The organism is Flagellimonas maritima, assembly GCF_003269425.1.
Classification (GTDB): domain Bacteria; phylum Bacteroidota; class Bacteroidia; order Flavobacteriales; family Flavobacteriaceae; genus Flagellimonas; species Flagellimonas maritima.
This window is the reverse complement of record NZ_CP030104.1, coordinates 2,774,626-2,832,296: the sequence shown is the minus strand read 5'-3', so window position 1 is coordinate 2,832,296 and position 57,671 is coordinate 2,774,626. Positions and strand designations below refer to the sequence as shown.

Here is a 57,671-nt window from a genome sequence, read left to right as displayed (position 1 = left end):
CCGATATTTTTGATAAATTTTTTGCTGATTTTGACAAAAAAACTTCTGATTATTATCAGCTTGACAAACTTAGCCCTGCCTATAAAATCTTCTTTGGCGATGATGTGATAACCATTGGGGACTGTATGGATAAGATATGTCAAGAATTTGAACGAATCGAAGCTGGTAGCGGAGCACATTTAAAAAAATTTATAGCCAAGGCTCAAGAAAATTATGATATTGCAATAAATAAAGTTGTTCTACGCCCTGGACTGTCACCCTTTGAACTGGTTACCAAAGAAACTGTACTTAGAGTAGACCAATTTTTTAAAACAATAAGCTCTGAGGTTCGCAAGCGGTTCAAAAATCCAAAGCTTATCTCAACATTGGAATTTCCTGTACTCTTTTTAGGTGCAAAACCAAGTAAGACCCCTTCCTTCTATAGCTTCATGAATTTTGCGGACTTTGGTCTAGGTACATGGCATCCTCGTGGCGGTATGTACGAGATCATAAAAGCGATGAAGAACTTAGCGGAAGAACTAGGTGTAAAAATCCATACAAATAGTCCTGTAGATGTAATAAATGTTTCTAATGGAAAAGTTAAGGGAATATCGAGCAAGGGTGAAAATATTGAAGCGGATTACGTAATCAGCGGTGCTGATTACCACCATTCAGAAACATTGCTAAAGAAAGAATATAGGCAATATTCCGAAAGCTATTGGAGCAAAAAAACATACGCTCCTTCTTCCCTACTGTTTTATGTCGGTTTTGATAAAAAATTAAACAACATTGAACATCATAATCTATTTTTTGATACAGATTTTGAGAAACACGCCCAAGAAATATACGATGACCCACAATGGCCAAGCAATCCGCTGTTTTATGTAAATTTTCCTTCAGTAACAGATGCTTCTATGGCGCCAGACGGTTGTGAAACCGGATTTTTTCTTATACCCATAGCTCCAGGATTGGAAGATACCCCACAATTGAGAGCTCAATATTTTGACATAATTATAGATAGATTTGATAAACACACAAAGCAAAATGCTAAAAAATCCATTATATTTAAAGAAAGCTTTTGCGTGAACGATTTTATTGAGCAATACAATTCTTATAAGGGAAATGCTTACGGTATGGCCAATACACTAAAGCAAACTGCTTTTTTAAGACCTAGTCTAAAAAGTGGAAAAGTTAAAAATCTATACTTTACAGGTCAACTTACCGTACCGGGCCCAGGTGTACCACCATCGTTGATTTCTGGGAAACTGGTCTCTGATTTGATAATTAAAAAAAATTGACAAGGTGAAAACACTTTTTGATAATGTATCCTATCACTGCAGTAAGATCGTTACAGAATCTTATAGCACTTCATTTGCCCTGGCCACCAAGATGCTATCCTCATCGATTAGGTCTGATATTTATAATATTTATGGCTTTGTTCGTTTTGCCGATGAAATAGTGGACACCTTTCACGATTACAATAAAAGAGAGCTTTTTGAGGATTTTGAAAAAGCGATGGAAGATGCTATATCCAACAAAATAAGCCTTAACCCAATTCTGAATTCTTTTCAGAGCACCTATCATAAATATGATTTCCCTCACCATTTGGTCGAGTCTTTTATGAAAAGTATGCGGATGGACCTATCAAAAAAAAGATATAGCACCTATGCCGAATACCAAGAATATATTTACGGTTCTGCGGACGTGGTTGGCTTAATGTGCCTTTGCGTTTTTGTTAATGGCAACAAAAAAAAGTATGAAGAGCTAAAAGAATCTGCAATGGCTTTGGGTTCAGCTTTCCAAAAAGTGAATTTTCTTAGGGACCTAAAAGCAGATTACGAAGAATTGGAGCGCACTTATTTTCCAGATACCAATTTGAAGGAACTTGATGAGGTTTCCAAAAAAAGAATAGTTGATGAAATAAAAGCTGATTTTGCCATGGGTTATTCAGGAATTGTAAAGCTGCCCGAACAAGCAAAGTTTGGTGTTTATACAGCTTATAGATATTATAACAAACTATTGCAAAAACTACAAAGCACTCCCCCCTTGGAAATAAAAAATACACGTATTCGTGTTCCAAACTATCAAAAATTCGGACTTTTGGCACAGTCTTATGTAAATTATAAATTACAGCTTTTTTAAATGAAAATCGCCCTCTCAATTCTTATTTTTCTTGGAACCTTTGCCTTTATGGAATTTATGGCTTGGTTTACCCATAAATATGTAATGCACGGATTTTTATGGAGCCTTCACAAAGACCATCACAAAAAGGACCATGACTCATGGTTTGAACGAAACGACTTTTTTTTTATTTTCTATGCTGTAGTCAGTATGTCATTTATTATGGTGGCCAATAATACAGATTTCTGGTATGGATGGGCATTAGGTTTTGGCATTTTGGCTTATGGCATCGCCTACTTCTTTGTACACGATATATTTATACACCAACGTTTCAAATTTTTTAGGAATGCAAACAATTGGTATGCTCGCGGTGTAAGAAGAGCCCATAAAATTCACCATAAACATTTGGGTAAAGAAAAAGGTGAATGCTTTGGGATGCTCGTAGTACCCTTCAAATACTTTAAAAAATAATGCCAAAAGCCATTGTTGTTGGCGCAGGTATTGGTGGAATTGCCACTGCGATTCGATTGAGCGCCAAAGGATATGATGTATCGGTTTTTGAAGCGAACAGTTATGCCGGGGGCAAACTACATTCAAAAAAAGTAGATGGATATCGTTTTGACCTTGGCCCCTCATTATTTACTATGCCTCATTTTGTAGATGAGTTGTTCAGGCTTCACCAAAAAAACCCAGTAGACCACTTTCAATACATACGTAAAGAGGTGCTTTGTAATTATTTCTGGGATGATGGGGTTAAATTTTCTGCTAAGGCCAATAAAGAGGATTTTATAGATGATGCTTCGCGCGTGTTCAATGAACCTAGTGAAAATATAAAGAATTATCTCCTAAGAAGTAAAAAAAAATATGATTTGACCGCTTCGTTATTTCTGGAAAAATCGTTGCACAAACTGGGAACATATATTTCAAGAGAAACTTTAAAAGCGATATTCCAGATAGGAAAATTGGATATAGGCCAATCGTTGAATACCTCTAATAAAAATACTTTTAAAAACGATAAACTTGTTCAACTCTTCAACAGGTATGCAACCTATAATGGTTCCTCCCCTTACCAAACACCCGGTATAATGTCCATGATTCCACATTTAGAAATGCATTATGGCACATTTTTTCCAAAAGGTGGAATGCATCAAATCACAGAATCGCTAGTCGAATTGGCTAAAAATGTTGGGGTTAACTTCTATTTTAATGAAGCCGTAGAAAGAATAGTCGTTGCAAATAATAAAGCAGGTGGTATAGAATCCATAAATGGAAATTATGATGCTGATGTTGTTGTCTCCAACATGGATATCTACCCAACATTTAAAAAATTATTGTCCAGAGAGAGACAACCTAAGAAAGTTCTTGTACAAGAGCGTTCAAGTTCTGCCCTGATTTTTTATTGGGGCATTTCCAAAAATTTTAAGGAACTGGATTTGCACAATATATTTTTTAGCGGTGATTATGAAAAAGAGTTTGAACACATTTTTAAAAAGAAAAGTCTATATCAAGACCCTACAGTGTATATCAACATTACTAGTAAAGAAGAACCTAAGGATGCCCCTGCAGGACATGAAAACTGGTTTGTTATGATCAACGCACCGGGCAATTATGGTCAGGATTGGGAAAGTTTGAAAAATCAAAGTAGAAAAAATATTATTTCCAAGCTAAACAAAATATTGAACATCGATATTGAAAAGTATATTGTTTCGGAATTTATTCTTGACCCTAAAGGGATTGAAAGTAGTACAAGTTCTTATAGAGGGGCATTGTACGGTGCAGCGAGCAATTCAAAATTTGCAGCCTTCCTAAGGCATCCAAACTTCAGTAGGTCAATAGAGAATCTTTATTTCTGCGGAGGTTCAGTTCATCCTGGGGGAGGCATTCCGCTATGCCTATTATCTGCCAAAATAGTTGATGATTTAATTCCCGAAGCATAAATATGGAGTTTTTCGTCAAATACAAAATTTGGATAGCCATAGGGGTGATTTGGCTATTTCATATTTCAGGGATTATAGGTATCGCCTTGGGAAGTCAAGATTGGTTCTTGACCAAAACTCCACTAAACTTAGTTATATGTCTACTGTTGTTCGTTTTATTGTATCCTATAAATACAACAAAAAAGATGTTTGTCTTTGCTTTCTTCTTTTTTCTTGGAATGTTTTCAGAATGGCTTGGGGTAAACTATAGTTTACTTTTTGGTAATTATGAATATGGAAAAAACTTTGGTCCAAAATGGGACGGTGTACCTATACTGATTGGATGTTTTTGGGCATTGCTCGCATTTGTTACAGCTACTATGACACAGCCATTAAAATTACCAATAGCAATTAAATTGGTTATTTCTGCGCTGCTCATGGTTTTTTTGGATTTTCTAATGGAACAGAATGCACCTAACTTTGATTTTTGGTATTTTGAGGGACAAGTTCCCATTAAAAACTACATTACATGGTTTGTAATAGGCTTTTTTATGCACTTTATTATATGGAAATTAAAAATAAAGGGAAACATTATACTTTCATATCACCTCTATTTTGCACAACTGATTTTCTTTGTGTTCTTTTATCTATTTCCTATCGCCTAGACTCGGCAAAGGATTCTTTCCATCCCAACTTCCCAATGATCGATAGGGCTGAAACCTAGAAAATAATTCTTCTTTATACCATTTTAATGTTCGGGTATGACCAATTGCCTTGGCATGTGGCTTGCTTTGATAGGCAAAACTATCCAAGGAGCTTTTATCTTTCCAAACACTAAAGGTTGCCATCTGCTTAATGGGTACTTCACCAAATCCTTTTGTGTAAATAAGTCCACTATTGTTTCTCAGTTCTTTTTGGGAAATAGGAACATATTTCCAAAATTTATATAATAGTTTGGTCTTTATGGTAGCTCTGGTAATTGCCACAACAAAAGGATTGTCCCCATCTATATTATTGCTTTTTTTAAATGGATTTGTTCCTGACCATTCACCTCTACTTATATTGTTCTTTAAGTATAAACACCATTGTTCATGGGTGTGTTTACCATAACGTTCCATAAGCGATGATGTATTGAAAAAGTAGTTTGCCTCTTTCTCGTTATCCCAAACCTGTAATAGAGCATAAGTGCTCCAATCCGGCAAGGGATTGAATCCTTCTTTTCCACTTCCCCAAAGCTTGTAAAATTGAAGGCCCTTAACTCTTTTAAGGCTGGAATGCGCAAATTGCATCATTAAAAAAGCCCAAAGTTTATTTTTGAGGGAAGTATATTTAAAAAGCGTAATCGTAGTAATTTGTGACATTTCTATTCGCTCAAAAGTTTGTCCAATAAATTTCTTGTATTTATGGAATTCCAATCTGCCACACCTTTTTCAGCTACTACAATTTTGCCGTTTTTATTGATAATGAAAGTAATGGGAATACTTTTAGACTCAAGTTGCGCAGGTGTCTCAGAAGCTTCAAAATATACTGGAAGCTGATATTCTTTCTTTTCTAAAAATGCAGCCACCTTGTCCTTTTCGTCGACTGCAATAAAAGCAAAGGTTATCTTTTCCTTATAATCGCGATATAATTCGACCAAACTTGGAAGTTCTGCAATACATGGCGGACACCAAGTTGCCCAAAAATTCAAGAGTACAACTTTATCCTTGTTCGATTGAAAATCAAATTCATTACCTTCTAGGTCAACTAATTTCCATTGATATTGCACAAGTGTTTGCTGTTCATTGGGTGGTACTACCGCTGCGTCACTTGCAAAAATCTTATTGACAAAAACTTTAATATGAAAACCAACAGGTGTAAATAAAACCAATGAAATTATCAAAATCATACTGATATTTCCAATCTGGCTTTTTGAAAGTTTCATAATTTCATTCTGCTATTAAACCGTCCAACAGCTCATAGACCTTATTTGTATCCCAGTCGGCGATTTTTTCCTTGTATATAACTACATTACCGGATTTATCGATTACGTATGAAGAAGGCACCTCACTTGCTTTGATAGGTGATTTCTCACCAATAATTAAATAAGTGACAGGAAAGGTAAATTCGTGCTTGCTCATAAATTCTTCTACAGGAGGCCTGTTTTCATTTGTGATGATATAAAAATCGATTTTTCCTTTATACCTGTCGTACATTTTTTGGATACTGGCCAACTCGGCTTCACTTGGTAATCGCCAAGAGGCCCAAAAGTTGATGAAGATTACATTGCCCTTAGATTTTTCAAAATTAAAAAAGTTCCAATCTGCATCTTTTAGCTTCCAGTCATAATCTGCAATTTTTTCCCTATTCGCTTCTTCTATAACTGGAGGAGAAAATGAAAATAGCTTGTTCAACAGTATTTTACCGTAATGACCCATCGGTGTTACAAAGAAAGAAAGAATAAAAAGCATCACTGCAATATTGAAAATGGTCTTTTTATTTATTTTCATACTAATGGATTTGGTCAAACTAAAAAACTCCTGACAATGATATCAGGAGTTTTTAAAATTATATCAGAACGTTCTTACGCATTCTCTTTTTTGATAACATTCAAAGCCGAACCTTCTTTAAACCAATTGATTTGAGCTGCATTATAAGTATGGTTTGCAATAATCGTATCCTTACTACCATCTTTATGGACAACTTCAATCGTCAAAGGTTTATCTGGTGCGAAATCGGCAATATCAACAAAATTGAATGTATCGTCCTCTTGAATGAGGTCATAATCTGTTTCATCTGCAAAGGTCAGTCCCAGCATTCCCTGCTTTTTAAGGTTTGTCTCATGAATTCTGGCGAAAGATTTCACCAAAACTGCAGCAACTCCCAAATGGCGGGGCTGCATGGCGGCATGCTCTCTAGAAGATCCTTCTCCGTAATTATGGTCCCCTACTACGATGGTCTTTATACCTTCCTTTTTATATTCACGTTGCGCGTCCGGTACCGCTACGTACTCTCCCGTTAATTGATTTTTTACAAAATTGGTTTTTTTATTGTATGCGTTTACAGCGCCAATCAATGTATTATTTGCAATATTGTCCAAGTGTCCCCTGTAACGTAACCAAGGACCCGCCATAGATATATGATCGGTGGTACATTTGCCATACGCCTTAATTAACAATTTTACATTTTGCAATTCTTCAGGCTTAATGGGCACAAAAGGTTCAAGTAATTGAAGTCTTTCTGAACTTGAGGAAACGATGACCTTTACACCGCTGCCATCTTCCATGGGAGCAACATAACCTGCATCTTCCACAGCAAAGCCCTCGGGTGGCAGTTCATAACCTCTTGGCTCATCTAAAAGAATCTCTTCACCGTCCTCATTGATGAGCTTATCAGTTATTGGATTAAAGTCCAATCTACCCGAAATTGCTATTGCAGTTACCAATTCCGGCGAGCCTACAAAGGCAAGGGTATTTGGGTTTCCATCCGCACGTTTTGCAAAGTTTCTATTAAAGGAATGTACAATGGTATTCCGGGGGCCATTGGCAGCTTTGTCACCATAACGGTCCCACATACCTATACAAGGTCCGCAGGCATTTGCGAATACGGTTGCACCAACGTTGTTGAAGGTATCGATGAATCCGTCACGTTCTATAGTATAGCGTACCTGTTCTGAACCTGGAGTTATGGTAAATTCGGACTTCATTTTCAAGTTTTTATCCGAAACCTGTTTTGCCAGAGAAGCGGCTCTTGATATATCTTCGTAGGAAGAATTGGTACAAGAACCAATTAAACCAACCTCAACATTTAATGGCCAATCATTTTCTTTTGCAGCTTCGCCCATCTTGGATATAGGAGTTGCCAAATCTGGCGTGAACGGTCCATTTAAATGGGGTTCCAACGTATTTAAATCAATTTCTATGACTTGGTCAAAATATTGTTCTGGATTTTTATAAACGTCTGAATCCGCAGTTAAGTGTTCTTTTACCTCTAAAGCGGCATCGGCGACATCTGCCCTATTTGTAGCCCTCAAATAACGGTCCATGGATTCGTCATACCCAAAAGTTGATGTAGTGGCACCAACTTCTGCACCCATATTACAAATGGTGCCTTTTCCTGTACAAGACATCGATGTTGCACCTTCTCCAAAATATTCGATTATAGCACCTGTACCCCCTTTTACGGTAAGAATATCGGCTACTTTTAAAATTACGTCCTTGGGAGCGGTCCAGCCGGATAATGATCCCGTTAATTTAACCCCAATCAATTTAGGGAATTTAAGTTCCCATGCCATGCCTGCCATTACATCGACCGCATCTGCACCTCCAACTCCGATTGCAACCATTCCCAATCCACCTGCGTTTACAGTATGGGAATCCGTTCCTATCATCATTCCACCAGGGAATGCATAGTTTTCAAGTACTACTTGGTGAATAATCCCTGCGCCTGGTTTCCAAAAACCGATCCCGTACTTATTTGAAACGGACTCCAAAAAATCAAACACTTCATTACTGGTCTCGTTTGCCCTTTTTAAATCTGTTTTCGCATCGACCTTAGCTTGTATTAAATGATCGCAATGTACCGTTGTTGGTACGGCAACTTTAGGTTTACCGGCATGCATAAATTGCAGCAATGCCATTTGCGCCGTAGCATCTTGACAGGCTACCCTATCCGGGGCAAAATCTACATAATCCTTACCTCTTGTAAATTGTTTGGTGGGTGTTCCTTCCCATAAATGGGAATACAATATTTTTTCTGCAAGTGTTAAAGGTCTTCCTACCAGTTCACGGGCTTTTTCAATACGTTCACCTATCAAGGAGTAAACCTCTTTAATCATGTCTATGTCAAATGCCATATTACAATTGGATTTTAAGATTTTGTAATTTGGTAAATTTAGTGAAATACCTACGATTTAGAAATTAGAATCGTATTAAATAAGTATGTAAAATTGGGTTTTTAGAGTAATTTTGATATAATATCTTCTTCAGAAATACCTTCGGCCTCTGCTTTGTAGTTTTTTAAAACCCGATGCCTGAGTATTCCCATGGATACTGCTTTGACATCTTCTATATCCGGGGAAAACTTTCCGTTTATAGCTGCATTGGCCTTAGCGCCCAATACCAAATTTTGTGAAGCTCTTGGTCCTGCTCCCCAATCAACATAATTATTGATAAAATCAGACGCATCATTGATACGCGGTCGTGTACTGTTCACCAATCTTACGGCATAATCAACAACATTGTCCGGAACGGGTATTCTACGGACCAGATGTTGTACCGCAATGATTTCATCTGCGTTGAAGAGCGTATTTATCTTTATAGTATCGTCCGTAGTAGTGGATTTTACAACTTTAATCTCCTCTGCTATTGAAGGATATTTTAATTCTATGGCAAACATAAAACGATCCAACTGTGCTTCTGGCAATGGATAAGTCCCTTCTTGTTCTATTGGGTTTTGTGTTGCTAGAACAAAATATGGCATATCCAATTTGTATTGTTGCCCTGCAATAGTGACCGCCCGCTCTTGCATAGCCTCCAAAAGTGCCGCTTGAGTTTTTGGGGGAGTCCTGTTGATTTCATCGGCAAGAATGATATTACCGAAAACAGGCCCCTTTATGAATTTAAAATTTCTGTTTTGATCAAGAACCTCGCTTCCAAGAATATCGCTTGGCATTAGATCCGGTGTAAACTGGATTCTTTTAAAATCAAGGCCCAACGTTTGGGCTATGGTGTTTACCATTAAGGTTTTTGCGAGACCTGGAACACCAATTAGAAGGGAATGCCCTCCAGTATAAATGGAAAGTAAAATCTGTTCGATTACCTTTTCCTGGCCCACAATGATTTTACCAATCTCATCTCTTAAAGCTTGATGCTTTTTTACGAGATTTTCTACTGCAACAACGTCTGACATGCACTTACTCCTTTACCCAATTGTTAGCAAAATTACAATCCTTGTTTTGATCATTTACATGAATATAGGTATCTTCGATATGTTCGTTCATCCATTCCTTTATTGCCTCGAATTGTTTTTCCCTAAGTGCCAGTTCCTGAATCTTTAAATAATCTTTTGCAAAATCAGCCTTGTGTTCATCAAAACGATTTGAAATTTTCATGATTTTGAATTTTGGCGGGCCTCCTCTTTGATTTTCTTCTTTAATTGGTCTTGATATCTCCTCGTCCTTTAGATTGCGAACTTGGTTATACAAGGCGGGGTCCATTTTGGTCAATTCAAAACGGGAATCAAAATTAATAGGATTGCGCAACAAGCCACCATCAAATTTAGTTTCTTTCTCATCGGAGAAGTTAAGGGCTGCGTCTGCAAAATCATACTTGCCGTCCAAAATTTGTTGGCGAATCGTATCCAATTCCGCTACGGCTTTTTCCATAGTGCTTTTAGGAATTTCAGGAATTATTAAAATATGGCGTAAATCCAATTCCTGTCCCCTAATTTTTTCAATGTAGATGATATGGTATCCAAAATCAGTTTCAAAAGGCTCGGAAATTTCACCCTCTTGCAAACTAAAAGCGACATCTTTAAATTCTTTCACAAATGGCGTTTCCCTAGTCATACTATAGAATCCCCCCTTGGATTTGGAGCCTGGGTCTTGGGAGTAAAGAATGGCCTTTACGTTGAAGCTGGCATCATTCTCTTCCACATCTTGTTTAATTTGCTTCAATCTATCGATTACCTTTTGTTTTTCTTCTTCAGGTGCTTCCGGTTGTTTAACAATTTGGGCAATCTCCAATTCGGAACCAAAAACTGGTCTTTCATCTTCTGGTATTTTATTAAAAAATTGGCGTACTTCTTCTGGAGTCACTTCTATTTCTTCGACTATTTTTCCCTGCATCTTTTCGGAGAGCATACGAAGCTTGTTTATTTCGAAGAGTTCGGTCCTAAAACTTTCAACGTCAGGTTTTTTATAGAACTTCAATACTTTTTGCATAGAACCTACTTGTGATACAAGCTGTTGTATCTGCGCATCACTTTGCGCATTCACTTGATCGTCCGATACCAGCAGACTGTCCTGAACAGCTTGGTGGGCGTATAAACGGTCTTCCATCAATTTCCCCAAGAGGCTGCACTTGGTAATGTCCTGTGTGGAAGCTCCTTGACTTTTTAAATCTATAAGCGTTTTCTCAATATCGGAATCCAAGATAACATAGTCGCCAATAACAGCTGCTATACCGTCCAATTTAACTCTTTTGGTATTGCTGGTACTATCTGTTTTTGTAAGCACCGCTTGATCCGTATCTTGTGCATGTAAAGTGCCAATTATGGCGAAAAACATGATGGACAATAGATTTCTATTCATTTTTTTCATAGACTTCAAATTCATTCTTTTTTATGGCTTCATCAAGAATCTCAGTTTCTAATTTACGTATATAATTGAGCTTACGCCTATTTAGAATTAACTGTCTTATATCTGGGGCAATATATTCAAAGGGAGCTGTATCGCCTATTTCCAATACATCCTTTACTCTCCCCAAATATACCTCTGTAGAATCCTGTAATTCAAAAAATTGTGATTTTTTTAGGTACTTCTCCTCATTTATAAACGTAATCAATGGTATTTCTTCCATAATCCTTGATGCACTTACCCATATTGAATCATTAAAATGGATTTTCTTGAATTGGACCGCAATTGAATCCAAGTAGCGTTTATCGGCATCTTTCCAATTCTTCATTTTATCGATAACTGCATCTTTATCTAAAAATTGGGAAGGCAATCCTATGAATCGCAATTGTACCAATTTTTCGTTAAGCCTAAAATTTTCCATCTCCTTCTCATAATATTCTTTTAATTGGGAAGTGGTCAAAGCGGTATCCTGTTCTTTCAATACCAGTGCTTCGATATAGGCTCTTGTATACAAATCAGCTTTATAGTCATTCACCAAACGATCAAACTCTTTGAGTTTTTCCTCTGAAAGATTTATTTTGGATTTGGACAACAATAACTGTTTTGATGCCCAATTGTTAATGTAGTTGCTTACAAACAATGCACTGTCTTGTGCTGCCATATCATTACTGATCAAGGACGCAATGTCGTCTTCGTACAGATATGAATCCCCTACTCTTGCCAGAGGTTCCTTAACTTCCTTTTCCTTAAAAAGGGAATTGCAAGAGGAAAGAACAAAAAGTCCAATAACAAGAAAGGAAGATTTTTTACTTTTTTGAAGAAAAAACATTCCGCAAAAGTAACAAATACTGAAACCCTAGCAAGAAGGTTTTCTTTCCATTAACAGATTTTTAGTAGGTAGCTCAAAACATTTAATTTATTACATTAGTAAAAAACCTGTCAAAATGAGGTACATAACCGAAATAGTTGTCAATTTGCCCCGTGAGAAGTTTATTGAAAAATTGGACAATCCTGAAAACATGAAACATTGGCAAAGTGGACTTGTGGACTATGAGTTCCTTTCAGAACCGGCAAATGAAGAGGGTTCGCGAATGGGTTTAAGATATAAAATGGGAAAACGTGAATTTGAAATGGTGGAAACCATCATCAAAAAAAATCTCCCATCTGAATTGCATACTATTTACGATACCAAAGGCGTACAGAACATTCAAAAAAACTATTTTAAGGAAGAGGGAACTTCGACCAGATGGATATCTGAAAGTGAGTTTAAGTTTTCAGGTTTTGGAATGAAGTTAATGGGATTTTTAATGCCCGGAGCCTTTAAAAAACAATCGCTTAAATACATGAAAGATTTTAAGGCATTCGCAGAGGACGGTACATCTGTATTGCATACTTAACCAATAGAAAAGGCATTGGACAGAAAAATAAAATTGATATGGGATTTTCGTGGCACTGCTGCAGCAAATACTGCGGAACACCATGAAAAACATTTAAAAGAATTCATCAAAAAAGAAGAACTAGAGCTTGATATTACGGGTTTTGAGCATTTTAGCGAGATGCATAGTGTTGCTTACCTTGTTGTATCGGAACCAGAAATGAAAACTGTTCGTGATGTTTTGAGGCCCCATAGAGGCGAGATTTATCTAAGTCCTGAATAAATAATAGAAACCACCAAAAACCACTACATGAAAAAACAGATTAGTATCTACTTTCTTACATTGACCTTTTTTAGTATTTCGTGCACAGAAGGCCATGATCAAAATCCTTTGGAAAAGGCATTGGCGTCCGATCATACTGCTATAAAAAGAGTTATGGACAGCTTGGAACAATATGAGGTACAAATAAGATATACTCAAATAGACAGGAGGAACGACAGTGTGTTTTTCAATGATTTTGATTTTCAAGTTGATAAGGAAAATTACTTTTATCCTGCCAGTACCGTAAAATTCCCTGCAGCTGTTGCTGCTCTGGAAAAAATAAATGAGATAGATTCCCTGTCAGTGAACACCAAATTCTATATTGAAGGTGATTCAACAGAAACTACTTTTGCAAAAGCAATTTCCGAGATTTTTGCAGTATCCGATAATGCGGCGAATAATCGATTGATAGAATTTTTAGGACAGGATGATTTGAATCGGCGAATTAGGTCAAAAGGGATTGAACCTATAAGAATAGCACATCGACTATCCACGCCCAATGCGGACAATGTGACGACCAAGCCGTTGATTACCTATTTGAACGACTCCACTATGACGACAAGTCAGTCGATTATAAATACAGCTCCAAAACCATTGCAGATCAACAAATTAAAAAAGGGGACAGGATTTTATGCGGACGACTCCCTTCAACAAGGAGCCTTTGATTTTTCTTTAAAAAACCATTACCCTATCCAAGCCCAACATAGTTTGCTTAAACGTGTTATTTTCCCTTCGAATTTTCCAAAAGAAGAACGTTTTAATATTAGTGATGCACAACACGAATTGTTATTGAAGTCTATGCATACCCTTCCTGGCAAGTTGGATTATGATACCGAAGAATATTATGATAGTTTTGTTAAGTTTTTTATGTTCGGTGATTCTAAGGACACAATTCCAAAGCATATAAAAATATACAACAAGGTAGGTTATGCTTACGGCACTCTTACGGATTGCGCCTATATAAAAGATGAAAAAAATAATATTGATTTCATGATAACTGCTACAATACTGGTCAATAAAGATGGTATCTTCAATGATAATGTTTATGAATACGAAGAAATTGGAATCCCATTTTTAGCTCAATTGGGAAGAGAAATCCATAGCTTGGAACTAAATCGAAAAAGGTAGTTTAAATGTCAAATACCCTATATTTGGGGTATTCAGATTGTAAAAACCCCGTTGTCTTTCCAACATAAATGGGGTATTACCGTTTATTCATAGATCGATAACGGTAATTTACCAATTCAAAATTCCGAACATGGCCAACCAAGAACTGCTTAACCTTCTATTGGAAAAATTGGAATTGCTCTACAAGAAGCATCAAGATTTTAATATTGAGATAAATGAATTGCGGAAAGAGATTCAGAACCTTAGTAATACGCAAGCTTCAGGTGTAACCGAGAATGATGTCAGTGTAGCGGAAAAAACTGTACAACCATTACAACAGCCCGTAAAGGAGGAATCAAAACCTATTGTAGAAGAAAATACAAATAGTGTTACAAAAAAACCTATTCCCCAGAAATCTTCGCCGAACAAAATAAAAGCTCCCAAAGGAAAGTCTAATTGGGAAAAATTTATTGGTGAGAACCTGATCAACAAAATAGGTATTCTTATAACTGTAATTGGTGTGGCAATTGGAGCTAAATACTCTATTGAAAATAACTTGATAAGCCCGCTTACAAGAATTATTTTAGGTTATCTGGTCGGTTTGGGATTAGTGGGTTTTAGTATAAAATTAAAATCGAAGTACGAAAACTATAGTGCTGTATTGTTAAGTGGTGCTTTGGCCATACTTTACTTTATAACTTTTGCCGCATATAGTTTTTATGGGCTTTTTCCACAAACCATGGCGTTTGTCCTAATGCTTTTATTTACGGCTTTTGGCGTGGTTGCAGCTCTCAATTACAATAAACAAGTGATTGCACACATAGGTTTGGTGGGGGCGTATGCAATACCTTTTTTACTAAGTGATGGTTCTGGGAACGCAGAAGTTTTGTTTACCTATATGGCGATTATCAATATTGGTATCGGAATTATCGCATTTAAAAAGTATTGGAAGCTTTTATACTATGCGGCATTTGGATTCTCTTGGCTTATTTTTATCTCTTGGATTTCTTTTTCCTATGAAAATGATACACAGTTTGCGTTGGCCTTTGTTACGGCCACTGTATTCTTTATCATCTTTTATGTAACTTTTCTTGCCTACAAACTGATCAAATCCGAAAAGTTCAAAATATCGGATATTATCATGCTTTTGCTCAATTCCTTTATTTATTATGGAATTGGCTATGGGCTACTATCGCAGACCCAAACAGGGGAAGAGCTTGTGGGTTTGTTCACACTCGGCAATGCCATCATACATTTTGTAGTAAGCGTATTGATTTTTAAAAGAAAACTCGCTGATAAAAATTTATTTTATTTAATATCTGGACTTGTGCTTACTTTTATCACCATAGCCATTCCTGTACAATTGGATGGTAATTGGGTGACGCTTCTCTGGGCGTTTGAAGCTTCATTATTGTTTTGGATAGGCCGTACCAAAAAGGTGGCAGTTTATGAATATTTATCATATCCCTTGATTTTTTTGAGCTTTGTAAGTCTTATTCATGACTGGGCATTGAGTTATCAGGGAAATTGGTTTTACTATGACAAAAAAATTACTCCGTTCATTAATGTTACGTTGCTTACATCTATCATATGTATATTGTCCTATAGTTTCGTGAATTGGGTAAATGGTAAATATCCTTTGGAAAATAAAACAATATTGTCAAGGATTATGTCAGTTTGTGCTCCTGCACTGGTGCTGATAACTTTGTACTTTGCCATTTTTCTGGAAATAGATTATTACTTTGAACAAATATTCGAGAATACGAAATTTGAGGTACAAGGGGACGATAGTTATAATTATTCACAATACAATTATGATATAAAGGACTTTGGAGGAATATGGCTCATAAATTATTCACTCTTGTTCCTAAGTCTTTTGGCATTCGCAAATATTAAAAAAATACAGAATAGGGTCTTGGGAATTGTGGTTTTGAGTTTCAGTATTCTGGTGGGCTTTATTTTTTTGACCAACGGTCTATATACTTTGAGCGAGTTGAGGGAAAGTTATTTAAACCAAACTTCTGCAGAGTACTATAAAATCGGCATTTTTAATGTTTGGATTCGATATATAGCCATCGCTTTTTTTGGAACTCTTTTATTTGCCATCCATAAATTGATACGCCAACCCTTTATGCGCATCAACTTTGAAATTCCTTTTGAAATTCTAGTACATACGTCAATTCTTTGGATTGCAAGTAGTGAATTGCTCAACTGGATGGATATTGCCGGGTCCAACCAGTCCTATAAACTTGGCTTGAGTATTCTCTGGGGTCTTTACTCTTTGCTATTAATTGTCCTTGGTATTTGGAAAAAGAGAAAATATCTTCGCATAGTGGCCATCGTATTATTCGGCATTACTCTATTAAAACTGTTCTTTTACGATATAGCATCGCTCAATACCATTTCAAAAACTATTGTATTTGTTTCCCTTGGGGTGTTATTGCTTATCATATCGTTTCTTTATAATAAGTATAAACATATAATTACCGAAGAAAGTGAAAAATAGACTTCTAACGCTTTTTGTTCTTTTTTCCTGTGGATGGACCTTTGGTCAGATGCAAGAGTATGAAGCCAAAATTCCCTTAAATGGAATATCCAACCAATGGCATAGCGTGCCCTTACCAATTCCGGTATTTGACAAACTGAAGCAGGATTTAACAGATATCCGAGTTTACGGCACCACAAAGAATGATACCATCGAGGCACCTTACCTTTTAAAAGTCGCAAAAGGTGAAAAAGTAAAGAAACAAGTCGATTTTAAATTATTGAACAAGGCCTCAAATGCCAAAGGATATTACTTTACTTATGAAATCCCGACTATAGAAGCTATCAACAAGATACAACTACATCTAAAAAATGAAAATATTGATGCAAAAGCACTATTGGAAGGCAGCCAAAATCAAAATGAATGGTTCACCATTCTTGAGGATTATAGAATACTCACCATCAAAAACAATCAAACTGATTATAGTTTTACTGAGCTGAATTTTCCAAATTCAAAATACAAGTATTATCGGTTGCTATTGATCAGCGATATAAAACCCGACTTGGATTCGGCAAGTATCAGTTTGGAAGAAAATTTGGAGGCAGAATATCAAGAATATAAGGTAAAAGGATTTAGAACGGCCAATGAAAATAAAAAAACATATATAGAAATCTACCTAAAACAGCGTGTACCCCTAAGTCATCTAAAAATAAATGTTTTAAGCCAGTTTGATTACTACCGCCCAATATCCATAAAATACGTTACCGATAGTATTGAGACCGAAAAAGGCTGGAAGTATTATTACAGAAACCTTTCATCTGGAATTCTGACCTCCGTGGAAAACAATGAATTCGAGTTCCCAAGTACTTTGGTAAAAAAACTAAGAGTTGAAATCCAAAATTATGATAATCAGCCACTTAAAATAGGAAAAATCGATGCAAAAGGATATATGCATGTACTGGTTGCCCGTTTTACAGAGCGAGCCGATTATTCATTGGTCTACGGAAATAAGAATGCACCTAAACCAATATACGACATTGCATTCACCAAGAACAATACTCCAGAAAACCTATCCCCACTGGTTTTAGGAAAAGAAGAAATGATTCCAAAAACAGAAAAACCACAAAACAAGCCATTGTTTGAAAACAAATGGTGGCTTTGGGGAATCATGGGACTCTTAATTTTGGTATTGGGAGGATTTACACTAACAATGCTTCAAAAAAAAGGCTAATAACTTTCTTGATATTAATAAATCTAAATCCATTTTTAAGCATATTGTCTTAAAATAAAAAGAGACCGCTTTTTGGGCGGCCTCCTATCCAATGATAAACAAAACTTGCTTAGTTGGGCATTACAACATCTTCTATAATATGGATAACACCATTTGATGCCATGACATCTGTCTTGGCTATCTTACTATGTTTTCCGTTCGCATCCATAAGATAGATTCCGTCGTCTTTCTTCATAGCAGTGATTTTCCCACCGTTAACCGTTACAAGTTCAGCTTTACCATTTCCTTTTTCAAGCGCCGCTACTACATCTGCAGCAGCTATTTTGCCTGATACTACGTGGTATGTTAAAATAGCGGATAATTTATCCTTATTCTCTGGCATCAATAAAGAATTAAGGGTCTTGGAATCGATTTTTGCAAATCCTGAGTTTACTGGAGCAAATACTGTAAATGGACCATCCCCCTTTAGTGTTTCTACCAAATCCGCAGCTTTTAGTGCGGTCACCAAGGTAGAAAAATCTTCTACGGATACTGCAACATCTACAATGTCCTGAGATTCTTGTGCTCTTGCATGCTGTACGAATAAAAACAGTGCAAACGTTGAAAGGATAAAAATTACTTTTTTCATTTTCTTTTTTTAGATTTAATTATAAGTTCTTGTGCGCTATGCACTTTTATATACACCACAATTTTAAGATAGATGAGGTCAATACTTTTTTATCATATCTTTAACATCAATGAAAACACCTCAAGTCGATTCTGAGCTAATTGCCCGTTTGTCCAATGGCGATAAGAGCGCACTTTATGGCTTATACGATAAATATTCCGCTGCTTTGTATGGTGTAATAATACGTATGTGCAGAGATGGAGCGCAAGCAGAAGATCTATTGCAAGAGACTTTTGTGAAAATTTGGAGAAACATAGACCGCTACGATCCTGACAAAGGAAAATTTTATACCTGGGCCTACAGGATTGCAAGAAACACGACGCTTAATTCGTTCAAAGGAAAGGATAACCTCATCCAAAGTGGAGATTTAAGTGTATATAAAGATAAAGCAACTGAACCTGAACCTAATTATTTGCAATTGAAAGGTTCATTAAAAAAGTTGGAGCCCCACCACCAAGAAGCGATTGCTCTTATATATTTTAAAGGATATACCCACCAAGAGGCACATGAAAAAATGGGAGTGCCATTGGGAACCTTTAAGTCTTATGTAAGGCAAGCATTAAAACAATTACGAAAATCATATACCAATGAATTAGTATGGCTTTGGTTTATTTTTGAAATGATAGCATGATGGAAAAGGATAAAATACTGAAAGAAGGGCTTTTGGAGCAATACATATTAGGCTCGCTATCAAAAGAAGATACGGCTACGATAGAAAGTATTCTGCAAAATGACATCGAATTAAAACAACAGTTAGATTTGTTGGAAGCAGATCTTGAGAGAATATCCTTTGAAAATGCTATTGAACCACCATTAAATGTCAAACTTGCTTTACAAAGCGAATTGGAAGAATCTCAAGTAAAAAAAACCAATTGGGTTCCACTTTTTGCAGCTGCAAGTCTCGCCGTTCTTTTTCTTTTGGGTTCTCTTTGGATGTATACTCAATGGCAAAATGCAGAGCAGAACTTGGAGTCCCTGCAGGATAGAACCGTAAATCTACAACAACGTTTGGAAAACTTGGAACAAAACTATCAGCTTACTTCCAATCGGCTGGAAACGATCAACAATCCAAATGTTGTTCCGTTAGTACTGTACGGAAACCATATTGCGCCAAATGCCAAAGCAGTTGCTTATGTAAATCATAAAAATAAGCTGGTGTTGATAAATCCGCAAGGGCTGCCTAAACTACCTAGAGATAAAACCTATCAAATGTGGAGCGATGTAGAAGGCGAAATGGTAAATATGGGTGTTGTACCTACGGACGAAAAATTGGTTGTGCTAAAATACATCGACCATGCCGAGTCCTTAAATATTACGATAGAACCTGCTGGGGGCAATGACCACCCTACGGTTGAGCAATTGGTTTCTTATGTAATACTTTAGCAATTAAATTGCCATTGGCTAAGGCCCTGTGGATTTTGATTACGATTAAAGGTTGGCTAAAGTAGGTTCGTTCGGCTATACGCGTATCGCTTTACACTTTTCTGCGTGCTGCACAAAACGAACAGCAAATAAGATTAAAGTAATTGCTTAAAAGTGAAGGGGTTTTCACAGAATGCTATTCGAATCCAGGACAGGAACACCATATAAATCAAAATCAGATGCTTCAGTTATGGCAATATTTGTAAAGTCCCCAATTTTTACATAATGTTCGGCAGCGTTGATAAGTACTTCGTTATCCACATCCGGTGAGTCAAATTCAGTTCTGCCAACAAAATAATTACCTTCTTTTCGATCAATGATACATTGAAACGATTTCCCTATTTTCTCTTGGTTGAGCTCCCATGAAATCTGGGACTGTATTTCCATAATATCATTGGCACGTTTCTGCTTTACAGCTTCGGGAACATCATCTACCAAAGTGTAAGCATGTGTATTTTCCTCATGACTATAGGTAAAACAACCCAATCTTTCAAAACGCATCTCCTTCACCCAATTTTTCAGTGTCTGAAAATCTTCTTCCGTTTCCCCGGGATAACCGACGATCAATGTAGTACGTATGGTCATTTCAGGGACGGCTTCCCTAAAATCTATAAGCAACTTGGTTGTTTTCGCTTTTGTGGTTCCCCGCCTCATACTCTTTAGAATAGGATCTGCAATATGTTGCAGAGGAATATCGATATAATTACAGATCTTCGGTTCATTTTTCATGACCTCAAGCACATCCATTGGAAATCCTGTAGGGAAGGCATAGTGTAAGCGAATCCACTCAATTCCATCTACTTTTACCAAAGCTTGGAGCAATTCTGCCAGATTTCTTTTTTTATAAAGGTCAAGTCCATAGTAAGTCAAGTCCTGTGCAATCAAAATAAGTTCTTTTACCCCTTTTGCTGCCAATTTTTCTGATTCCGAGACCAGTTCTTCGATGGGCTTGCTTCTGTGCTTACCCCGCATTAACGGAATCGCACAAAAAGAGCAAGGTCTATCACAACCTTCGGCTATCTTTAAATAGGCGTAATTCTTAGGTGTTGTGGTCAGGCGCTCACCAATCAACTCATGCTTGTAATCAGCCCCTAAAGCTTTCAATAAATTGGGCAAGTCGCTAGTGCCAAAATATTCATCCACGTTTGGAATCTCCTTTTCCAAATCCGGTTTATAGCGTTCGCTCAAACAACCTGTTACAAAAACCTTGTCAATATTGCCCTCCTCTTTCTTTTGAACGTATTCCAAGATCGTGTTTACGCTTTCCTCTTTCGCATTGGCTATAAATCCACAGGTATTTATGACCACCATATTGCCTTCTTCCTCATGGACCACTTCTTTATTATTGGCACGTAGTTGTCCCATAAGCACCTCTGAATCGTAGATGTTTTTACTACATCCTAGGGTTACTACATTGATTTTATTCTTCTTGAGCGACTTTGTACGCATAGTTTTTCTAAATGGAGTGCAAAAATACGATAAGACAACGCATTACATCGATTTGCATGCATATTTTTAATGAACCTACGTTAAACCTTTAAAGACCATTGTAGTCAATCATTTAAATCCCAAATCATGAAGAATTCATTTTTCATCGTTTTTATTGTTTTGACATTACTTTGGAGTTGTTCGGAATCTGATAATGGAGGCATGGATGAACCTGAAGTTACAAACCTATATTTTCCACCCAGTCAATCTGTTGAATGGGAAACGGTTTCTGCAGCAGCACTTGGCTGGGACGAAAACGTCGAAGAAGAAATTTTTGATTTTTTAGAGGAAAAGAACACAAGAGCTTTCATCATCTTAAAAGATGGGAAAATAGTCATTGAACGATACTTTGGAGAACATGACCAGAATACAAGTTGGTATTGGGCATCCGCAGGGAAAACTTTGACCGCATTTAGCGTAGGTTTGGCACAGGAGGAAGGCCTTTTGGATATCAACAGTAAAACATCCAATTATTTGGGAGAGGGGTGGACAAGTCTTTCGTTGGATAAAGAAAATAAGATAAACGTTTGGCATCAACTTACAATGACCAGCGGTTTGGATGAAACCGAATTTGATTGTATTACAAAGGAATGCTTGACTTTTATTGCGGATGCCGGCATAAGATGGGCATACCACAATGGACCATATACGCTATTGCAAAGTGTTGTTGCCAATGCTTCAAATATGCAATGGAAAGACTATTTCAACTCAAGATTACGGAATAAAATAGGAATGGACGGTTTTTGGTTTGCCACTAATGACACAAACAATGTCTTTTTCAGTACTGCACGAAGTATGGCGCGGTTTGGGCTTTTAAATCTGGGCAACGGCAAATGGAACGGGGAAGTTATACTTGACGATGCTTCTTATAGAACAGCAATGAAAAATACTTCACAAAATCTAAATAAATCCTATGGATACCTTTGGTGGCTGAACGGAAAACAGAGTTATAGAGTTCCAGCGTTTCAAACTGAATTTCAAGGAGAACTTATTCCCAATGCGCCAGCTGATACTTATGCAGGTCTTGGAAAGGATGACCAGAAACTATACATAGTACCCAGTTTAGGACTTGTTATCGTCCGTATGGGAGGTGATGCCGGTGACGATTTGCTCGGTCCGTCAAGTTTTGATAACGGATTATGGGAAAAACTGAACGAATATATCAATTAATCCTTGTATCCTTCGGGAATTTTTCTCGCTCGTGTCAAGTTCTCATAAGCAGTTCCAAGACCATATAATTTGGCTTCTTCAAATTGCTTCCCAATAAATGTTAGGCTGACGGGTTCACCGGAATCCTTATAGCCCATCGGAATTGTCAATGCAGGATACAGGGCTGCAGCAGCATAACCGGCATCATAGTTATTGATGGATAGAACGGCATCCAATTGATGTTCCTCCATGGGGGTGTTGAAATATTTCCGCCCTTCGGTCTGTAATCTTTTTTTAATTGCTTCAAGTTCTTCAATAGAGGTAGAATCAGAAATAATACCTTCAAAACGGGCCTGTCCATAAGGAATCCGAACCAAAGAATCCTGTAAATTGAAATTTATAATATCTTGAACGTCCTCAACAAGCACCGCATCTTTATTCTTCACCTGTGTTGTGACATATCTTGGCAAATCATTTTTCATATCAATATTCAAAATTGAAAGGAAGCCATCAAAATTTACTTCCAGTGGTTCAAATTCTATAATGATTGCACCGGCAGCCTTCATTTTTTTTAGTGTCATTCGGTAAAGGGAATCACTTTCGATATAGTTTTTAAATGCTCCAAAACGTTTATCCTTCAAACTGGGCTTTTCATCTAGATTTAACCAAGCTTCTTTCCAACCGGTTTTTTTTGATGAGCTGTCCGCTTCATCATAACCCACCATGGCATCCAAAAGAATTGCATTATCTATAATATTTCTCGTCATTGGACCTGGTGTATCCAACGTACTTGAAATGGGGACAATCCCTGTTCTGCTCAACAGTCCTACGGTAGGTTTCATGCCCACAACTGAATTTTGACTTGATGGTGATAGGATAGAACCTGAAGTCTCCGTACCGACCGCACCAACTGCATAATTTACTGCAATGGATGTACCACTACCGGCACTGGAACCACCCGTATCAAAAATGCGTCTACCGTATGGGTTCAAGGTTTGGCCACCGATAGCACTTTGCCCATTGGGACAACCATCGCATAGAAAATTGGCCCATTCGCTCAAATTGACCTTGCCCAAAATCAAAGCGCCATTCTCTTTTAGGCGTTGGACTATAAATGCATCATCTGTTTTGTTTTCCTTTAAAGCCACTGCTCCGGCAGTAGTTACCATGCCAGCAGCACCAATATTGTCCTTCAGTAGAATTGGCATCCCATAAATTAAGTGGTGCCCTTTGGAACTGGTGTCCAAATTTCTGGCTTCTTCAACTACATTTGGATTTAGGGCAAGCACCGTATTTAAGGTGGTTTCATTGTTCAGCTCAAAGTTGTAAATACGTTTTAAATAAAAAAGAACCAATTGTTCGTAGGTCAATTTACCATCAGATATGTGTTTCTGAATAGTAGGGATATCCTGTTCAAGAATCATTGGTTTGAGCGACTCATAAACCGCAACACCAAAGTTGGAAACTTCCTCATATAAAGGCAGAAATACTTCATTTTTGTCCAACACACGGGATTGAATAAACTTATACCGCATTCGTTCATTTTCATGTGCTGCATTTTCAGCTACCTCTGTTGAATCATTATAGGGTTGCCACAAAACAACGTCTTTTTTTATAGACCGGTCCTTGGTTTGCTCTTTACAACCTATAAAAGCAAATAGAATTATATAAAAGGAAAGGTATGCTGATCGCTTCAATCTTAAAGTAATTTTTTCCATCTTTTGATGTTATTTTGATTCATTCGAACAAATTCATCTTTTTCTTGTTCCTGGGCTAAAGCTAGGGATTTTTGTGCAGAATTTATGGCATTTTCATATTGCCCAAGTGCAGCCTCTACCAAGGATTTAACCCTGTGGAAATAGTAGGTATCACCACCTTTTTCAATAGCTGTTCTGAGATATTCCAGCGCTTGTTTATACGATTTACCCTGCTCTTGCAGATACCTAGCAGCTTCATAATAGGTCTGTGCGGTCGGGTTTTCCAAAATTTGTTTTGCAATTTCTTGCTCCATTTGGGCGTGGGTATCCACCGTAAAAGGAAACATTACTTTGGTACTTGCCCAAATCAATTCCATATTTACTGAATTATGGGTAATGGAATCAAAAGCGATTAACAAGTTTTCTTGATGATAGGAAATCTGCTTTGGTATGACGTTGATTCGAAAAAGGTCTTCTTTTGGGTCATAATCCTTACGGCCATCTCCCCAATGGCTCGTATTTGTGTGAAATGCTATTTGCCAGCTATCTTCTTCTGGAAAAGCGTATAGTGCATAAATACCTTTGGGCAAAGGATTGCCAAGAACTTCCATATCAGCATCCACAATTATTTTAGTGGACTCATTGGCACCGACCCTCCAAATACGACCATAAGGAACCAAACCTCCAAAAATAGTCCTTCCCTTGGTTGCGGGACGGGAGTATTGTACCGAAATTTTTGATAACCCCAATTGTTGGTGCACTTCTGAAAATGGGCTGGCTTTTGGATGCTTTATTTGTGAGTAGAAAGAGGTCGAGAAAACCAGAAACATGAATTTAAGAAGTATCCCTGATTTTAGTATCACCTGTTTCATCTTACATTTTAAAAAAAGAATCGACAAACTCGTACTTATTAAAGACCTGTAAATCATCGATGCCCTCACCTACTCCAATATACTTGACCGGAATCTGAAACTGATCCGAGATTCCTATCACAACACCACCTTTTGCTGTACCGTCCAATTTAGTGACTGCCAAGCTTGTAACTTCGGTAGCTTTTGTAAATTGTTTGGCCTGTTCAAAGGCATTTTGTCCAGTTGAACCATCCAAAACCAGTAAAACTTCGTGAGGAGCATCCGGTACTACTTTTTGCATGACCCTTTTTACTTTTGAAAGTTCGTTCATAAGATTTATTTTATTATGCAATCTACCCGCGGTGTCAATCAGAACAACATCCGCGTTTTCCGCAACTGCCGAACTCAGTGTATCAAACGATACGGATGCTGGGTCACTTCCCATTTTTTGCTTTACAATGGGAACATCCACACGCTTTGCCCAAACTTCCAATTGATCTATGGCGGCGGCCCTAAAAGTATCACCTGCCCCCAAAGTCACTTTTAATCCTTTTTTCTTGAATTGACTTGCCAATTTTCCAATAGTAGTGGTCTTCCCTACTCCATTGACGCCTACAACCATGATAACATAGGGTTTCTTATCCTTTGGCACAACAAACTCCGTATCTTCACCCACATTTGTTTCGGACAACAACCCTGCTATTTCTTCACGAAGTATTTTATTCAATTCTTCAGTGCCCAAATATTTATCCCTGGAGACACGTCCTTCAATCCGATCAATAATTTTTAAGGTAGTATCTACTCCCACATCTGAGGTAATCAATACTTCCTCGAGATTATCCAACACCTCATCATCTACTTTGGATTTACCCGCAACTGCTTTGCTGAGTTTACCAAAGAAATTGGATTTGGACTTTTCCAGTCCTTTATCCAGGGTTTCTTTTTTTTCTGAGGAAAATATCTTTTTAAAAAGGCTCATAAACAAATAATCAAAACGTATCAAAGATAGGAAAGTGGCGGGAGTTTTGTTAAAGTCAATTGTCATTTACGGTAAAATACAAAACCAGTAATACAAGCTCTGGTATATTGTGTTACGACCATATAAAATTGAGGAATAAAAAAAGCCACTTTAAAAGTGGCCCTAAATTTTGATATGTTGGTCAACTATTTTTTGTTCAACCAATCATTTACCAATTCTGGTGACATAACCGATTCAACAAAGGTATAAGCTCCAGTTTTAGGAGATTTTACCATTTTGATGGCCTTTGTCAATCTTTTGGAACTACCTTGTAGTGTTGCTACCGTTTTCTTTGCCATGTCTTAACTGTTTGAACTATCTGGAATTTGAACTTAACGCTAAAATTCGTAATTATTTAATTTCTTTATGGACTGTCATACGCTTTAGAATAGGATTGAATTTTTTAATTTCCATCCTGTCCGGCGTGTTCTTTTTATTTTTGGTCGTTATGTAGCGTGAAGTACCTGGCATACCAGATTCTTTATGCTCTGTACACTCCAAAATAACTTGAACTCTATTTCCTTTTTTTGCCATTGTATCGTGCTTAAAATCCTGTACTACCTATTTTTTGGAATTCATTTCCTTTAAAACAGCAGAGATTCCCCTTTTGTTGATAATCTTTAAACCTCTTGCGGACACATTTAGGGTCACCCAACGATCTTCTTCCGGAATATAGAACTTCCTTTTGGAAATATTCACATCGAATCTCCTTTTGGTTTTATTGATGGAGAAAGATACGTTGTTTCCAAACATTACCTTTTTTCCTGTAACTTCACAAATCTTAGACATCTCCCTAACTTTTGAGTGATTTTATTGAGGCTGCAAATTTATGGCATTTTAGTGGATGGACAAAATTCTTTTTTTAGAAATTCAAAATTTCTTTTTGTAACATCTCAAATGCTTTATTCACAGACTTCTGAACGATTCGCTCCCTGTGGTTTCCCATAGTGAATTTCTGGGCAAAAGTGTGTTCTGGGGAGCTAATCGCAATAAATACCGTTCCAACATCTACCTTGGAATCTCCCTTTGTAGGTCCTGCGTTTCCTGTTGTCGCTATTGAAAAGTCCGTACCTAAAATCTCCCTGACATTTTTTGCCATGGCGATTGCCACTTCTTCACTTACCACAGAATATTCTGAAATCAAATCTTCCGGCACGCCCAAAACTTTAATTTTAGTTGCAGTTGCGTAGCTTACTATACTTCCTTTAAAATAAGATGAAGCGCCCGGTATTGCTGTAATCTTTTGGGCAATTTTACCCCCAGTAAAACTTTCTGCCGTAGCCAATGTCATTTTTTTCTGAACCAATAGCTTCGCTGTTTGGGCCTCTATGGATTCATCCTCTTCTTCACCATAAATAATATCTCCTATTAATGGATATAGTTTTTTGGTTTCAGTTTCTACTCCAGCCTTAAGAATTTCTTTGTCCACCCCCTTCGCAGTAAGCCTAAGTCGTACCCTGCCAAGGTTTGGTAGATAGGCGAGCTTTATAAAACTGGGCAGGTTGTCTTCCCACTCTTCAATTTTTTCTGCAATGGCACTTTCTCCAAGTCCATAGGTCATAATGGTCTTATGAAAAATATATGGACGCTCGTACTCTTCCATGATTTTTGGAAGAACAATGCCCTTTAAAAGGTTTTTCATCTCAAAGGGCACTCCCGGCAATGAGATAAAAGCAGTATTTCCATTTTTTATCCATAGGCCAGGGGCAGTTCCATTGGCATTGTGCAAGACTTCCGCTCTGGAAGGAACCAAAGCCTGTTCTCGGTTAAGGTCGGAAATTGGTGTGGAGATATATTTTTCGAACAACTCTTCTATGTGCTCTAAAACTTTTGTATTTTGAACCAATTCATCATTAAAAAACTCACAAAGTGTTTTTTTGGTAATATCATCTTTTGTGGGGCCCAATCCTCCTGTAAGAATTACTATTGATGATCTTTCCCTTGCAGTTTTAAGAGCATCAAGAATGTGTTCCCTATCGTCTTGTATCGATGTAATTTGGTATACCGAAACACCTATCTTATTGAGTTCTTTGGAAATAAACGCGGAATTGGAATCCACAATCTGTCCAATGAGGATTTCGTCCCCAATGGTTATTATTTCTGCTTGCATTTACAAGTTGAAGTCTTTTTTAAGTTCGGATACAACTTGATGCACATCTTTTTTGAGGACAGGAAACTTTTCCTTTATCTCTTGCATATTAGCTGCATTCTTACCCAATGTTTCAATTTCAAGTGCTATGGCACGTGTTTGTTCCATGCCCAACAAATCTACATTGGGTTTAATTTTATGGGCCAATTTATAAACATTTTCATGATTTAATCCATCTACTGCTTTTTCCAAAGCTTCCAAATCATGAGGAACTTCTTCCAAGAAAACAGAAATCACAGAGACTACAAAATCTTGGTCGCCATCTGCCATTTCATTAATTTTGTTGAGGTTGTATATCATTATTTCACGTTAATTTCGAACATCATTTCTCCTTCAAGTGTACCAGAAAGGTAGTCATTTGGGCTAACTCTACCAACACCTTCGGGTGTACCTGTAAAGATTATGTCCCCTTTTTTGAGCATAAAATAGGTAGAAACGTATGAAATCAGCTCATCTATCTTCCATAACATCAATGATGTATTTCCTACTTGGACATTTTTTCCATTCTTGGCCAAGCTAAAATTGATGTTGTCCATATTTTTAAACTTCTCCTTCTGAACCCATTTTCCAACGATTGCGGCCCCATCAAATCCTTTTGCTTTTTCCCAAGGCAAACCTTTCGCCTTTAATTTGGATTGTAAATCCCGCGCAGTAAAGTCTATTCCCAGTCCAACTTCATCATAGTAGGTATGGGCAAACTCTCTGGATATGTGTTTTCCAACTTTTTTTATTTTGACCAACACCTCAACTTCATAATGCACATCTTTTGAAAATTCAGGAATATAGAAATCCTGTTCTTTGGGCAAAATTGATGAATCAGGCTTTATAAATACAATTGGTTCCTCCGGCCTTTCATTTTTTAGTTCGTCAATATGGGCAGCATAATTTCTACCGATACATATCAGTTTCATAGTGATACTTAATTAATATATATTGAACTCATTTAAACTTTTTCAATTAGCTAGAAAATCGTCCTTTTTCGCTTCAATCCAAAAATTTTAAATAAGTTCATTTTAAGAAAGCTTATTATTCAGCTTGTTCAATTTTATCTGTGTAAGTACTTTTTTGGTGTAAAGTGGAAAATCGGCATTCAGAATCCATCCAAAGTAACCAGGTTCTTTTTCCATCACCTCGTCCACTGTCCTGTCCTTATGTTTTCCAAAGGAAAAAATAGGTTGTTGGTCATCGTTCAATCCAATAAATCCTGCAAAATCCAAGGATTGTTTACGGGTAGTGAACTCAGAAAGTTTTTTAACGTTGTTTTCAAGTTCTGGATATCTATCCAATTGCGCCAATAAAACTTCATATGTAGCCAAGGTATCAGCCTCTGCACTATGTGCATCTTCAAGATTTTTATCACAATAAAACTTGTATGCAGCCCCCAGGGTTCTCTTTTCCATTTTATGGAATATGGTCTGTACATCTACTGAAACCATGTGTTTCATATCAAAATCCACATCTGCCCTCAACATTTCTTCAGCCAAAAGCGGAATATCGAACCTATTGGAATTAAATCCGCCCAAATCGCTGTCTTTTATCATCTTGTATATCTCTTTGGACAATTGTTTGAAGGTTGGTTCATCGGCAACTTTTTCGTTGGAAATTCCGTGTACCTCGACCACTTCCGGTGGAATAGACATTTCTGGGTTTACCAGCCATGTTCTGCTTTCTTTATTACCGTTCGGGAAAACTTTTAATATCGAGATTTCAACGATCCTATCTTTGGCCACATTGGTGCCGGTGGTTTCCAAATCGAAGAAACAAATTGGTTTTGTGAGTTTAAGTTCCATAATGTAAGATTAACGGGCTTTAGAAAACAACCAGGACAACAATTCAGGCTCTGCAAATGCATTGTCCCAACTATTATGGCCAACACCTGGATAAACTGTATATTTTACATTGATTCCTTCTTTCTTCATAGCATCTACCATTTCTGCCGAATATTTTTCAGGTACAACATTATCCGCGTCACCATGAAAAACCCACCAATCAGGACCAGTAAGTTTATTGCTTATTTGTGGATTTGCTCCTCCACAAATAGGTATTGCCGCAGCAAACATCTTTGGATTCCTTCGTACAAGCTCAAAAGTTCCCATACCCCCCATGGAAAGTCCGCCGACATAAATTTTATTTTTATCGATTTTATAAGTCCGCTTTAGTTGTTTTAGCAAACCTTCGAGCAAGAGCATGTCTTTTGTAGGGTCGCTCTTTTCATAAAAAGTGAATTTCCTATTCGGAATTTCTCCATTCATGTTCATCTTGGCCCATGAACTGTTGGCGGCACATTGTGGAAAAACGACTATAGCTGGATATTTGTTCCTAACTTCTTCTTTCAGAAATAAATCCGAACCATGAACCAACTGGCTTTCATTATCATTACCTCGCTCTCCAGAACCATGTAGGAACAAAACCAAAGGGTATTTTATGGATGGGTTATAATTTTTAGGCATTAAAATGCGATATGAAAGGCTATCTCCTTCTTTCAAAAAGTTTTTTTTCTGATAATTTGATCGGTCTTGGGACATTATACTATTGCTGAACAAGAATAGAAGCACAATGCAAACGGATTTAAAAGTCTTCATTGATTGATGAATTGGATTAAACCCCTAAATTAACAATAGTGAAATGAATAATATACTTTGCGACTAGATTTCTCTATTTACATCCCAAGCCTCAAGATAATCCGCTACCGTTTTCACGAACATTCCACCTAACGCCCCGTTTACGACCCTATGGTCATAACTATGGGAAAGAAACATTTTACTGCGAATCCCAATATACTCCCCTTGGTCCGTTTCTATTACCGAAGGTAATTTTCTAATAGCTCCCAAAGCAAGTATACCTACCTGTGGTTGGTTTATAATGGGAGTGCCAAAAACGCTTCCAAAACTACCAACATTGGTAACAGTGTAGGTTCCACCTTTGATTTCATCAGGTTTCAATTGATTGTTTCTTGATCTATTGGCAAGGTCATTGACAGTCTTTGCCATTCCTACTAGATTGAGCTGGTCAGCATTTTTAATGACGGGAACTATTAAATTTCCATCTGGAAGTGCTGCCGCCATACCAATATTTATATTTTTCCTTTTGATGACTTTATCTCCATCCACGGAAATATTGATCATTGGATATTTTTTTAAGGCTGATGCCACTGCTTCCATAAAGATTGGGGTAAAAGTTAATTTTTCACCTTCTCTTTCTTCAAAAGCTTTTTTGTTCTTGTTTCTCCAATTGACCACATTGGTCACATCCACTTCAACGAAGCTCTGAACATGGGCGGAAGTTGAGATACTGTCTACCATATGTTGGGCAATCAGTTTTCCCATACGGCTTAATGGAATTATTTCATCCCCATCCACAACTGGAACAGGAGTTGCTTTGGGCTTTTCAACCGGTTGCTTTTCCGTTTTGGTTTGCACGGTCGCTTTTTCTGTCGTAGTTATTGATGGCGACTCATTTGAACCAGCACTGCCGTTTGAAGAACGATTTTCCAAAAATGCCATTACATCATTTTTTGTAACCCTACCTTCCTTGCCCGTACCGGCAATGGATTCCAATTCATCCATAGAGATTCCTTCTTCCTTGGCAATATTCTTCACCAAAGGGGAATAAAAACGTTCTGAACCAGAAAAATCCTGAACTGCGGGCGCTACTGCTTCCCTTGCAGTTTGAAACTGACTTTCCAATTCAGCAACTGGTTCAGCTACTGGTGCTGGATTATCCGCTACTTTTTCTTCAGGGCCTGTCGATATATCTTCTTGTTCACCGGCTATCTCTATTACGGCGACTACTTCACCCACTTTTATAACATCATCTACATCAAATCGTTTTTCCAACAATACACCTTCTACTTCACTTGGCACTTCAGAGTCTACTTTGTCGGTCGCGATTTCAAAAACAGCTTCATCCAATTCAATGGCCTCACCAACTTCTTTCAACCAAGTTGTCAATGTTGCTTCTGCAACACTCTCTCCCATTTGCGGTAATTTCAATTCAAATTTTGACATATTCTTATTTAACGATGTGTTATCGATATATATTTTGCAAAAATAATAAAGAAATCAACTTATCCTTAATTTATCTGCAGTAATTAATCTTAGGTCAATTTGCTTTTATAGAACTCTCAAACGGGACTCTGTTCAAGATACTCCTTCCCAGAGTAACCTCATCAGTATACTCCAGTTCATCGCCCACGGATATTCCACGGGCAATGGTAGATGTGGTTACTTCCAACCCTTCCAATTGTCTATAGATATAAAAATTGGTGGTATCTCCTTCCATCGTAGAACTCAATGCAAAAATCAATTCTTTTACGGTCCCTTTTTTTACCTTGTTGACCAATGAGGCTATGTTCAAATTTTGGGGGCCAACACCTTCCATCGGAGAAATTTTGCCACCCAGGACATGGTATAGCCCTATGTATTGCGATGTATTTTCTATTGCCATAACATCTCTGATGTCCTCCACAACACATACTATACTCTCATCGCGCTTGGGACTGGCACAAATTTCACAGAGTTCCGTGTCTGAAATATTATGGCAGCTTGCACAGAAATTTATCCCCGATCTTAAGTTCATCAGGGCTTGCGATAGGAAACTGGTACGTTCTTCCGGTTGCTTTAGCAAATGCAATACCAACCTAAGAGCTGTTCTCTTTCCTATGCCCGGTAATTGGGACATCTCATTTACAGCATTTTCCAAAAGTTTTGATGAAAACTCCATATCGCTTATTATGAAACAAAATTACGATTTTACGGTTACCAATTTACTTTTGTACTTTGCAGATTAAAATTAATACATGTCGGCAATCCAGATTCTCCTTCTTATTGGGGCGTACTTTCTAGTTCTAATGACCATCTCTTATTTTACGGGCAAAAATGATTCCAACGCAGATTTCTTTAAAGCTGGAAAAAAATCGCCTTGGTATTTGGTTGCTTTTGGCATGGTTGGCGCATCCTTATCTGGAGTAACATTTATTTCTGTGCCCGGCTGGATCGAAGCATCGGAGTTTAGTTATATGCAGGTAGTCCTTGGATATCTTGTTGGGTATTTTGTCGTTGCCTTTCTATTACTGCCTATTTATTATAAGTATAATCTAACATCTATCTACGAATATCTTTTGGAGAGGTTTGGAAAAGTAAGCCATAAAACTGGAGCTTTTTTCTTTTTTATATCACGGGTCTTGGGAGCTTCATTCAGGTTGTTCTTAGTAGCCATAGTTTTGCAACAGTTCGTGTTCGATGATTTGGGGATTCGGTTTGAGTTTACTGTTGTTGTGTCTATTTTACTGATATGGATCTACACGTTCAAGGGTGGCATAAAAACAATTGTTTGGACCGATACGCTACAGACCTTGTTCATGATTTCGGCCGTTGTACTATCAATTGTGCTTATAAACAATGAACTGGGATGGGGTTTTGGTGAATTTTTGGCATCCGAAGAATTAAAGGAATACAATTCGTTTCTCGTATTGGATAGCTTTTTGGAGCGCAACCATTTTGTAAAATCTTTTGTTGGCGGAATGTTCATCACCATCTGCATGACAGGGCTTGATCAAGACATGATGCAAAAAAACCTTACTTGTAAATCGTTGAGAGATGCACAAAAGAACATGGTTTCCTTTAGCATAGTGCTGGTTATAGCAACATTGTTGTTCATGTACCTAGGAGCGCTATTGTTCATTTATGCGGGTAAAAATGGAATTTCGATTCCGCTGATGGACGGCACTCCAAAATCCGATCTGTTATTTCCAGAGATTGCATTGAACAGCGGTCTGGGAATAAGTTTGGCCATAACCTTTATGCTGGGCTTGATTGCGGCCGCCTATAGTAGTGCAGATAGTGCGCTGACCTCGCTTACAACTTCTTTCTGTGTTGATTTTTTGGATTTGGAAAAGAGAGAGGAAACCACCCAAAAAAGAATAAGAAAACGTACTCACATTGCAATGAGTGTTCTGCTGATATTGGTCATCATTTCCTTTAAATATATTTTGAGCAGTAATGTAATTGATGGTTTATTGACGGTTGCGGGGTATACTTATGGTCCGCTATTGGGCCTCTTTACGTTTGGTATCTTTACCAAACATAAAGTAAAGGATAACTATGTTTGGATCGTTGCCCTAATTTCTGTAATAACAATTGCCTTATTAGGAAATGTTGACCCGGAATATTTGGGAGGTTACGTAGTTGGCTATGAGCTTCTACCTCTGAACGGCTTGCTGACCTTTATAGGATTGTGGCTGATACGTGACAGAAATGCAGAAGCTAATATTGATTAGTCCCCAATAGTACTAGAGTACAAGCTATTTCAACCTCGATGTAATTTTCTTTGAGAATGGAATAAAATTCAGGGTTCTCGGTACCAGGATTAAATATGACCCTTCTTGGTTTTAGGTCAACTATCTTTTTATAATATTCTTTTTGCCTTGCGGGGTTTACATAAAGTGTTACAGTATCTATATCCTTAAAATCATCGAGACTTGTTTTTATAGGCACTCCGGAAACTTCTCCTTCCCTTAAACCAAATGCTTCGGTTTTAATTTTATTACCGACTAAGCGACGTATTGCCAAATTACTATATCTACCGGGATTTAAAGATGCCCCAAAAACTAGAGTCCTAACCATTTGTTAATTTTAGTGTTAAACTAAATCAAAGTTTGTAACTAATCAAAAAAAAACTCGTCTATTGTATGTATAAAATTAATCATTGGTAAGACTGTATTTTTATAGTTAATGGTTAGTGTTTAGTATAGCTTATCAGTGAAAAAAGCCCTGACAATCAATGAATATTGAGCGTTGGGGCTTCTCTTTTACATATTTATTGTACCCATTTTCAGCATCCTACGACCTCAACCAAATTGTTAAAAAGTGTTAAACTCCATTAGAGTTGTAACAATACCCTTTAACTATCGTCTAGTGGGTATCATCATCAATCAATAATCAATCAATAACGAACAAAGTCATGAAAAGGGTATTCTTACTTTTCGCACTGCTCCTATGCAGTGTTCATTCAACACATCTATTTGCAAACAATAAAACGGATTCTGATACGATTGGCTCCATATCAGGTATTGTTGTGGACGAAACGAAACAACCCATAGCCTATGCGGCCATCGTAATAAAATCAAGTGATGACGGCAAAACTATTACAGGAGGAATAACAGCTGAAGACGGAAGTTTTGAAGTTGAAAAACTTCCAGAAGGGTCGTTTATCCTAGAAGTACAATTTATAGGATATAAAACACATGCACAAAATCTGGAAATTACTAAAAGAAACGGTAAGATAGATTTAGGTACTATTGTCCTTACCGAAGACACCGAAAAACTCGAAGAGGTCGAAGTTGTTGCCGAACGCACTACTATAGAACAGCGTGTAGACAGAAAGGTGATAAACGTAGGGAAGGATTTAACCACTGCGGGAGCCACTGCCTCTGATATCATGAACAATATTCCCTCGGTAAACGTTGACTCACAAACGGGTGACATTTCCCTACGTGGAAACTCTAACGTAAGGGTAATGGTAGATGGGAAACTATCCAATGTTCCTGTGGCACAATTGTTAAGGCAGATACCGTCCACATCCATAAAATCTATTGAGCTTATTACTAATCCATCGGCAAAGTACAATCCCGAAGGAATGAGCGGAATCATAAATATTGTATTGCACAAAAATGCAAACACTGGATTCAATGGAACAATTACTACTGGACTTACCCAAGCAATAGAAGCAAAATTCAATAGTTCTATCGATTTGAACTATAAACAAGGAAAATTTAATTTCTATGGAAATTATGGAAACAATATTGGTAAGTACGTAAACGACGGAACCATTTTGCGGTTGGATGAAAATTCTTTACAAGCGTTTGATTTTTTTAACAACAATAAATCCCATCTTTACAAAGTAGGGGTAGATTTTTATTTAAATGACAGAAATACCATTTCAATTTTCACCAATCAGAATATATTCGATGGGAAAGGACAGGGAATAACGGATGTAACCTATAATATGGACCAGTCACGAAATGTTACCCAGATCTTCAATGATATCAACGAAAATCAAAGCGAGCAATATAACTTTGATTACAAACATGATTTTAAGAAGGAGGGACATAACATTGAGTTGGAAATAGACCACAATGCATTCAATAGTGATCAAGATGCCAACTTTAGATCCGTTGGGGCATCATTATTTCCTGACTATATGGATTTTGTAGATACGGAACGTACGCAGACCTTTATTAATCTGGATTATGTAAATCCTCTCGATAGTATCTCCAAATTGGAAGTAGGACTGGAATCAAGAACTTTTGAGACCGATGTGGATTATTCCTCAACTGGGTTATCCTTCAATTCCAATGGGGATTTAATTCCCACACCGAGTACCGACTTTATCTACAGTATGGATATTTATTCGGCATATGCAACCTTTAGCCAGACCAGAGGGAAGTTTTCATACCAAGCAGGCGTTCGCCTAGAAGATGTAGAAGTAAAGGCAGATACCAACCGTTTAAGGGCTTTCACGGATAAATATACAGAAATTTACCCTTCTGCCTTTATTACTTATAACCCAAATGAAAAAAATCAATTTCAGGTGAGTTATAGTCGGCGTGTGGATAGACCTGGCTTGCAACAGGTCAATCCGGTTAGAGAATGGGCCACTCCCCTAATTTCTTCTTTTGGGAATCCGAGTCTGGTGCCACAGTTTACCAATTCTTATGAAACCAATTATACAAGGCGCTTAAAAAATGGAAGCATTACTGCCGGGATATTTTATAGAGCTATTTCTGATGAAATAAACAGGGCCGTTTATGTTGACAGACTTGATTTTAATAAACTGATATTGACATTTGATAATTTTCAGAATACATCGGCCTATGGATTTGAGCTTTCTACCAATTATAAATTTACGAAATGGTGGAGCATCAACGGAAGTTTCGATTTCTTTTCCCAAACACAACGCGGCATTACGGAAAGTTTAAGTGGAGACAGTCCCGATCCCACCGAAAATGACATAATCGAAGAACGCGTTGAGGTGGACAATACAGCCTGGAATTTAAGATTGAACAACAGCTTTAAGGTAAGTAAATCATTAACATTACAATTGTTTGGATTTTATAGAGGTCAAAACAGAACCATTCAGTTTACAGCAAGACCAATGTATTTCGTCAACCTTGGAGCCCGCTATAGTTTTGCACAAGGAAAGGGAACCATTAGCTTAAATTACAACGATATGTTCAACACCATGCGCTTTGGTTTTGACGGGGATCGACCTTATGAACAAGTAGGTGGATTTAATTGGGAAAGCAATAATCTTTATGCAGGTCTTTCCTATCAATTTGGAAGTGGAAAGAACAAGGCAAAACAGCGAAAGCGTAGGGATTCCAATACCAAGAAATCAGGTGGAGGTATTCTATAGACAAATATTGATATTCCTTGATGGAGTGTTGGTTGGTTAATTCATCACGGTTTATCTATAAAAACCCTGAATTCGTAAAGAATTTGGGGTTTTCTTTTTAAAATATATCAAACTAAAATGGCAATAATATACCTCTATAACCCACCACCCTTAAAGTAGTTTCTGCAAGAAATATTGTTTGCCGTTGTTTTCAAAGGTTAATATGTTAGTTTTCTGAAATCCCCTATAATAATACTGATAGTTTCTCGAAGTCGGTTCTGCATCGTTTAACTTTTGTACGAACAATTTCAAATTTGTATCGAAAAAGACAACCTCGTTGTCCACTATTGCCGTATATAATTGTTTAAGATCTCGTATCATTCTGTAAATGTAATATAATCCGTAAATAATTACAAGTATATTTGTATATGAAAAATAATACGTTTAAATTTACATATATAATTGATACGGATATGTGTGCTAAAGCAAAAGATTTACGTGATTTCGATAGTTTATTTGATTTATTGGACTATTTCATAACAGAAAAAGTATGTGAGGAATACCTGGCCGTTATCAAATGGAACGGTAAGCCTACGTGTCCTTATTGCGAAAGCGAGCGTGTTAAGGCTTTGAAAGGAAAAACAAAGCGTTTCAAGTGCTACGGATGCCGTAAGCAATTCGGGGTTAAGGTAGGTACGATATTCCATGATAGTAAATTATCTCTTCGTAAATGGTTCATGGCTATATACTTAGTAACTGCCAATAAAAAAGGAGTTTCTTCACACCAGTTGGCACGGGATCTGAAAATTACATAGAAAAGTGCATGGTTTGTTATGCAAAGAATAAGGGAAACATACAACCCAGAATATGAAGAAGTGTTTTCTAATGAAGTTGAAGTAGACGAAACTTATGTGGGTGATAAGGAAAAGAACAAGCATGGTAATAAGAGAAGAGAAAGAACACAAGGTAGAAGCATAAAGACCAAAACACCTGTTTTAGGCATACTTGAAAGAAATGGTAAAGTTTATGCTATTCCCATAAAAGATACCAAGGGCGCAACCATACTTCCAATTATGAGAGATAAAGTTGCCGATGGTACTAAAGTCTATACGGATGAATATCGACCTTATAGGGCATTGGGAACGCAATTTGAGCATAGTTTTGTTAAGCACTCCGCTTCTGAATACGTTAGTGGTGTTGTCCATACCAATAATATCGAAAACTTTTGGTCTTTGTTCAAAAGGGGCATCGATGGTATTTATCACCATGTAAGACCTAAGCATTTGGATAAGTACGTCAATGAGTTTACCTTTAGGTATAACAATAGAGGTCTTTCAGAGGGAAGTAAGTTCGATGTTTGCCTTGCAAATAGTGCTAAAAGACTTGATTATAAAACATTGATAGGTGGAGAAGAAAAAAAGGAGAATAAGGATATTAAAAGACCAGAGAAAGACGTTAAGATAGAGCACGAAAAGCCAATTTTCAAAGAGGTGCTGACGAAAATGATAAAGAAAGGACAAAAGAAGGATACGTAATCTATTCTATAATTGAAATTGAGTTAAAATAGACGAAAAAGGACAAAATTTAAAAACTTGTCCTTTTTCGTTTTTTTTATTAGAATATTGTTTTAACTTTACTGAATCAAAAAAGGGTGCTTCCCGTCTTCAAACAGAAACACCCGATTTATTTTGAACGCCTCTTAGTAGAATAGGTAAAACGCTGGTCTGATATATCAGAGTAACGAGGTTCGATTCCTTGTAGAGGCCCTAATAATAAACGAAGTTACTAAAATCAAATGTAATGAGCAAGAAAACGATTTACAATGAACTTCTAAAGGAAGAAAAGGAATTACAAGATACGTTGGACAAGGTAAGGGGTCTTATTCGGCATTATGCCGAAGCATATGGTTTTGATGACAAGCCACAGAAAAAAATTGAATTTAGAGAACCAGAACACAATTCCGTAGCAATAAAGGAAGGTTATGATATTGAATGGGCTTATTGGGAAAAGACTATGTATCTATTAAAGGAACACAAAAAACTTACCTCATCTGAATTGTCCGACCTTTTGTATAAGCACGAAAATGGCAAAATTGATGAGGATAGGGCAGGAAAAATTGCTAGAAGTCAATTATCGGATTTATACAAGAGAGACAAAATAGGTGCTAGTTTAGTTGGAAAAGGCAATAAGAGAAGGTATTATCTAAAAGAAAACGCACCCAAATAGGTGCGTCTGGTTATAAGGTCGTGATATTCATAAGGCCGTCAAGCATATAACGGCTGAAAGTTAAATTAGGGTCAGTTTCATTTGCGAAACACCTAAACAAACCAAAATATCACTTCTGAAATCCTGCTAGTAACAGGTAGTCAAAAGGTCATTTACTTAACGGTATTTGGCCTTTTTTCTTGTACAATGATACTAAATATACGTAATCGATCCAAATTTTGGACATGATATTTGCTGATATGCCGTGTCAAATATTAGATTTGTTTTGTGGTTCTGGGTTTTTTCATATCAAAATATAAATGTATTGGGTTACACAACTATATCATTACCACTAAAATTTGTAGTAATAATTAATTGAAGCCAATAAAATCCGACCAATATCCCTTAGAACTCAATCGAGAGATAAAGAGATAGATAGATAGATAGATAGATAGATAGATAGATAGATAGATAGATAGTTGGATTACAACAATTACAAATAGGTCTTGACTGCGCCCGCCCTGACATAATTTACTAGAAACCGACAATTGGATTCCGTTGCTGAGGTCTCAATTTATGGTCATGCTGCACTCGTTTCAGCATCGCATTACACTATTTTGAATATTGGTTACGCAGATGAAACACTGAAACAAGTTCAGAGTGGCGGGAGGAGTACATTTTTTTAATTCTTAAATCCTTTATTGTTTTCTTTTGAGTTAAAAAACAAAACGTGCAACAGGCAGTTAAATCTATTGTTCCAGTTCCATCGAACTTAAGTTATTTACCATTTTATAATTACACTACCCCAGGTAAATCCACTTCCAAAAGCAGCCAATACCACTAAATCACCTTCGTTTATTTTATCATTTTCCCATGCTTCCGTAAGAGCTATAGGGATTGAAGCAGCAGTAGTGTTTCCATAACTCATGATATTGTTATAGACCTGGTCATTAGAAAGACCGAATTTTTTTTGAACAAACTGAGAAATACGTAAATTGGCCTGATGCGGAATTAGCATATCGATATCTTGCGGACCCAAATTATTTTTTTGTAATCCTTCCATAATAACTTCGCTAAAGCGGACGACGGCGTTTTTGAATACAAATTGACCGTTCATATATGGAAAGTACGAAGTATCGTTGGGGTCCTCATCTTCTATAATATCAGTGACCCATCTTTTCCCCATTCCGGGTGCTATCAAAGAAAGTTCTTCTGCATGCTGCCCTTCGGAATGCAAATGTGTGGACAAGATTCCTTTTTTAGTATTTTCTTCTCTTGTCAATACTGCCGCTCCGGCACCGTCACCAAAAATAACAGATACCCCCCTACCCCTAGTCGTCATGTCCAAACCGTGAGAGTGTAACTCCGAGCCAATAACCAATATATTTTTGTACATACCGCTTTTGATGTACTGATCAGCCACAGAAATTCCATAAACAAACCCAGAACATTGATTTCTGACATCCAAAGCACCCACGGTTTTTATACCCAAATCCCGTTGCACCAGTACACCGGGGCCTGGAAAATAATAATCGGGGCTTAAGGTGGCAAAAACAATAAAATCAATATCGTCTTTATCAATACCTGCACGTTCTATAGCAATTTTAGCAGCTTTGACCCCCATTGACGTTGTAGTATCGGTGCCTTTTATTACATGCCTGCGCTCTTTGATTCCCGTACGTTCTTGAATCCACTCATCATTCGTGTCCATCATTTTGGACAAGTCGCCATTCGTAACCACATTTTCCGGCACAAAAAATCCTAAGCCCGATATTCTTGAGTTATACATAATATTCTGTATTGTTGATTATTAAAAATGGGGTTATCTAATGGAAAAGTAAAAAATATATTCAAAGAACCGAGAATATACTGAAAAAATTAGTCCATATACTTCCTAAACTCGTTTACTTTTACCTTAGCTTTCAAATCGTGAAGAAGATTATATAGTCCAAAAAATGTTCTATTGATATATAAAAAATGTTTTGAACCACGATTTCCGTTCATTTTTCTAATCTGTTCATCTTTTGAGTAGCGTTCGCTCAAGTCAGCAATCTTGTTCCAGAAATCGTTTGCTCCAAAATCAAATTCCTCTTCATTGAAAGGGGAAGTGAATATAGTGAGCATTTCCTTGAAAAGCGCTTTAAAGAATTCAAGTTCTTTTTTGGAATCCGTGGGAGTCAAAATCTCGAGCTCGTAAAGTTTTTTCATGAAAACAACATCATTATTGATATTGTCCTCTTTGGCCAACTCAAAATAAGGCACATAAAACTCATCGGGTATTTCTTTTATGCAACCAAAGTCTATGGCGATCAAAGTTTCTTTTGGACTGACCAAAAAATTACCTGGGTGGGGATCGGCATGTACTTTTCTTAAGCTATGGATCTGAAACATATAAAAGTCCCAAAGTGCCTGACCCAATTTATTGCCCAAATTTTGACTGAAATCTGTTCGGGCAAATTCACTCAAATGCTTTCCCTTCATCCAGTCCATCGTTAAAATACGTTCACTGGATAAATTCTTATAATAGTTTGGAAACTCAATATTGGGGATAACGGCACAGGCTTTGGTAATGTCCTGACTTTGTTCCAACTCAAGAATATAATTGGTCTCTTCCACCAATTTACTTTCAACTTCTTTAAAATATTTTTCTGAGTCTTTTCCTTTTAAATTGAACATTCTTATTGCAATCGGTTTTACCAATGCCAAATCGCTACTAATACTTTCCGCTACGCCAGGATACTGTATTTTCACGGCAAGTTCTTTTCCATCCTTTTTTGCTTTGTGAACTTGTCCAATACTTGCTGCATTTATGGAATCCTTTTCAAAAGTGTCAAAAATTTCTTCTGGATATTTACCAAGATATCTTTTGAAAGTTTTTCGCACGAGAGGAGCTGAAAGTGGCGGCACGGAAAACTGGGAAAGTGAAAATTTTTCTACATATGCTCTTGGAAGAATGTTCTTTTCCATACTGAGCATCTGGGCAACTTTCAACGCACTTCCCTTTAAACTTTTTAGTCCATCGTAAATATCCTCTGCGTTATCTTGGTCAAGCTCTTCTTTTGCAGTTTCTGAATTGACCAATTTCTTGCCATAGTATTTGACATAATTCCCGCCAATCTTTACTCCTGTTTTTACAAGTTTACCTGCTCTTTCAATCTTTCCCGTAGGAATACTGTCCAATGTTTTCATACACTTTTATGCAAAATTTTCTTTATAGAGGAATTTTCCAAAATCGATAATTTTCTCTAAAGGGGTATTTTCAAAAACTTCAAAAATAGTCGTCACCGATTTTTCTATTGCGATATCGGTTTTTTCAAAGTTGGGCGAATTGTCATCCATCCAAAATTTCAGAAGAAATAAAAATTGTATCCATGCACCTTCAGAAAAAAGTTGTGGACTACGCTTGAGTATGCTTAAATTCTTTTCCGTGTTTTTTTCCTCAATAAGTTCAGAGGCAAAATTCTTAATATATTTCCGCAGACCCTTAAGCTGGCCCATCTTTTCCATAGTGTTTCTGTGTTCCTTGAGCATAAAGAGAACATAGCTGCGGTTGAGTGTCAAGGATTCAAAAAATGTAAAGAAAAACGTAAGCATTTTTTCCTCATTGGTCATACTGTCATATGCCTTGTTCTTATACATTACGGAAACAGTGTTACTATAGAATTTTTCCCAAATAGCAAGCTTCAACCCATCAAAAGAGCCAAAATGTTTATAAAAGTCCTCTTCCTTAAATTTATTCTCTTTACAAAATTTATAGACAGATTTTGGAACGGTCTCGTTTTCTAAAACACTTTCCATAAACCAACCTATTATTTTCTCTTCAGTGACTTTGGTGTTCGAAGTATTTGCCATAACATCTATTGTTTAATCAAAAATACAATTTATAGAACAGAATAATAGTTAAGATTCCTTTAATACGTTTAAAAAGGAAAACGCACTTTCAGGTGAAAGTGCGTTTTCAACAACCTAACCAATAAATAAACAAACTTGTTATAGTAATAAACTATTTCATAGCAATTTCTTTCCTATAACAATACAAACATACTAATTTTGTTTATCATTTTTATAAAAATGATGAACAAAAATGTGTTAAAATTTTATTTGTACAATCAGTGCCGCTTATAATGTCAGTTTGTCATATTGATGACTATGGTATTTTTTTTGACATCTTACTTGAAACATATAGAAAATTATTAAAATATGGCTACAGGTAAAATAAATGTTTCAGTTGAAAATATATTTCCTTTAATAAAAAAATTTCTCTACAGTGACCATGAAATTTTCATGAGAGAGCTAATTTCCAATGCAACGGACGCTACGTTAAAACTTAAGCACCTTACTTCTATTGGAGAGGCAAAGGTTGATTATGGAAATCCCATTATAGAGATTAAAGTGGATAAGGACAAGAAGCGTATCCATGTGATCGATCAAGGTATTGGAATGACAGAAGAGGAAGTAAAAAAATATATCAATGAAGTTGCTTTCTCGGGAGCAGAGGAATTTTTGGATAAATACAAGGATGCAGATAAGGATACAGGTATCATCGGACATTTTGGACTTGGATTCTACTCTGCCTTTATGGTTGCGGAGAAGGTTGAAATCATCACAAAAAGTTTTAAGGACGAGCCTGCAGTGCATTGGTCTTGTGATGGATCGCCAAAATTTACTTTAAAAGAAGCAAAGAAAAAAGATAGGGGTACAGAAATTATACTTCATATCGCAGAGGATTCCACAGAATTTTTGGAAGATTCCAAAATCCGTGAACTGTTGATGAAATATAACAAGTTCATGCCCATACCCATCAAGTTTGGCACAAAAACGGAAACGCTGCCAAAACCCGAAGATGCGAAAGAAGATGATCCAGCTCCAACAAAGGAAGTTGATGACATCATTAACAATCCTAATCCTGCATGGACAAAACAACCGGTAGATTTAAAGGACGAGGATTACAAGCAATTCTACAGGGAATTGTACCCCATGCAGTTTGAGGAACCCTTGTTCAATATCCATTTAAACGTGGATTATCCGTTTAATTTGACGGGGATTCTATATTTTCCCAAGTTGTCCAACGACCTCAACATTCAAAAAGATAGAATTCAATTATATCAAAATCAAGTTTTTGTCACGGACAATGTAGAAGGTATTGTACCGGAATTCTTAACCATGCTCCGTGGGGTAATCGATTCGCCGGATATTCCTTTAAATGTTTCAAGGTCCTATTTGCAGGCAGATGGTGCCGTAAAAAAAATAGCTTCTTACATCACCAGAAAAGTAGCGGATAAATTAAGTTCATTGTTCAAAAACAACCGTGAGGATTTTGAGCAAAAATGGAACGATATTAAAGTTGTCATTGAATACGGAATGCTTTCCGAAGATAAGTTCTTTGAAAAAGCGGACAAATTTGCATTATATCCAACCGTAGATGGAAATTTCTACACCTTTGAAGAACTGCAAAATAAGATAAAAGATAACCAAACGGATAAGGACGATAAATTGGTAGTGCTTTATGCTTCGGATAAAGAAGCACAACACAGCTATATAGAAGCTGCAAAGGCAAAAGGTTACGAAGTATTGCTTTTGGATTCTCCGATTATATCACATCTAATACAAAAATTGGAGACTTCAAAAGAGAATTTATCCTTTGCAAGAGTGGATGCAGATCATTTGGACAATCTCATAAAAAAGGAAGATACCGCTATTTCCAAGCTTTCTGACGAAGAAAAGGAGAAGCTAAAAGGAGAAATTGAAGAAGTCGTCAAAGAGAAAGGGTACACCATACAAATGGAAGCAATGGACAGTTCATCATCACCGTTCATTATTACAGAGCCTGAATTTATGCGCAGAATGAAAGAAATGCAGCAAACAGGTGGTGGCGGAATGTTTGGTATGGGTGGTATGCCAGAAATGTACAATCTGATCGTGAACACCAACCATGGGCTTGTCAGCGAAATTCTGAATACCAAAACATCCAAAAAGCGGGAAAGATTGATTAATCAGTCGCTTGATTTGGCGAGATTGTCAAAAGGATTGCTAAAAGGTAAAGAGCTTACCAATTTTATTTCACGTAGTTACGAAATGATTAAGTAAATACCAGTTTGAAACCCTTTTTTACAAGGAATCACTTATTATAAAGAACCGCCCTTACTTGCAAAACACAAGTAGGGGCGTTTTTTATTTGCAAAAGTTTTATATTGGAGCGGGAAACTATCATTTCAATGAACAACGACTATAAAAGTCCTGCTTTTAAAAAATTACTTGACTCTTTACAACAGCAGAGTTGGGAACTGGAACTTATTATTTCGGGTTTTGCAATTTTTGGACTTTTCACAGCATATGAACCTCTTAAAATCGAAATGATCGATGCTGAAAATAATGGGCAAATCTATAGTATTGTTGTTTACTTAGTTCTATTGTTGGCATGTTCCATCCTTCTCTTCAATCTACTTTTACATGTCATTTTAAGAGGTCTCTGGATCGGTGCACTTGGTTTGAGATACGTTTCTGGAGATATCGAATTTGATAAACTTAAATACACGGAGCAGTTCAAAAACTATCTCCGTAAAAAAATAGTTTCATTTGACAGATACATTGGCAATCTGGAAAACTATTGTAGCATTCTCTTTGCAATATCGTTCCTGCTCATTTTTTATGTACTTGCATTTACAGTGGTTATCATATGCATTGTTTTAATTGCAAACCTTATTATTAATAATGATTCATTGCCGGATTGGCTCAGTAATGGACTGGGAATAACGTTGATTATATTCGTCTGCTTCGGCATGTTTTTGACCTTTATAGATTTTATTACCCAAGGATTATTAAAGAAAAACAAGTGGATAGCAAAATTCTACTTTCCTATTTATTGGGTATTCAGTTTTCTGACATTATCATTTTTATACCGCCCCCTAGTATATAATTTTTTGGACAACAAATTTGGGAAGCGCCTTATCCTATGGCTTACACCGGTCTACATCTTAATATTAATGATCACCTCCGTAGAATACCGTAACTCCAATTATCTAGATAAAGACCAAAGCTCCTCGAGCATTTTTGCCAATAAAAAAAATTATTTTGACATGCTTGACGAGGATGCCGATTTTCCTGGAGAAGTAGCAATACCATCAAAAACAATTACCAAAAATCATTTACAGGTCTTCATCCCCTTTTCAGAAAGTATAGAAACACAAATTTTCAGGTTTAAGGAATCTTTGGAACCGGAAGACGATAAAAGAGGGCTTACTTCAGGAATAGAATTCAGCAGTGATTGGGAGGATAAATTACAGACTCAAAAGCAACGCGACAGCGTAAGAAAGATTTATCTTGAGACATTTAATAAAATGTATTCCTTACAAATAGATAGCACGGTAATATCCAGCGATTTTATTCTTACAACGGAAATCAAAAATATTCTCGGTTTTGAAACTTTTATAAAACTTGATAGTTTAAAAGAAGGGAAACATATATTAAAGGTCAAACGATTACAAAAGAAAAAGGATACAATCACCAATGTTACCCGTGAAGTGATTCCATTTTGGCATTTTAAAAAATAAACTATGAGCTATCCTTGGCACCTTTATCTAATGGCAGGAATGTATATTATTGCAGGAATTATGCATTTTATATATCCAAAAGCATATATGCGCATCATGCCAAATTACTTGCCAAACCATAAGTTTTTGGTATTGCTAAGTGGTATCGCAGAAATTGTCTTGGGTATCGCTCTTTGTTTTGAACAGACCAAAAAAATTGGTATTTATGGTATCATTTTAATGCTGCTTGTTTTCCTGTTGGTTCACTTTTATATGCTATCGGGAGAAAAAGCATCTGCTGGAGTACCAAAGTGGATATTGATATTGAGAATTCCGTTACAGTTCGGTTTAATATACTGGGCTGCCTTTTATCTAGAAATTTAATCCCGTGAAAATAGTTTCAACAAATATTGGCAGAGCTACTCCCATAACCTGGAAAGGACAGGAGACAACAACCGGAATTTACAAATACCCTACGAAAAAACCACTTTTATTAGAGGATGAAACGGTAAAAGGTGATACTATCAGTGATCGTAAACACCATGGAGGAATTTTTAAGGCATGCTACCTCTTTTCTGCAGACCACTACCCTTATTGGAAAGAAAAATACCCCGATTTGGATTGGAATTGGGGCATGTTCGGGGAAAATTTGACGGTTGAAGGATTGGACGAATCCCAAATGCAAATCGGTAGCATTTACCGAATCGGTACTTCGGTTGTACAAATTAGTCAACCAAGGGAGCCTTGTTATAAGTTGGGAATACGCTTTGGAACCCAAAATATTCTGGAACAATTTATAGATTATGGATTTCCTGGCACCTATGTTAAGGTTCTGGATGTTGGCGAAGCCAAAATTGGAGATTCCATGGAATTGATTGAAAAATCCAGTAGCCCGTTAACGACCCAACAATTTTATAATGTGCTATTTTCCAGAAATAAAGATAAGAACATCTTAAAAATGGCCATTGAAAATGAGGCATTGCCAGCTAAGAAAAGAGAGCGTTTGAAAAGATTCCTATAAAAAGAGGCCCAAAATTAGGGCCCCTTGCACTGAATTAACTAAACAAACTATCTTACGTCAATGGTCTCTCTATAAGTTCCCAATTTATCTACAACTACTAAAGTGTATTTATCTTCAAAAGCTTTTTCAAAGTTGAATGACTTTTCAATAACGATTTCGCCATCTATTGATTCACTGTAAACAAGTCTATCTTCGCTATCGTAAACCTTTACTACTACTTTTCCCTGCGTAAGATTTAATAAGTTCAACAATATCTTGTCGCCCTTCTTTATAAATACCGGGTCTAAGGTAATATCGATTAAACTTTTTTCCACCTCACTTTTGGAAATTCCTTTTTTACCCAATGCGTTTGCTGGTCCATTTGCATATCCTATGGTAGATATTACCAAGAATGCCGCTACTGTAACATAATTTAAAACTGATTTCATAACGTTTCGTTTTTTAAGATTACAAGGCAAAACTACTATGAAACAATACCCTGTGATACTACCATTTTTTCCAATTTATGTGCAATATTACCCTTTGTGAAATGTTAATTTAGTATTAAGGGTAATACAGCATATATTTTAGGTAATTTTGCATAGACGGTATCTTTAAACCAGTGATAACTTTACAGAAAAGAAAGTAAGATGGCGACAATGATTCAAAAACCTGCTTTTGAAGCAATTGAACCAAGTTTTGGGCACTCGTTCACATATCAAAAATTTAACCATAATAAGGAGAATAAGAACAATGGCTGGCATTACCACCCCGAATTGGAGCTAGTTTACGTTAATGGTGGTTCCGGAAAAAGACAAATAGGAAGCCACGTATCGTATTTTAGGAACGGTGACCTTATTTTGATCGGATCCAATTTACCACATTGTGGTTTTACAGATAAGCTGACAGGAAACAAAAGCGAGACCCTGATACAGATGAAAGCCGATTTCCTTGGGAACGATTTTTTCAATATTCCCGAAATGAAGAATATCCACAAACTATTTGAGGTTGCCAAGGGCGGTATTGCCTTTTCCGGAAAAACAAAGACAAAAGTTGGCGAGAAAATGGAAATATTGGAATATCAGACAGATTTTCAAAGGCTGCTGTCAATTCTCAATATTTTGAACCAGTTAGCCACATCAGATGAAATAAAAGTTCTTAACGGACAAGGTTTTTCCATGGAAACAGAAGTCAAGGACAATGATAGGATCAATATTGTATTTAATCACGTAAAGGCCAATTTTAAAGAAGATATAAGCTTGGAAGGGATTGCTGATATGGTAAGTATGACCGTTCCATCTTTCTGTAGATATTTTAAGAAAATTACCCACAAAACATTTACCCAGTTTGTAAATGAATATCGCTTGGTACATGCATCCAAACTTTTGGCTGAGCAACCCATTAGCATTACACAGGTTTGTTTTGACTGTGGATTCAATAACTTTTCACATTTCAATAAATCCTTTAAGGCATTCACGGGACAAAATCCATCAGAATACAGAAGTCAATTAAAAACGGTACTCAAATAATGGGATTGTTTTCGGAAAAAATCGATTTAAACCTTCCTGAAAGCGAGATTAGTTATTATTCCAATTTTTTAAAAACTGAGAATGCCAGCGCCTATTTTAAAATTCTAAAAAGTAAGGTTCCATGGCAACAAGATAAAATCAAGGTCTTTGGGAAAACTTATGATCAACCGCGATTGACGGCACTTTATGGAAATAACGATAAAGCCTATAGTTATTCCAATATCGTTATGCGTCCACACGAGTTTACACCAGAACTGCTGCAAATAAAATCTTTTGTTGAGAAAGAGGCCGAGATGGAATTTTCTACATGCTTACTAAACTATTACAGAAATGGCAAAGATAGTAATGGTTGGCATGCGGACGATGAGAAGGAACTGGGCCAAAATCCTGTTATCGCCTCAATATCATTGGGAGCAGAACGTATTTTTCATTTAAGGAATAAAAAAGATAAATTGCTTAAACATAAAATAGTTTTGGAACATGGAAGTTTACTGTTAATGGCTGGCGAGACCCAGCACAAATGGCATCACAAGATAGCTAAAACCAGTAAAAATATAGGCGAACGCATTAACCTGACTTTTAGAATTATAAAATAATGTACTAACGGAAAAGGTCGTTCAGTACCTTTGCGAGTCTCAAACCTCCCTTTTGTAATTGGTCAAATAATATATTGTTGTACTTGTAACTATATTGATATCCAATTTTTTCGCCTGGTTCAACCGAACCGTACAGCTCGGCAGCAATCAAGTGTGATTCATGCACCCAATCGTAAATTGTACCCTCCTGAATTTTCTTGCGTTTCCATTTTGGAAGTCTATCCAGTTCTGTAGCGAGTTCCGTATAGGTCATTCCATAAGAAACGATCATGTTTTTATCCCAGACACGATGCAGATTGGTACCCTCGCCAAACCATTGTAATTGAATATCGTTGCCACCCTTATCCTCTGCCCTACTTGCATGCATCGGCTGATGAAGGTCACCAACCAAATGTATCAACATTTTCAAATAAAAAACCCTATCCTTTTTTGTACTGGTTTCATTTTTTATAATACCAATGCATTCTTCAATGGCCATGACCACATCGCCAAACTCACTTTTTTCAGAATCCTCATAGCGCATGTCCATAGGATAATTAACATAGTGCCAAGGAGAAAATCTGGAATTGTTTCTATCTGCTTTAATTTCATCCGCATATGTTGAAACAAAAGCTAAACTATGTCCGTCGAGTAATTTGTTTAGTGCTCTTTTGGCTTTCCCAGAAAGATGGTTTTGTGCAATATGTCCAGTAACCCTATGTCCTGTTTTTCCCCAGTAATTACTAAAACCCAGTATAGGAATTAATAAAAAAAGAAAAAATACTTTATTCATGATCGATGTTTTTTCAAAAGTAGAAAACCAAGGCCAAACCAAACAACAAACTGATTTGATTTTCAAACTTTATTAAAAGACAATTGATAGTATAACATTTGTGATTTTTTTAACGACACTTTCCCTTAAATTTGATTTGCTAACTAAACTATCCCAATTTTGAAAATTCGTTTTGTACTCGTTGCAATACTCCTTCCTATTTTTCTTTTTGCACAGACCAATACCAAACAGTTTACCGTAAAGTTCATTAACCAACCTATAAAAATAGATGGAATATTGGATGAACCTATTTGGGAAACCGCAGAAAGTGCACATGATTTTCAACAATACTTTCCTTCAGACTCCATTTTGGCCGTTGAGCAGACCGATATAAAAATGCTCTATAGCGCCACTACCTTATACATAGGCATTAAAGTGAACACCAAAGGTGAGGATTATGTAATACCTTCATTGCAAAGGGATTATAGAGCTGGTGGAAATGATAACATAAGTTTACTTTTCGATACCTTCAATGATGGCACAAACGCTTTCCTCTTTGGAATGAACCCTTACGGTGTTCGTAGAGAAGCCTTAATATCCAACGGAGGGGGCGATTTGGGAGGCTTCACTACCTCATGGGATGTAAAGTGGCAGGGAGAATCAAAAATATATGATGGTTATTATATCTGTGAAATGGCCATTCCTCTAACTTCCTTTAAATTTAAACAAGGAGAGACCAAATGGCGGTTTAATAGTTATCGGTTTGATATGCAGTCGAACGAGACCAGTACCTGGATGGAAATCCCTCAAAACCAATTGATTTTTGGCCTAGCGTTCATGGGGGATATGATTTTTGAAGAACCATTGGGAAAATCAAGAACCCCTTTAGCGCTTATCCCTTACATAAATGGGGTGTCTTCAAAGGATTTTGAAACCAATGAATCTGTAAACGAACTAAACTTTGGAGGAGACGCCAAGGTTTCCATTGGTAATGGAATGAATCTGGATATAACCCTTAACCCTGATTTTTCAAACGTAGAAGTGGACAACATCTTCACCAACCTTACCCGGTTTGAGATATCATTGCCGGAAAGAAGGCAATTTTTTATTGATAACAGTGACCTTTTTGGAACATTTGGCAATGAGCGTGATTCCAACCCGTTTTTTTCAAGAAGAATTGGAATAGCCGAAGATGCAGATGACGAAACTATTGAAAATGGTATTATCGGTGGAGTTAGGCTTAGTGGAAAATTGAACGAAGACTGGCGTTTGGGACTCTTGAACATTCAAACAGAAGAAGATTCCGATAACGAGATTCCAAGCAATAACAATACGGTTTTTGCACTCCAGAAAAAAATGTTTTCAAGATCTAACCTTAGTTTCATCTTTGTGAATAGAGAAACTTTTAAGGATTACGATTTTGTAGAGGAAGAGGACAGGTACAACCGCGTTGTAGGTTTGGATTATAATCTTGCCTCTTCAGATAATACTTGGGTAGGTAAATTTTTCTTTCATAAATCCTTTGCCCATGATATCGGTGACCGCAACAGTTCAGGTGGAGTGGATTTACAGTACAACTCCAGACAAATTAATTTTGGACTGCGCGGAAATTACGTAGGTGATGACTTTAGATCGGATTTAGGCTTTGTAAGAAGAAATGATATTATCGCTGCAAGACCTTTCATCGAATTTAATTTTTGGCCAAAAAAAGGCAAAATCAACAACCATGGTTTTCGCTTTAGCCCAAACGCTATATGGAGACCAACATTGGGTTATCAAAACACCGATTATACAATTTTTAGCAGCTGGCAGGCCCAATTCAAGACACAAGAAGAGATTGGTATTAGAATGTTCAATAGGTTCACTTTTTTGACCGATACTTTTGACCCCACCAGTACAGATGGTGCCTTGGAACTTCCTGCTGATCAGGGATATTACTACACCAGTTATGAAATTGGTTTTCAAAGTGACCGTAGAAAGATTTTCTCTTATGCTCTAGAACCCGGCTATGGGGATTTTTACAATGGCACCCGATTTTCATTTGAAGGAGACATGAGTCTCAGATTACAACCCAAGGTTACACTTTCTTTAGATTTGAATTATGATAGTATAAACCTTCCTGAACCCTTTCCAAGTGCAAATCTATGGCTGGTCAGCCCAAGAATCAACATCACCTTTAATAAGTCTGTTTTCTGGTCAACATTGGTTCAATACAGTAATCAAAGGGATAATTTAGGTTTCAATTCACGTTTACAATGGCGATTTGCTCCACTTTCTGATTTGTTCATTGTTTACAACGACAATTATTTTGTAAACTCCTTTATGCCAAAAAATAGGTCGATAAACTTAAAATTGACCTATTGGCTAAATATATAGGATGGACTTTAAAATACTTTGCTCCGATTTGGACGGTACACTACTTTCCACAAAAAATGATGTTTCCGAATTCACGATTTCGGAAATAAACCGAATCAAACAAAAATTAAGAGTGATTCTGGTCTCGGCACGGATGCCCAAATCAATGACCTATCTGCAAAATCGAATGGGGATTCAAGGAAATCCCATCGTCTGCTACAACGGGGCATTGATTATGCAAAATAACAACGAGCTTAGTTCCACAGTGATTCTCGCACGTGTAGCAAATGAAATTTACCAAGCTTGCAAACTGAAGAATATTAAATTAGGACTTTATCACAAAAACGAATGGTTTGTGGGCGAAACCTCTATGCGGGTTGAAAAAGAAGTTTTCAATACAAAAGCAAACCCTATTTTTGAATCTACCCATACCACTTTGAAAAGATGGGAAGGAGAAAACATCGGCCCCCATAAAATTATGCTGATGGGAGGAAAAAAAAGTATGGATGATATCACCGGAGTATTGCAGAATGAATTTGTTCCAGCCTTAAACTATTATCGCTCCAACGATAGATTGATAGAAATTGCACCAAAATCGGCTTCAAAGCTCTCTGCCGTAAAATCCATATTAGGACCAGAAGAATCTTTGGAAAATGTTTTGGCTTTTGGCGACAATTATAATGATATGGAACTGTTACAGCAGGCAGGGTATGGTGTGGCCGTTGAGAATGCTAGAATTGAAGTTAAGAAAATCGCTAAGATGGTAACCCTTAGCAATAAAGAAAATGGGGTGGCTAAATTTATTAAAGACCATCTTTGATTTTCCTATATTTGAACTTCTTACCATTAAAATTATATGAACCAGCTACCTTTTACTGAAGACACCGTAATCTTTGGGCTTCTTTGTCTCTGCTTAGGTTTCGTTTTTTATACCTCATCCATAAAAACGGGATTTTGGAAAAAATTCTATGGTATTGTACCAACAGTACTTATGTGCTATTTGTTACCTGCAATCTTAGCCAGTACAGGCATTATAAACGAACGTGAATCGCAAACATATTATATCGCTAGCAGATATCTATTACCGGCCGCATTAATTTTGATGACATTAAGCATTGATTTAAAAGCAATAATAAATCTAGGTTCCAAAGCCCTGATCATGTTTCTAACGGGAACCGCCGGAATTGTTATCGGCGGTCCGTTGGCCATCTTGATTGTCTCCATTTTTTCTCCTGAAACCGTTGGAGGAAATGATTTTGATGCTGTTTGGAGAGGTCTTGCAACGATTGCAGGGAGTTGGATCGGTGGAGGCGCCAATCAAGCTGCAATGTTAGAGGTCTTTCAATACAATCAAGAGAAGTATGGCGGCATGGTTTTAATCGATATTGTAGTTGCCAATATTTGGATGGCCATTTTGTTATTGGGTATAGGAAAAACAAAAAAAATTGATAAATGGTTAAAAGCTGATACCTCTTCCATTGAAGAACTAAAGCAAAAAGTATCTAGCCATACCGCAAAGATTGCCAGGGTAACTTCACTACATGACTTTATGATGATGCTTTTATATGCCTTTGCCGGCGTAGGGATAGCACATTTATTGGGATTTCATTTTGCCGAATTTTTAGAAAGTAATTTTGAAGTAATACGAAACAAGGAAAAAATATTGTCTTCCTTAGGCTCCAAATTTCTTTGGATGGTTGTCTTTGCAACAGCATTCGGCATAGGGCTTTCCTTTACCAAAGCCAAAAATTATGAAGGGGCCGGGGCCAGTAAAATAGGTGGCATGTTCATCTATATTTTGGTAGCTACCATTGGAATGAAAATGGATTTGGGACGGGTTATGGAAAACCCAGGTTTGATAGCCATTGGTTTAGTTTGGATAACCATACATGCAGGACTTCTGATTCTTGTGGCGAAATTGATAAAAGCCCCTTACTTTTTCTTGGCCGTTGGAAGTCAGGCAAATGTGGGCGGAGCTGCTTCCGCACCCGTAGTTGCTGCAGAATTTCATCCCTCTTTGACTTCTGTGGGAATACTTTTGGCAGTTTTTGGATACGTAGTTGGAACAGCCGGAGCTTATTTATGTGCTTTACTAATGGAAGTAGCATCCAAAGTTTAATTTTTCGCCCAAGATTATTGATATTTGCCACGCTAAATTTTAACCATGAAAAAGATTTTATTTGTACTCATACTTGGATTGATGATTTCTTCCTGTGAAACTGAAACAAAAAATACGATGACCGTTTCAGGAAATATAAAAGGTTTGAAAAAAGGAACTCTGTTCTTGCAGCACTTTAGTGATTCAACACTGGTCGTGCTTGATTCTGTTAGAATGAAAGGGGACGCCTCGTTTACGTTTTCGCATGAAGTTGAGAGTCCAGAAATTTTTTACCTATACTTAGAAAAAGAGGACCAAAATGATTTAAATGATAGAATAACATTTTTTGGTGAGCCCGGTGAAATAAAAATCAATACCTCTTGGAACACCTTTGACTTAAATGCAAAAATTGAAGGTTCTAAAACCCATGAAAAACTAATGGAATTCAATTCCATGATTTCAAATTTTAACATCAAAGAACTTGAAATCACACAAAAAGCCATGTTGCCTGAATTTAGAGAAGACTCTGTTGCTTTGGACTCACTTCAGAAATTGATGGATCGCAACCTGATCAGCAGATACAGATATGCATTAAATTTTGGAATAAATAACGGAGATTCTTACGTTACTCCCTATATTATGTTGACTGAAGCAAAGGATGCAAATCCAAAATACTTGGATTCGGTATATCGTGTTCTCACTCCAGAGGTTGGAGCATCAAAATACGGTAAAGCATTCAAAGACTATCTAGGTAAATAATTGGCTAATTGGCTAGACTGTTCAGGTCCTCGACGAGTTCTGTGGCTTTTTTTTCCAACTCTGCTCGAATTTCCTTAAAGTGAGACTTGTTGTTTTCCACGTCTTTTTTGTGGACTTTATCCATTAGTTCGTCGAACACGGAAATGGCTTTGTCAATTATAATGGAACCTTCTTTGGATTCTTTATTGTCAGAACCTGCTTCCCATAAATAGACAGCTTCTATTATATCCCCTAAAACAAAATTGATATCCTTTTTTAAATCACGAATATTTGCCATATCAATGTTTTTTCAAATGTACTATTAAATGGTAACTTCTAAAAGTTTAGCCTTTTCGGCGATTAATTCAATCGATTTGCTCGCTGCTGCAATTAAAACGGTTTCCCCCTTTTTGATCAAAACACTTCCCCAATCATCTCTGATTTCGGCTTCACCCCCTACGCACATGTATATTGTAAATGAATCCCTTTTGGTTACATCTTGAATCATTTCCGCCGTAAGATCAATAAAATTGGTTTTAAAATATGGGCAATCTACCATTTTATTGATAACATTATTCTCGTTGGAATACTGCACCTTAAAATCATCTTTCATTGAATAATCTATTGCATCTAGCGCCAAATCTGTGTGCAATTCTCTAAGGTTACCATCTTTGTCCTTTCGGTTAAAATCAAATATCCTATAAGTGATATCAGAAGTTTGTTGAATTTCTGCCAATAGAACTCCTGCTCCTATGGCATGGATTTTACCTGTATTGATAAAAAATGTATCTCCTTCGTTTACTTCTTCATAATTCATCAAATCTAAAAGAGAACCATTTTCAACACTTTTTATGTATTCATCCTTTTCAACATTTTTATTGAATCCGATAATGAGTTTGGCGCCTGGGTCTGAATCCATAACATACCACATTTCAGTTTTGCCAAAAGAATTATGCCTCTCTTTAGCCAACTTGTCATCAGGATGCAATTGAATGGACAAATCTTGATTAGCATCAATAAATTTAATCAAAATCGGAAAATCACTGCCAAATCTTTCTACAACACTTTTACCTAACAATTCTGCTCCATTTTGCTGTATTAATTCTTGTAGGGACGTTCCCCTTAATTCACCGTTTACAACTACGGATATATTGCCATCCACAC

General features: G+C 36.9%; 57 protein-coding genes, 1 tRNA gene and 1 pseudogene (2 of these 59 only partly in view). 29 read left to right on the top strand and 30 right to left on the bottom strand.

Annotated elements, in window-relative coordinates:
* The 5 genes in view from HME9304_RS12540 to HME9304_RS12520 are tightly spaced (at most 4 nt apart) and all read left to right on the top strand, a layout consistent with a single transcriptional unit that may run on beyond the window.
* Nucleotides 1-1,277, top strand: the 3' portion of a protein-coding gene (locus HME9304_RS12540) for a phytoene desaturase family protein (RefSeq protein WP_112378919.1). It extends 178 nt beyond the left edge of the window; 1,277 of the gene's 1,455 nt are visible here — the last part of the coding sequence; its start codon lies beyond the left edge, outside the window; its stop codon occupies nt 1,275-1,277.
* A gap of 4 nt (nt 1,278-1,281) precedes the next feature.
* Nucleotides 1,282-2,121: a phytoene/squalene synthase family protein gene (locus HME9304_RS12535; protein ID WP_112378918.1), complete on the top strand. Its 840-nt coding sequence runs from the start codon at nt 1,282-1,284 to the stop codon at nt 2,119-2,121.
* Entirely contained in the window at nt 2,122-2,571 is a 450-nt protein-coding gene (locus HME9304_RS12530; RefSeq protein WP_112378917.1) for a sterol desaturase family protein, read from the top strand.
* The gene (gene crtD / locus HME9304_RS12525) at nt 2,571-4,037 is read left to right on the top strand and encodes a 1-hydroxycarotenoid 3,4-desaturase CrtD (protein ID WP_206170473.1); all 1,467 of its coding nucleotides are present in this window, start codon (nt 2,571-2,573) and stop codon (nt 4,035-4,037) included. The genes HME9304_RS12530 and crtD overlap by 1 nt, the downstream gene beginning before the upstream one ends.
* A gap of 2 nt (nt 4,038-4,039) precedes the next feature.
* Nucleotides 4,040-4,681: a carotenoid biosynthesis protein gene (locus tag HME9304_RS12520; RefSeq protein ID WP_112378915.1), complete on the top strand. Its 642-nt coding sequence runs from the start codon at nt 4,040-4,042 to the stop codon at nt 4,679-4,681.
* On the opposite strand, the gene HME9304_RS12515 is transcribed toward HME9304_RS12520, so the two are convergent.
* The 7 genes from HME9304_RS12515 to HME9304_RS12485 form a co-directional block, all read right to left on the bottom strand.
* A complete protein-coding gene (locus HME9304_RS12515; RefSeq protein WP_112378914.1) occupies nt 4,664-5,377 on the bottom strand; it encodes a DUF3291 domain-containing protein in 714 nt (237 codons plus the stop codon). The two genes, HME9304_RS12520 and HME9304_RS12515, sit on opposite strands and share 18 nt — an antisense overlap.
* 2 nt (nt 5,378-5,379) lie before the next feature.
* Nucleotides 5,380-5,940, bottom strand: coding sequence for a TlpA family protein disulfide reductase (locus HME9304_RS12510; protein ID WP_112378913.1), 561 nt, complete (start codon nt 5,938-5,940; stop codon nt 5,380-5,382).
* Nucleotides 5,941-5,944: 4 nt separating this feature from the next.
* Nucleotides 5,945-6,505 (bottom strand): TlpA family protein disulfide reductase, encoded by a 561-nt coding sequence (locus HME9304_RS12505; protein WP_112378912.1) that lies wholly within the window; start codon nt 6,503-6,505, stop codon nt 5,945-5,947.
* 74 nt (nt 6,506-6,579) lie between these two features.
* Nucleotides 6,580-8,850: an aconitate hydratase gene (locus HME9304_RS12500; RefSeq protein ID WP_112378911.1), complete on the bottom strand. Its 2,271-nt coding sequence runs from the start codon at nt 8,848-8,850 to the stop codon at nt 6,580-6,582.
* Between the two features lie 101 nt (nt 8,851-8,951).
* Nucleotides 8,952-9,905: an AAA family ATPase gene (locus HME9304_RS12495; RefSeq protein WP_112378910.1), complete on the bottom strand. Its 954-nt coding sequence runs from the start codon at nt 9,903-9,905 to the stop codon at nt 8,952-8,954.
* A gap of 4 nt (nt 9,906-9,909) precedes the next feature.
* A complete protein-coding gene (locus HME9304_RS12490) occupies nt 9,910-11,316 on the bottom strand; it encodes a peptidylprolyl isomerase (protein ID WP_417935229.1) in 1,407 nt (468 codons plus the stop codon).
* Nucleotides 11,300-12,181 carry a peptidyl-prolyl cis-trans isomerase gene (locus HME9304_RS12485; RefSeq protein WP_112378908.1) on the bottom strand — a complete coding sequence of 294 codons (882 nt, stop codon included), beginning with the start codon at nt 12,179-12,181 and terminating at the stop codon, nt 11,300-11,302. The genes HME9304_RS12490 and HME9304_RS12485 overlap by 17 nt, the downstream gene beginning before the upstream one ends.
* Nucleotides 12,182-12,296: 115 nt before the next feature.
* Here HME9304_RS12485 and HME9304_RS12480 point away from each other — a divergent pair, with 115 nt between their 5' ends.
* The 5 genes from HME9304_RS12480 to HME9304_RS12460 all read left to right on the top strand — a co-directional run bounded on the left by HME9304_RS12480 (nt 12,297) and on the right by HME9304_RS12460 (nt 17,872).
* The gene (locus HME9304_RS12480) at nt 12,297-12,749 is read left to right on the top strand and encodes an SRPBCC family protein (protein ID WP_112378907.1); all 453 of its coding nucleotides are present in this window, start codon (nt 12,297-12,299) and stop codon (nt 12,747-12,749) included.
* A 15-nt stretch (nt 12,750-12,764) separates the two neighbouring features.
* Nucleotides 12,765-13,010 carry a hypothetical protein gene (locus HME9304_RS12475; protein WP_112378906.1) on the top strand — a complete coding sequence of 82 codons (246 nt, stop codon included), beginning with the start codon at nt 12,765-12,767 and terminating at the stop codon, nt 13,008-13,010.
* A gap of 27 nt (nt 13,011-13,037) precedes the next feature.
* Nucleotides 13,038-14,177, top strand: a complete 1,140-nt coding sequence (locus HME9304_RS12470; RefSeq protein ID WP_112378905.1) for a serine hydrolase — start codon at nt 13,038-13,040, stop codon at nt 14,175-14,177.
* A gap of 130 nt (nt 14,178-14,307) precedes the next feature.
* On the top strand, nt 14,308-16,662 hold the full coding sequence (locus tag HME9304_RS12465; RefSeq protein ID WP_112378904.1) for a DUF2339 domain-containing protein: 2,355 nt from the start codon (nt 14,308-14,310) through the stop codon (nt 16,660-16,662).
* On the top strand, nt 16,652-17,872 hold the full coding sequence (locus HME9304_RS12460) for a DUF3999 family protein (RefSeq protein WP_206170472.1): 1,221 nt from the start codon (nt 16,652-16,654) through the stop codon (nt 17,870-17,872). Before HME9304_RS12465 ends, HME9304_RS12460 begins: the two co-directional genes overlap by 11 nt.
* Before the next feature lie 109 nt (nt 17,873-17,981).
* Here the strand turns inward: HME9304_RS12460 and HME9304_RS12455 are convergent, their stop codons facing one another.
* Entirely contained in the window at nt 17,982-18,500 is a 519-nt protein-coding gene (locus tag HME9304_RS12455; protein ID WP_112378903.1) for a fasciclin domain-containing protein, read from the bottom strand.
* A gap of 109 nt (nt 18,501-18,609) precedes the next feature.
* Here HME9304_RS12455 and HME9304_RS12450 point away from each other — a divergent pair, with 109 nt between their 5' ends.
* Nucleotides 18,610-19,170 (top strand): RNA polymerase sigma factor, encoded by a 561-nt coding sequence (locus HME9304_RS12450; protein WP_112378902.1) that lies wholly within the window; start codon nt 18,610-18,612, stop codon nt 19,168-19,170.
* Complete coding sequence (locus tag HME9304_RS12445; RefSeq protein ID WP_112378901.1) at nt 19,167-19,922, top strand: anti-sigma factor; 756 nt, start codon at nt 19,167-19,169, stop codon at nt 19,920-19,922. The genes HME9304_RS12450 and HME9304_RS12445 overlap by 4 nt, the downstream gene beginning before the upstream one ends.
* A gap of 165 nt (nt 19,923-20,087) precedes the next feature.
* On the opposite strand, the gene rimO is transcribed toward HME9304_RS12445, so the two are convergent.
* Complete coding sequence (rimO, locus tag HME9304_RS12440) at nt 20,088-21,410, bottom strand: 30S ribosomal protein S12 methylthiotransferase RimO (RefSeq protein WP_112378900.1); 1,323 nt, start codon at nt 21,408-21,410, stop codon at nt 20,088-20,090.
* Between the two features lie 126 nt (nt 21,411-21,536).
* On the opposite strand from rimO, the gene HME9304_RS12435 reads away from it, so the two are divergent.
* Nucleotides 21,537-22,619, top strand: coding sequence for a serine hydrolase domain-containing protein (locus tag HME9304_RS12435; protein WP_112378899.1), 1,083 nt, complete (start codon nt 21,537-21,539; stop codon nt 22,617-22,619).
* Here the strand turns inward: HME9304_RS12435 and HME9304_RS12430 are convergent.
* From HME9304_RS12430 to recR, 13 genes are all read right to left on the bottom strand, one after another.
* Entirely contained in the window at nt 22,616-24,316 is a 1,701-nt protein-coding gene (locus HME9304_RS12430; protein ID WP_206170471.1) for an amidase family protein, read from the bottom strand. The two genes, HME9304_RS12435 and HME9304_RS12430, sit on opposite strands and share 4 nt — an antisense overlap.
* On the bottom strand, nt 24,298-25,167 hold the full coding sequence (locus HME9304_RS12425) for a DUF2911 domain-containing protein (protein WP_239023268.1): 870 nt from the start codon (nt 25,165-25,167) through the stop codon (nt 24,298-24,300). The genes HME9304_RS12430 and HME9304_RS12425 overlap by 19 nt, the downstream gene beginning before the upstream one ends.
* Nucleotide 25,168: 1 nt before the next feature.
* Nucleotides 25,169-26,125, bottom strand: coding sequence for a signal recognition particle-docking protein FtsY (gene ftsY, locus HME9304_RS12420; RefSeq protein WP_112379813.1), 957 nt, complete (start codon nt 26,123-26,125; stop codon nt 25,169-25,171).
* A gap of 185 nt (nt 26,126-26,310) precedes the next feature.
* Nucleotides 26,311-26,463, bottom strand: a complete 153-nt coding sequence (locus tag HME9304_RS12415; protein WP_097047502.1) for a DUF4295 domain-containing protein — start codon at nt 26,461-26,463, stop codon at nt 26,311-26,313.
* 52 nt (nt 26,464-26,515) lie between these two features.
* Complete coding sequence (rpmG, locus tag HME9304_RS12410; protein WP_014033526.1) at nt 26,516-26,698, bottom strand: 50S ribosomal protein L33; 183 nt, start codon at nt 26,696-26,698, stop codon at nt 26,516-26,518.
* Between the two features lie 27 nt (nt 26,699-26,725).
* Nucleotides 26,726-26,953 carry a 50S ribosomal protein L28 gene (gene rpmB, locus HME9304_RS12405; RefSeq protein WP_112378898.1) on the bottom strand — a complete coding sequence of 76 codons (228 nt, stop codon included), beginning with the start codon at nt 26,951-26,953 and terminating at the stop codon, nt 26,726-26,728.
* Nucleotides 26,954-27,026: 73 nt separating this feature from the next.
* Complete coding sequence (locus HME9304_RS12400) at nt 27,027-28,274, bottom strand: competence/damage-inducible protein A (RefSeq protein WP_112378897.1); 1,248 nt, start codon at nt 28,272-28,274, stop codon at nt 27,027-27,029.
* Nucleotides 28,275-28,613 (bottom strand): Hpt domain-containing protein, encoded by a 339-nt coding sequence (locus HME9304_RS12395; protein ID WP_112378896.1) that lies wholly within the window; start codon nt 28,611-28,613, stop codon nt 28,275-28,277. It abuts the gene before it with no gap.
* The gene (locus tag HME9304_RS12390; protein ID WP_112378895.1) at nt 28,613-29,224 is read right to left on the bottom strand and encodes a fumarylacetoacetate hydrolase family protein; all 612 of its coding nucleotides are present in this window, start codon (nt 29,222-29,224) and stop codon (nt 28,613-28,615) included. The genes HME9304_RS12395 and HME9304_RS12390 overlap by 1 nt, the downstream gene beginning before the upstream one ends.
* A 102-nt stretch (nt 29,225-29,326) precedes the next feature.
* Nucleotides 29,327-30,103: a 3'-5' exonuclease gene (locus tag HME9304_RS12385; RefSeq protein ID WP_112378894.1), complete on the bottom strand. Its 777-nt coding sequence runs from the start codon at nt 30,101-30,103 to the stop codon at nt 29,327-29,329.
* A gap of 9 nt (nt 30,104-30,112) precedes the next feature.
* Nucleotides 30,113-30,895 (bottom strand): carboxylesterase family protein, encoded by a 783-nt coding sequence (locus HME9304_RS12380; protein ID WP_206170470.1) that lies wholly within the window; start codon nt 30,893-30,895, stop codon nt 30,113-30,115.
* A gap of 63 nt (nt 30,896-30,958) precedes the next feature.
* The gene (locus HME9304_RS12375) at nt 30,959-32,320 is read right to left on the bottom strand and encodes a dihydrolipoamide acetyltransferase family protein (RefSeq protein ID WP_112378892.1); all 1,362 of its coding nucleotides are present in this window, start codon (nt 32,318-32,320) and stop codon (nt 30,959-30,961) included.
* 94 nt (nt 32,321-32,414) lie between these two features.
* Nucleotides 32,415-33,035, bottom strand: coding sequence for a recombination mediator RecR (recR, locus tag HME9304_RS12370; protein ID WP_112378891.1), 621 nt, complete (start codon nt 33,033-33,035; stop codon nt 32,415-32,417).
* A gap of 76 nt (nt 33,036-33,111) precedes the next feature.
* Between recR and HME9304_RS12365 the strand changes: the two genes are divergently transcribed.
* Nucleotides 33,112-34,590, top strand: a complete 1,479-nt coding sequence (locus tag HME9304_RS12365) for a sodium:solute symporter (RefSeq protein WP_112378890.1) — start codon at nt 33,112-33,114, stop codon at nt 34,588-34,590.
* Here the strand turns inward: HME9304_RS12365 and HME9304_RS12360 are convergent.
* Nucleotides 34,577-34,936 (bottom strand): CoA-binding protein, encoded by a 360-nt coding sequence (locus HME9304_RS12360; RefSeq protein ID WP_112378889.1) that lies wholly within the window; start codon nt 34,934-34,936, stop codon nt 34,577-34,579. The genes HME9304_RS12365 and HME9304_RS12360 overlap by 14 nt on opposite strands.
* Nucleotides 34,937-35,273: 337 nt before the next feature.
* On the opposite strand from HME9304_RS12360, the gene HME9304_RS12355 reads away from it, so the two are divergent.
* From HME9304_RS12355 to HME9304_RS12335, 5 genes and pseudogenes are all read left to right on the top strand, one after another.
* The gene (locus HME9304_RS12355) at nt 35,274-37,727 is read left to right on the top strand and encodes a TonB-dependent receptor (RefSeq protein WP_112378888.1); all 2,454 of its coding nucleotides are present in this window, start codon (nt 35,274-35,276) and stop codon (nt 37,725-37,727) included.
* Nucleotides 37,728-38,134: 407 nt separating this feature from the next.
* Nucleotides 38,135-38,521, top strand: coding sequence for a transposase (locus HME9304_RS12345; RefSeq protein WP_112378886.1), 387 nt, complete (start codon nt 38,135-38,137; stop codon nt 38,519-38,521).
* 12 nt (nt 38,522-38,533) lie between these two features.
* Nucleotides 38,534-39,241: pseudogene (locus HME9304_RS12340) on the top strand (IS1595 family transposase); the annotation flags it as partial.
* A 159-nt stretch (nt 39,242-39,400) separates the two neighbouring features.
* Nucleotides 39,401-39,472, top strand: a tRNA-OTHER gene (locus HME9304_RS17010).
* A 34-nt stretch (nt 39,473-39,506) separates the two neighbouring features.
* Nucleotides 39,507-39,932: a hypothetical protein gene (locus tag HME9304_RS12335; protein ID WP_112378884.1), complete on the top strand. Its 426-nt coding sequence runs from the start codon at nt 39,507-39,509 to the stop codon at nt 39,930-39,932.
* 760 nt (nt 39,933-40,692) lie between these two features.
* Here HME9304_RS12335 and HME9304_RS12330 read toward each other — a convergent pair.
* From HME9304_RS12330 to HME9304_RS12320, 3 genes are all read right to left on the bottom strand, one after another.
* Nucleotides 40,693-41,700, bottom strand: a complete 1,008-nt coding sequence (locus HME9304_RS12330) for a 3-oxoacyl-ACP synthase III family protein (protein WP_112378883.1) — start codon at nt 41,698-41,700, stop codon at nt 40,693-40,695.
* A gap of 89 nt (nt 41,701-41,789) precedes the next feature.
* Nucleotides 41,790-43,100, bottom strand: a complete 1,311-nt coding sequence (locus HME9304_RS12325) for an ABC1 kinase family protein (RefSeq protein ID WP_112378882.1) — start codon at nt 43,098-43,100, stop codon at nt 41,790-41,792.
* A 6-nt stretch (nt 43,101-43,106) separates the two neighbouring features.
* Nucleotides 43,107-43,763 (bottom strand): TetR family transcriptional regulator C-terminal domain-containing protein, encoded by a 657-nt coding sequence (locus tag HME9304_RS12320; protein ID WP_112378881.1) that lies wholly within the window; start codon nt 43,761-43,763, stop codon nt 43,107-43,109.
* Nucleotides 43,764-44,111: 348 nt separating this feature from the next.
* On the opposite strand from HME9304_RS12320, the gene htpG reads away from it, so the two are divergent.
* From htpG to HME9304_RS12300, 4 genes are all read left to right on the top strand, one after another.
* A complete protein-coding gene (htpG, locus tag HME9304_RS12315; protein ID WP_112378880.1) occupies nt 44,112-45,998 on the top strand; it encodes a molecular chaperone HtpG in 1,887 nt (628 codons plus the stop codon).
* Between the two features lie 128 nt (nt 45,999-46,126).
* The gene (locus HME9304_RS12310) at nt 46,127-47,461 is read left to right on the top strand and encodes a hypothetical protein (protein ID WP_112378879.1); all 1,335 of its coding nucleotides are present in this window, start codon (nt 46,127-46,129) and stop codon (nt 47,459-47,461) included.
* A gap of 3 nt (nt 47,462-47,464) precedes the next feature.
* A complete protein-coding gene (locus HME9304_RS12305; protein ID WP_112378878.1) occupies nt 47,465-47,824 on the top strand; it encodes a DoxX family protein in 360 nt (119 codons plus the stop codon).
* A gap of 4 nt (nt 47,825-47,828) precedes the next feature.
* The gene (locus tag HME9304_RS12300) at nt 47,829-48,461 is read left to right on the top strand and encodes an MOSC domain-containing protein (RefSeq protein ID WP_112378877.1); all 633 of its coding nucleotides are present in this window, start codon (nt 47,829-47,831) and stop codon (nt 48,459-48,461) included.
* 47 nt (nt 48,462-48,508) lie between these two features.
* Here HME9304_RS12300 and HME9304_RS12295 read toward each other — a convergent pair whose 3' ends face one another.
* Nucleotides 48,509-48,889, bottom strand: a complete 381-nt coding sequence (locus tag HME9304_RS12295; RefSeq protein WP_112378876.1) for a hypothetical protein — start codon at nt 48,887-48,889, stop codon at nt 48,509-48,511.
* A gap of 210 nt (nt 48,890-49,099) precedes the next feature.
* On the opposite strand from HME9304_RS12295, the gene HME9304_RS12290 reads away from it, so the two are divergent.
* Nucleotides 49,100-49,969: an AraC family transcriptional regulator gene (locus tag HME9304_RS12290; RefSeq protein ID WP_112378875.1), complete on the top strand. Its 870-nt coding sequence runs from the start codon at nt 49,100-49,102 to the stop codon at nt 49,967-49,969.
* On the top strand, nt 49,969-50,565 hold the full coding sequence (locus HME9304_RS12285) for an alpha-ketoglutarate-dependent dioxygenase AlkB family protein (protein WP_112378874.1): 597 nt from the start codon (nt 49,969-49,971) through the stop codon (nt 50,563-50,565). Before HME9304_RS12290 ends, HME9304_RS12285 begins: the two co-directional genes overlap by 1 nt.
* Nucleotides 50,566-50,569: 4 nt before the next feature.
* On the opposite strand, the gene HME9304_RS12280 is transcribed toward HME9304_RS12285, so the two are convergent.
* On the bottom strand, nt 50,570-51,337 hold the full coding sequence (locus HME9304_RS12280) for a S1/P1 nuclease (RefSeq protein ID WP_112378873.1): 768 nt from the start codon (nt 51,335-51,337) through the stop codon (nt 50,570-50,572).
* Nucleotides 51,338-51,493: 156 nt separating this feature from the next.
* Here HME9304_RS12280 and HME9304_RS12275 point away from each other — a divergent pair, with 156 nt between their 5' ends.
* The 4 genes from HME9304_RS12275 to HME9304_RS12260 are packed head-to-tail and all read left to right on the top strand — an operon-like array spanning nt 51,494 to nt 56,528.
* Complete coding sequence (locus tag HME9304_RS12275) at nt 51,494-53,692, top strand: DUF5916 domain-containing protein (protein WP_112378872.1); 2,199 nt, start codon at nt 51,494-51,496, stop codon at nt 53,690-53,692.
* 1 nt (nt 53,693) lies between these two features.
* A complete protein-coding gene (locus HME9304_RS12270) occupies nt 53,694-54,491 on the top strand; it encodes an HAD family hydrolase (protein ID WP_112378871.1) in 798 nt (265 codons plus the stop codon).
* Between the two features lie 36 nt (nt 54,492-54,527).
* Entirely contained in the window at nt 54,528-55,790 is a 1,263-nt protein-coding gene (locus tag HME9304_RS12265) for a DUF819 family protein (protein ID WP_112378870.1), read from the top strand.
* A gap of 45 nt (nt 55,791-55,835) precedes the next feature.
* The gene (locus HME9304_RS12260) at nt 55,836-56,528 is read left to right on the top strand and encodes a DUF4369 domain-containing protein (RefSeq protein WP_112378869.1); all 693 of its coding nucleotides are present in this window, start codon (nt 55,836-55,838) and stop codon (nt 56,526-56,528) included.
* A gap of 4 nt (nt 56,529-56,532) precedes the next feature.
* On the opposite strand, the gene HME9304_RS12255 is transcribed toward HME9304_RS12260, so the two are convergent.
* Together HME9304_RS12255 and HME9304_RS12250 are read right to left on the bottom strand one after the other, a co-directional pair.
* A complete protein-coding gene (locus HME9304_RS12255; protein ID WP_112378868.1) occupies nt 56,533-56,805 on the bottom strand; it encodes a hypothetical protein in 273 nt (90 codons plus the stop codon).
* Nucleotides 56,806-56,829: 24 nt separating this feature from the next.
* Nucleotides 56,830-57,671 carry the 3' portion of a type I phosphomannose isomerase catalytic subunit gene (locus HME9304_RS12250; RefSeq protein ID WP_112378867.1) on the bottom strand. The gene runs 127 nt beyond the window's last position, so only the last 842 of its 969 coding nucleotides appear in the window; its start codon lies beyond the right edge, outside the window; the stop codon is at nt 56,830-56,832.

Coding starts and splice junctions, on each gene's coding strand:
- HME9304_RS12530 (WP_112378917.1), top strand. CDS start 2,122: ATGAAAATCGCCCTCTCAATTCTTATTTTTCTTGGAACCTTTGCCTTT.
- crtD (WP_206170473.1), top strand. CDS start 2,571: ATGCCAAAAGCCATTGTTGTTGGCGCAGGTATTGGTGGAATTGCCACT.
- HME9304_RS12520 (WP_112378915.1), top strand. CDS start 4,040: ATGGAGTTTTTCGTCAAATACAAAATTTGGATAGCCATAGGGGTGATT.
- HME9304_RS12515 (WP_112378914.1), bottom strand. CDS start 5,377: ATGTCACAAATTACTACGATTACGCTTTTTAAATATACTTCCCTCAAA.
- HME9304_RS12510 (WP_112378913.1), bottom strand. CDS start 5,940: ATGAAACTTTCAAAAAGCCAGATTGGAAATATCAGTATGATTTTGATA.
- HME9304_RS12505 (WP_112378912.1), bottom strand. CDS start 6,505: ATGAAAATAAATAAAAAGACCATTTTCAATATTGCAGTGATGCTTTTT.
- HME9304_RS12500 (WP_112378911.1), bottom strand. CDS start 8,850: ATGGCATTTGACATAGACATGATTAAAGAGGTTTACTCCTTGATAGGT.
- HME9304_RS12495 (WP_112378910.1), bottom strand. CDS start 9,905: ATGTCAGACGTTGTTGCAGTAGAAAATCTCGTAAAAAAGCATCAAGCT.
- HME9304_RS12490 (WP_417935229.1), bottom strand. CDS start 11,316: ATGAAAAAAATGAATAGAAATCTATTGTCCATCATGTTTTTCGCCATA.
- HME9304_RS12485 (WP_112378908.1), bottom strand. CDS start 12,181: ATGTTTTTTCTTCAAAAAAGTAAAAAATCTTCCTTTCTTGTTATTGGA.
- HME9304_RS12480 (WP_112378907.1), top strand. CDS start 12,297: ATGAGGTACATAACCGAAATAGTTGTCAATTTGCCCCGTGAGAAGTTT.
- HME9304_RS12470 (WP_112378905.1), top strand. CDS start 13,038: ATGAAAAAACAGATTAGTATCTACTTTCTTACATTGACCTTTTTTAGT.
- HME9304_RS12465 (WP_112378904.1), top strand. CDS start 14,308: ATGGCCAACCAAGAACTGCTTAACCTTCTATTGGAAAAATTGGAATTG.
- HME9304_RS12455 (WP_112378903.1), bottom strand. CDS start 18,500: ATGAAAAAAGTAATTTTTATCCTTTCAACGTTTGCACTGTTTTTATTC.
- HME9304_RS12450 (WP_112378902.1), top strand. CDS start 18,610: ATGAAAACACCTCAAGTCGATTCTGAGCTAATTGCCCGTTTGTCCAAT.
- HME9304_RS12445 (WP_112378901.1), top strand. CDS start 19,167: ATGATGGAAAAGGATAAAATACTGAAAGAAGGGCTTTTGGAGCAATAC.
- rimO (WP_112378900.1), bottom strand. CDS start 21,410: ATGCGTACAAAGTCGCTCAAGAAGAATAAAATCAATGTAGTAACCCTA.
- HME9304_RS12435 (WP_112378899.1), top strand. CDS start 21,537: ATGAAGAATTCATTTTTCATCGTTTTTATTGTTTTGACATTACTTTGG.
- HME9304_RS12430 (WP_206170471.1), bottom strand. CDS start 24,316: ATGGAAAAAATTACTTTAAGATTGAAGCGATCAGCATACCTTTCCTTT.
- HME9304_RS12425 (WP_239023268.1), bottom strand. CDS start 25,167: ATGAAACAGGTGATACTAAAATCAGGGATACTTCTTAAATTCATGTTT.
- ftsY (WP_112379813.1), bottom strand. CDS start 26,125: ATGAGCCTTTTTAAAAAGATATTTTCCTCAGAAAAAAAAGAAACCCTG.
- HME9304_RS12415 (WP_097047502.1), bottom strand. CDS start 26,463: ATGGCAAAGAAAACGGTAGCAACACTACAAGGTAGTTCCAAAAGATTG.
- rpmG (WP_014033526.1), bottom strand. CDS start 26,698: ATGGCAAAAAAAGGAAATAGAGTTCAAGTTATTTTGGAGTGTACAGAG.
- rpmB (WP_112378898.1), bottom strand. CDS start 26,953: ATGTCTAAGATTTGTGAAGTTACAGGAAAAAAGGTAATGTTTGGAAAC.
- HME9304_RS12400 (WP_112378897.1), bottom strand. CDS start 28,274: ATGCAAGCAGAAATAATAACCATTGGGGACGAAATCCTCATTGGACAG.
- HME9304_RS12395 (WP_112378896.1), bottom strand. CDS start 28,613: ATGATATACAACCTCAACAAAATTAATGAAATGGCAGATGGCGACCAA.
- HME9304_RS12390 (WP_112378895.1), bottom strand. CDS start 29,224: ATGAAACTGATATGTATCGGTAGAAATTATGCTGCCCATATTGACGAA.
- HME9304_RS12385 (WP_112378894.1), bottom strand. CDS start 30,103: ATGGAACTTAAACTCACAAAACCAATTTGTTTCTTCGATTTGGAAACC.
- HME9304_RS12380 (WP_206170470.1), bottom strand. CDS start 30,895: ATGAAGACTTTTAAATCCGTTTGCATTGTGCTTCTATTCTTGTTCAGC.
- HME9304_RS12375 (WP_112378892.1), bottom strand. CDS start 32,320: ATGTCAAAATTTGAATTGAAATTACCGCAAATGGGAGAGAGTGTTGCA.
- recR (WP_112378891.1), bottom strand. CDS start 33,035: ATGGAGTTTTCATCAAAACTTTTGGAAAATGCTGTAAATGAGATGTCC.
- HME9304_RS12365 (WP_112378890.1), top strand. CDS start 33,112: ATGTCGGCAATCCAGATTCTCCTTCTTATTGGGGCGTACTTTCTAGTT.
- HME9304_RS12360 (WP_112378889.1), bottom strand. CDS start 34,936: ATGGTTAGGACTCTAGTTTTTGGGGCATCTTTAAATCCCGGTAGATAT.
- HME9304_RS12355 (WP_112378888.1), top strand. CDS start 35,274: ATGAAAAGGGTATTCTTACTTTTCGCACTGCTCCTATGCAGTGTTCAT.
- HME9304_RS12345 (WP_112378886.1), top strand. CDS start 38,135: ATGAAAAATAATACGTTTAAATTTACATATATAATTGATACGGATATG.
- HME9304_RS12335 (WP_112378884.1), top strand. CDS start 39,507: ATGAGCAAGAAAACGATTTACAATGAACTTCTAAAGGAAGAAAAGGAA.
- HME9304_RS12330 (WP_112378883.1), bottom strand. CDS start 41,700: ATGTATAACTCAAGAATATCGGGCTTAGGATTTTTTGTGCCGGAAAAT.
- HME9304_RS12325 (WP_112378882.1), bottom strand. CDS start 43,100: ATGAAAACATTGGACAGTATTCCTACGGGAAAGATTGAAAGAGCAGGT.
- HME9304_RS12320 (WP_112378881.1), bottom strand. CDS start 43,763: ATGGCAAATACTTCGAACACCAAAGTCACTGAAGAGAAAATAATAGGT.
- htpG (WP_112378880.1), top strand. CDS start 44,112: ATGGCTACAGGTAAAATAAATGTTTCAGTTGAAAATATATTTCCTTTA.
- HME9304_RS12310 (WP_112378879.1), top strand. CDS start 46,127: ATGAACAACGACTATAAAAGTCCTGCTTTTAAAAAATTACTTGACTCT.
- HME9304_RS12305 (WP_112378878.1), top strand. CDS start 47,465: ATGAGCTATCCTTGGCACCTTTATCTAATGGCAGGAATGTATATTATT.
- HME9304_RS12295 (WP_112378876.1), bottom strand. CDS start 48,889: ATGAAATCAGTTTTAAATTATGTTACAGTAGCGGCATTCTTGGTAATA.
- HME9304_RS12290 (WP_112378875.1), top strand. CDS start 49,100: ATGATTCAAAAACCTGCTTTTGAAGCAATTGAACCAAGTTTTGGGCAC.
- HME9304_RS12285 (WP_112378874.1), top strand. CDS start 49,969: ATGGGATTGTTTTCGGAAAAAATCGATTTAAACCTTCCTGAAAGCGAG.
- HME9304_RS12280 (WP_112378873.1), bottom strand. CDS start 51,337: ATGAATAAAGTATTTTTTCTTTTTTTATTAATTCCTATACTGGGTTTT.
- HME9304_RS12270 (WP_112378871.1), top strand. CDS start 53,694: ATGGACTTTAAAATACTTTGCTCCGATTTGGACGGTACACTACTTTCC.
- HME9304_RS12265 (WP_112378870.1), top strand. CDS start 54,528: ATGAACCAGCTACCTTTTACTGAAGACACCGTAATCTTTGGGCTTCTT.
- HME9304_RS12260 (WP_112378869.1), top strand. CDS start 55,836: ATGAAAAAGATTTTATTTGTACTCATACTTGGATTGATGATTTCTTCC.
- HME9304_RS12255 (WP_112378868.1), bottom strand. CDS start 56,805: ATGGCAAATATTCGTGATTTAAAAAAGGATATCAATTTTGTTTTAGGG.